This window comes from [Scytonema hofmanni] UTEX 2349 (genome assembly GCF_000582685.1).
GTDB lineage: Bacteria > Cyanobacteriota > Cyanobacteriia > Cyanobacteriales > Nostocaceae > Hassallia > Hassallia hofmanni.
This window is the reverse complement of sequence record NZ_KK073768.1, coordinates 529469-576313: the sequence shown is the minus strand read 5'-3', so window position 1 is coordinate 576313 and position 46845 is coordinate 529469. Positions and strand designations below refer to the sequence as shown.

At 40.9% G+C, this 46845-nt stretch carries 31 protein-coding genes; 22 read left to right on the top strand and 9 right to left on the bottom strand.

Annotated features, from left to right (window positions below; translation table 11 throughout):
* The 5 genes from TOL9009_RS38495 to TOL9009_RS0107575 all read left to right on the top strand — a co-directional run.
* Positions 1-3644, top strand: a 3644-nt coding sequence (locus TOL9009_RS38495; RefSeq protein WP_186227502.1) for a translocation/assembly module TamB domain-containing protein, incomplete at its 5' end; no start/stop codon positions are given.
* 342 nt (positions 3645-3986) lie between these two features.
* A complete protein-coding gene (locus TOL9009_RS0107595) occupies positions 3987-5501 on the top strand; it encodes an IS5 family transposase (protein WP_029630360.1) in 1515 nt (504 codons plus the stop codon).
* A gap of 563 nt (positions 5502-6064) precedes the next feature.
* Positions 6065-8521: a cell division protein HetF gene (gene hetF / locus TOL9009_RS0107590; protein ID WP_029632272.1), complete on the top strand. Its 2457-nt coding sequence runs from the start codon at positions 6065-6067 to the stop codon at positions 8519-8521.
* A 122-nt stretch (positions 8522-8643) separates the two neighbouring features.
* A complete protein-coding gene (locus tag TOL9009_RS0107585; RefSeq protein ID WP_029632271.1) occupies positions 8644-9246 on the top strand; it encodes a Uma2 family endonuclease in 603 nt (200 codons plus the stop codon).
* 372 nt (positions 9247-9618) lie between these two features.
* Positions 9619-13722: an NACHT domain-containing protein gene (locus tag TOL9009_RS0107575; RefSeq protein WP_144238174.1), complete on the top strand. Its 4104-nt coding sequence runs from the start codon at positions 9619-9621 to the stop codon at positions 13720-13722.
* A 525-nt stretch (positions 13723-14247) separates the two neighbouring features.
* Here TOL9009_RS0107575 and TOL9009_RS0107565 read toward each other — a convergent pair.
* A complete protein-coding gene (locus tag TOL9009_RS0107565; RefSeq protein ID WP_029632268.1) occupies positions 14248-15057 on the bottom strand; it encodes a type 1 glutamine amidotransferase in 810 nt (269 codons plus the stop codon).
* A 499-nt stretch (positions 15058-15556) separates the two neighbouring features.
* On the opposite strand from TOL9009_RS0107565, the gene TOL9009_RS0107560 reads away from it, so the two are divergent.
* Positions 15557-15958 (top strand): hypothetical protein, encoded by a 402-nt coding sequence (locus tag TOL9009_RS0107560; RefSeq protein ID WP_029632267.1) that lies wholly within the window; start codon positions 15557-15559, stop codon positions 15956-15958.
* Positions 15959-16092: 134 nt separating this feature from the next.
* Here TOL9009_RS0107560 and TOL9009_RS0107555 read toward each other — a convergent pair whose 3' ends face one another.
* Positions 16093-17379, bottom strand: coding sequence for a MurT ligase domain-containing protein (locus tag TOL9009_RS0107555; RefSeq protein ID WP_084763148.1), 1287 nt, complete (start codon positions 17377-17379; stop codon positions 16093-16095).
* 176 nt (positions 17380-17555) lie between these two features.
* On the opposite strand from TOL9009_RS0107555, the gene TOL9009_RS0107550 reads away from it, so the two are divergent.
* From TOL9009_RS0107550 to fabG, 3 genes are all read left to right on the top strand, one after another.
* Complete coding sequence (locus TOL9009_RS0107550; RefSeq protein ID WP_029632265.1) at positions 17556-18143, top strand: thylakoid membrane photosystem I accumulation factor; 588 nt, start codon at positions 17556-17558, stop codon at positions 18141-18143.
* Between the two features lie 325 nt (positions 18144-18468).
* A complete protein-coding gene (locus TOL9009_RS0107540) occupies positions 18469-19077 on the top strand; it encodes a hypothetical protein (protein ID WP_029632264.1) in 609 nt (202 codons plus the stop codon).
* Positions 19078-19209: 132 nt separating this feature from the next.
* Positions 19210-19977, top strand: coding sequence for a 3-oxoacyl-[acyl-carrier-protein] reductase (gene fabG, locus TOL9009_RS0107535; RefSeq protein WP_029632263.1), 768 nt, complete (start codon positions 19210-19212; stop codon positions 19975-19977).
* 250 nt (positions 19978-20227) lie between these two features.
* On the opposite strand, the gene TOL9009_RS0107530 is transcribed toward fabG, so the two are convergent.
* On the bottom strand, positions 20228-21118 hold the full coding sequence (locus TOL9009_RS0107530; protein ID WP_029632261.1) for a carbohydrate ABC transporter permease: 891 nt from the start codon (positions 21116-21118) through the stop codon (positions 20228-20230).
* A 167-nt stretch (positions 21119-21285) separates the two neighbouring features.
* Here TOL9009_RS0107530 and TOL9009_RS0107525 point away from each other — a divergent pair, with 167 nt between their 5' ends.
* From TOL9009_RS0107525 to TOL9009_RS0107520, 3 genes are read left to right on the top strand one after another with little or no spacing between them, the layout of a single operon-like run.
* Positions 21286-22011 (top strand): DUF3891 family protein, encoded by a 726-nt coding sequence (locus TOL9009_RS0107525; RefSeq protein WP_029632260.1) that lies wholly within the window; start codon positions 21286-21288, stop codon positions 22009-22011.
* A complete protein-coding gene (locus TOL9009_RS49095) occupies positions 21993-22118 on the top strand; it encodes a hypothetical protein (RefSeq protein ID WP_260675860.1) in 126 nt (41 codons plus the stop codon). Before TOL9009_RS0107525 ends, TOL9009_RS49095 begins: the two co-directional genes overlap by 19 nt.
* Entirely contained in the window at positions 22108-22761 is a 654-nt protein-coding gene (locus TOL9009_RS0107520) for a GIY-YIG nuclease family protein (protein ID WP_029632259.1), read from the top strand. Before TOL9009_RS49095 ends, TOL9009_RS0107520 begins: the two co-directional genes overlap by 11 nt.
* A gap of 194 nt (positions 22762-22955) precedes the next feature.
* Here the strand turns inward: TOL9009_RS0107520 and TOL9009_RS0107515 are convergent, their stop codons facing one another.
* Positions 22956-23582, bottom strand: a complete 627-nt coding sequence (locus TOL9009_RS0107515) for a 4Fe-4S single cluster domain-containing protein (protein WP_029632258.1) — start codon at positions 23580-23582, stop codon at positions 22956-22958.
* Between the two features lie 712 nt (positions 23583-24294).
* On the opposite strand from TOL9009_RS0107515, the gene TOL9009_RS0107510 reads away from it, so the two are divergent.
* The 7 genes from TOL9009_RS0107510 (at position 24295) to TOL9009_RS0107480 (ending at position 34680) form a co-directional block, all read left to right on the top strand.
* The gene (locus tag TOL9009_RS0107510) at positions 24295-25503 is read left to right on the top strand and encodes a response regulator (protein ID WP_029632257.1); all 1209 of its coding nucleotides are present in this window, start codon (positions 24295-24297) and stop codon (positions 25501-25503) included.
* Between the two features lie 282 nt (positions 25504-25785).
* The gene (locus TOL9009_RS0107505) at positions 25786-26148 is read left to right on the top strand and encodes a response regulator transcription factor (protein ID WP_029632255.1); all 363 of its coding nucleotides are present in this window, start codon (positions 25786-25788) and stop codon (positions 26146-26148) included.
* 27 nt (positions 26149-26175) lie between these two features.
* Positions 26176-26640 carry a chemotaxis protein CheW gene (locus TOL9009_RS0107500; RefSeq protein ID WP_038296232.1) on the top strand — a complete coding sequence of 155 codons (465 nt, stop codon included), beginning with the start codon at positions 26176-26178 and terminating at the stop codon, positions 26638-26640.
* Positions 26641-26735: 95 nt separating this feature from the next.
* The gene (locus TOL9009_RS0107495; RefSeq protein WP_029632253.1) at positions 26736-30038 is read left to right on the top strand and encodes a GAF domain-containing protein; all 3303 of its coding nucleotides are present in this window, start codon (positions 26736-26738) and stop codon (positions 30036-30038) included.
* A 152-nt stretch (positions 30039-30190) separates the two neighbouring features.
* Positions 30191-33808, top strand: coding sequence for a hybrid sensor histidine kinase/response regulator (locus TOL9009_RS0107490; RefSeq protein ID WP_029632252.1), 3618 nt, complete (start codon positions 30191-30193; stop codon positions 33806-33808).
* 117 nt (positions 33809-33925) lie between these two features.
* Positions 33926-34228 carry a hypothetical protein gene (locus TOL9009_RS0107485; RefSeq protein ID WP_199341282.1) on the top strand — a complete coding sequence of 101 codons (303 nt, stop codon included), beginning with the start codon at positions 33926-33928 and terminating at the stop codon, positions 34226-34228.
* Complete coding sequence (locus TOL9009_RS0107480; protein ID WP_029632249.1) at positions 34225-34680, top strand: PIN domain-containing protein; 456 nt, start codon at positions 34225-34227, stop codon at positions 34678-34680. Before TOL9009_RS0107485 ends, TOL9009_RS0107480 begins: the two co-directional genes overlap by 4 nt.
* A 71-nt stretch (positions 34681-34751) precedes the next feature.
* Here TOL9009_RS0107480 and TOL9009_RS0107475 read toward each other — a convergent pair whose 3' ends face one another.
* The 3 genes from TOL9009_RS0107475 to TOL9009_RS0107465 all read right to left on the bottom strand — a co-directional run bounded on the left by TOL9009_RS0107475 (position 34752) and on the right by TOL9009_RS0107465 (position 38003).
* Positions 34752-35615 carry an ABC transporter permease gene (locus TOL9009_RS0107475; RefSeq protein ID WP_186227684.1) on the bottom strand — a complete coding sequence of 288 codons (864 nt, stop codon included), beginning with the start codon at positions 35613-35615 and terminating at the stop codon, positions 34752-34754.
* Between the two features lie 144 nt (positions 35616-35759).
* Positions 35760-36845 (bottom strand): ABC transporter substrate-binding protein, encoded by a 1086-nt coding sequence (locus TOL9009_RS0107470; RefSeq protein ID WP_029632247.1) that lies wholly within the window; start codon positions 36843-36845, stop codon positions 35760-35762.
* Positions 36846-36875: 30 nt separating this feature from the next.
* The gene (locus TOL9009_RS0107465) at positions 36876-38003 is read right to left on the bottom strand and encodes an ABC transporter ATP-binding protein (RefSeq protein WP_029632246.1); all 1128 of its coding nucleotides are present in this window, start codon (positions 38001-38003) and stop codon (positions 36876-36878) included.
* A 341-nt stretch (positions 38004-38344) separates the two neighbouring features.
* On the opposite strand from TOL9009_RS0107465, the gene mrdA (TOL9009_RS0107460) reads away from it, so the two are divergent.
* Positions 38345-40165 (top strand): penicillin-binding protein 2, encoded by a 1821-nt coding sequence (gene mrdA / locus TOL9009_RS0107460; RefSeq protein ID WP_029632244.1) that lies wholly within the window; start codon positions 38345-38347, stop codon positions 40163-40165.
* 174 nt (positions 40166-40339) lie between these two features.
* Positions 40340-42121: a penicillin-binding protein 2 gene (gene mrdA, locus TOL9009_RS38490; RefSeq protein WP_038296231.1), complete on the top strand. Its 1782-nt coding sequence runs from the start codon at positions 40340-40342 to the stop codon at positions 42119-42121.
* Between the two features lie 439 nt (positions 42122-42560).
* On the opposite strand, the gene TOL9009_RS0107450 is transcribed toward mrdA (TOL9009_RS38490), so the two are convergent.
* Positions 42561-43382, bottom strand: coding sequence for a M15 family metallopeptidase (locus TOL9009_RS0107450; protein ID WP_029632242.1), 822 nt, complete (start codon positions 43380-43382; stop codon positions 42561-42563).
* A 103-nt stretch (positions 43383-43485) separates the two neighbouring features.
* On the opposite strand from TOL9009_RS0107450, the gene TOL9009_RS0107445 reads away from it, so the two are divergent.
* Positions 43486-44403, top strand: coding sequence for an AEC family transporter (locus TOL9009_RS0107445; protein ID WP_029632240.1), 918 nt, complete (start codon positions 43486-43488; stop codon positions 44401-44403).
* A 151-nt stretch (positions 44404-44554) separates the two neighbouring features.
* Here the strand turns inward: TOL9009_RS0107445 and TOL9009_RS38485 are convergent.
* The coding region (locus TOL9009_RS38485; RefSeq protein WP_051502834.1) for a CHAT domain-containing protein at positions 44555-46845 on the bottom strand (2291 nt) is incomplete at its 5' end.

Below are 46845 nucleotides of genomic sequence, written 5' to 3'. Positions count from 1 at the left end.
AATTTAATGTAGCCGGAAGTTTGGAACCATCCCAACGGCAAAATATTCAAGCTACCGGTGAAGCGCGGGTAAATTTTGGCAAGGGTACGGTTACAGCTTCAAATATTCAACTTGCGAATAATCGCTATCAAGCTCAAATTATAGCAAATAACGTACCTTTGCAGCGTTTGGCAAAGGTGCCATCGCAATTTCAAGGTGATTTAAACGGTCAATTTAATGTAGCGGGAAGTTTGGAAGCATCCCAACGCCAAAATATTCAAGCTACCGGTCAAGCGCGGGTAAATGTTGCCGGTGGGACGGTTACAGCTTCAGATATTCAACTTGCCAATGGTCGGTATCAAGCTTTAGTGGCGGCTTCGGGTGTAGAATTAAACCGATTTAATCAGCAATTACGCGGGAATTTGGGCGGTAAGTTGCAAGTAGCGGGAACGGTGGCATCACCCAAATTATCAGATGTGCGTGCCGCTGGTGATGTAGAGTTATCTCAAGGTATTCCTGGACTTGAGAAACCTTTAAATGCTGCGATCGCCTGGAATGGTCAAAAGCTGACGATTGTCAAAGCAACAGCTCCCGATTTAAATGTTAGTGGTGATATATTTGTCAACGCGAACGCAAGTATCCCGCAAATTACTAATTTAAATCTGAATGTACAAGCACAAAATTACAATCTGCAACAATTGCCTTTCAAGTTGCCGTATGCAGTAGCTTTGGCAGGGAAAGCCGATTTTAGCGGACAAGTCACCGGCAAGTTGCCTTTGCCAAATGTCGTAGGGCAACTCAGTTTACGCGACTTTGTGGTAAATAGTTTAGCTTTTGAGCCAGTGTTGAGTGGTAAAGTTGAATCAGTGCAGGGGCGTGGTTTAAATTTGGATCTAGTAGGTAGAGACGCGATTAATCGCGTCTCTACAGATCGTATTGCTTTCAACCTAGATGCAAATAATCGTCCTGAATCCTTTGTAGTGCAGTGGCAGCAAGCATCGGCAATTGGTCGCAGTCAAGGAGATAATTTGGCAGTGCAAGTCAGAAATTTCCCATTGCAGGTATTAAAATTAAATCCACCTCCAAATATTCGTTTAGGTACAGGTGCGATCGCTGGATTGATCACTGGAGATTTAGAGGTTAATCAGCGAACATTTGCGACAACGGGTAATATTAATATTGATAAACCTGAAATTGGCAGAATTAAAGGCGATCGCTTTTTTGCTCAGTTTAACTACAACAATGGAGTAGCAACACTCGCAGATAGCGAATTCGCTAAAGGCAACAGTCGCTACGCTTTCAGCGGCACTTTGAAGCAAAATGGCAAAACTCCGCAACTGCAAGCTAAAGTTAACATCAATCAAGGTAATATCCAAGATGTCTTGGTTGTAGCAGAGTTATTTGAAATTCAAGATTTACAACGCGGTGCCGAAGCACCAACTTATGGCAAAGCTGCGGATTTAGTCACCACTGCACAAGGTTTGCCCAATCAGCCTTTATTTACGCAACTCCAGCGCTTTTATGAAATTGAGGCACTTATAGCACAAAAAGAAGAACAGCAGAAAGCTTCTATTTTGCCAGCATTGGCAGATTTAACCGGCACTTTCAATGGTGAAGTTGCTGTGGAAACAGGTACGGCAAAAGGACTGGCTGTGAAGTTTGAGTTGAACGGTCAAAACTTTGTTTGGGGTGCAAAAGATAAACAAAATCAATGTTTAGAAATAGATCGTTGTTATAGTGCCGAGAAAGTAATTGCCGAAGGTAGCTTGGAAAATAACGTTCTAACATTGTTACCTTTACGATTGGAGTCTCAAAACAGACTGATCGCTTTTACAGGTGCGATCGGCAGTCAAGAACAATCGGGTCAATTGCGAGTTAATAATTTCCCTATAGGACTACTGAATAATTATGTCAAATTGCCAGTTGGTTTTACAGGTAATCTGGACGCGTCAGTAGCTTTAGCAGGCAGTATTAACAACCCCCAAGCTAGAGGGGAATTGCAAGTGACTGAGGGAACTCTCAATCAAAAGCCAGTAGAATCAGCAGCAGGAACTTTTGCTTATGCTAACGGACGCCTCAACTTTGGCAGTAGAGTGACGGTTTCTGGTCCCGAACCGGTCAACATCAATGGTAGCATTCCCTACCAGTTTCCTTTTGCATCAGCAGCACCAGATAGCAATGAAATTCAGCTAGATGTAAAAGTGAAAAATGAAGGATTGGCGTTATTAAATCTGTTTACTAACCAAGTGGCGTTAGAAAATGGTCAGGGAGAAATAGACTTAACAGTGCGGGGGACAAGACAAGATCCAGCTGTGAATGGAAGTGCTAGTATCAACAATGGTGTTTTTTCGGCTCAAGCTTTGCCAGGACAACTGACGGATGTCAACGGCAGAGTGCTGTTTAACTCTAACAGTATAAGAGTGGAAAATTTCCAGGGTAATTATAGTCGGGGTAAAGTAGCAGCTGCGGGAGAGATTCCTATTTCCAACAATCGGGAAGTACAAATAGACAATCGCTTAAGGGTTACTCTTGACCGATTGACGTTAAATCTTAAAGGATTATATCAAGGTGGCGCTAGCGGTGATGTGACAATTACTGGTGCTGCACTTAGCCCGATAATTGGCGGTAAAGTACAGTTGACAAATGGTCAAGTTTTACTGGCAGAATCTACCAACGCTAATCAGACCACAGATAACAATGTAGGCGTTCCACCCTCAATAGCTAAAGCGCTGAAGCAAAACAAGAACACTCCCAACAACGGCACTACGACGACGACCAGATTTAATAATTTAGAGCTTGAGCTAGGCAAAAACGTACAAGTTGTCCGTCCACCTCTTATCAGTTTTGGAGCTACTGGTAAGCTCACCATCAATGGCTCTTTGGGTAATTTGTTACCAGATGGAACTATTACCCTGCGAAACGGCGGTGTAAATTTGTATACTACTCAATTTAATCTTGCTCGTGGCTACGAACAGACAGCAACCTTTACTCCAGAAAGAGGACTTGACCCTCTACTAAATGTCCGGCTATTAGCCAAGGTGCTAGATGCTGTTCCCACTAGACTGAGTACCACATCAGTACCATCGGAAATCAACGACAACGATGGTATTATTCCCAACTTTGAACCGATCAGAACTATTCGAGTTGAAGCGCGTGTTGAAGGTTTGGCTAGCCAACTTGACCAAAATTTAGAATTAACAAGCACTCCTGCGCGTAGTGAAACCGAAATTGTGGCTTTGCTTGGTGGTAGCTTTGTCAACACGCTGGGAAGTGGGGACAGTACGCTGGCACTTGCCAATCTAGCGGGTTCTGCTCTTAACCTTCAGGGAACTTTTAACCAGATTGGCAATGCATTTGGTTTAAGTGAATTCCGTCTATTTCCGACCATCTCAGGAGTCAGCAATTCTTCTAGTCTGGAATTGGGAGCGGAGGCAGGAGTTGATATTACTCCGACAATTTCTGTTTCTGGTGTCAAGATTTTGACTGCCGATGACCCGTTACAATTAGGTGTTAACTACCGAATAAACGATAACTTGCGCTTGCGTGGTTCTGCACCTTTATTCACTAACTCTAATTGTTCTGCCACAAATGGTGACAATGGGGACAACACTTCTACTTACTCATGTGGCATTAATGCTGTGTTGGAGTATGAAAAGCGCTTTTAATTGGGCATTGGTTTAACAATATTCACAGGAAATACCTGCGTAGAAAAAATCCCCCAGGGGGTGGCAACCAACCAGGGGAAAGTGAGTTATCAGGGTGCATCTACCAATTATTTGTTCTCGGTTAACAATTATGCTCCGGATAAATTCAGAAAAGCGGAGATGGCAACTATGCCTAATATGAAGACCGGGAAATTACTTAGGGTTTGCTGAAAAAGAAAGAAAAGCTTACATTCTCAGATCATCAGACCAAAGAAATATATTCAGGTGCAAGATAAGAGGCTAAAATAACCCAAAATCCTTGCATCTACGTGACTAGCACTCAGGAGTGGGTTATTAGTACATATGTATCGAAAACAGGGGCAACCTCCAGTCTCACCAGAAAATTTTGGACTTCCGTTTGAAGGAAAGTTGTCATCAGATAATCGTTGGATTATTCTGGGAAATTTAATACCCTGGGCAGAATTTGAAGAGGAATATTCATCCGGATTCTCTGTAGAGATGGGAGCGCCAGCAAAGTCGTTTCGGATGGCATTAGGGGCATTAATAATCAAAGAAAAACTAGGAATAAGTGATAGAGAGACAGTAGAACAAATCAAAGAAAATCCTTATCTACAGTACTTCATAGGGATATCATCTTATATTAATGAAGCTCCATTTGATGCATCTATGTTAGTCCATTTTCGTGAAAGAATTAGTGCAGACTTAGTAAACAAAGTGAATGAAGAAACTGTTAAGAGGATGCTAGAGACAACATCTTTGACTTTAGCAACTGAATCAACTGAAAAAAAAACAGAAGAATTAGAAAAAGAAGATAACACGCCAAAAAATCGGGGAAAATTAATATTAGATGCGACTTGTGCGCCAGCAGACATCAGCTATCCAACAGATTTAGAGCTATTAAATCAAGCAAGAAAACAGACAGAAAGAATAATAGACCTTCTTTATGAACAGATAAAAGGTACATTAGAGAAAAAACCAAGGACTTATCGGGAAATAGGGAGAAAAGACTACCTAGAAGTCGCTAAAAAGCGTCGTGTATCCCAAAAAGATAGGAGAAAAGCGATTAAAAAGCAGCTTCAATATATCAAAAGAAACTTATCCCATATTGACCAGCTAATCATATACGGAGCAACTTTAGAAAATTTCAGTAATAGACAATATAAAATGTTGCTTGTAGTTGTAGAAGTTTATCGTCAACAACTATGGTTGTATGAAAATAAAAAACAGAGTATTGACGACCGCATTGTTAGTTTAACCCAACCGCATATCCGTCCAATCGTCCGGGGTAAAGCAGGTAAACCTGTAGAATTTGGGGCAAAATTGTCTGCTAGTTGTTTTGAGGGATATGTATTTTTAGACCATATTAGTTGGAATAATTTTAATGAATCTGGAGACTTAAAAGCACAAGTAGAAGCATATAAAAATTATACTGGCTATTATCCAGAATCCGTTCATGTTGATAAAATTTATCGAACGAGAGAGAATCGAGCTTGGTGCAAAGAAAGAGGTATTATCATGAGTGGACCGGCTTTGGGAAGACCACCAGTAAATGTTAGTAAAGAAAAAAAGAAGCAAGATTTAGAATCCGAGAGAATTCGTAATTGTATTGAAGGAAAATTTGGGCAAGCTAAAAGAAGGTTTAGCCTCAATCGAGTGATGGCGAAACTTTCCCACACTTCTCTTACTGCAATTGCTATTACTTTTTTAGTGATGAATCTTTCTACTCACCTGTCGCGGGTTTTTTATGCTTTTTTATGTCTATTTTTGAAAACTGCACCTTTTATGCAGTTTCGCATAACTGAAAATTATGATTTTGTTATTTATAAACAACAAAAGCTTATCTTTGATTTTACTTGAATAACTAGTCAACCCAAAAGAATTGCTTTTTCATACTTTTTCAGCAAACCCTACTTACTTTTGTAAAGACGTTCCGGCGGAACGTCTCTACGATGGTAGGAATCTAAAGACGTTCCGGCGGAACGTCTCTACGATGGTAGGAATCTAAAGACGTTCCGGCGGAACGTCTCTACGACGGTAGGTTTTTATTAGTGTTAATTAAATGGACATGATATAAAACAAAACTTGATTCAGTGGCAGTTTTAGATATACTTAGTACATTAGAGAAATTTAGACACCTGTATGTATCTGTTAAAATACGTCAGTTCTATGGTTAGCCATAAAAAACCCCCCACTTGGGTGTAAAGCCAACCGGGGGAATTGAAGATCAAGGTGCATCTACCAATAAAGTGTTCTGGGCGGAATCATTGCAATCCGGATAAAGTTGTAAATAGGGAGCAAAACAACTCAAATCAGAAACATTAAGTGTCAATATGCATCTAAGGTATCAGAAGAAGCGAAACAAAAGAGCGTGAAATTGAACCGCGTTTCAAACCAAATTTAGGAGGCAAACAGGAGAAGTTGTGACCCAGGAATTTCATATTTCCGTAACCCCAGTAGGGCAAAATGGCTACTTGGTGCGGACGGAACAAGTCGCGCCTGGGGTGCCATTGGCAGAAGAATTAGTAACTTGGCCTGTAGCTGATTGGTTGGCGGCTGCGGGGCATTTGATGAATGACCCGTTGAAGTCGGTGTTGCAAGGAGATGCGATCGCTCTTAATGTCAACTTGGTGGCTTTGGGTCAACAATTTTATAAAGAACTGTTTATAGGCACTCTCAGAGATAGTTGGATTACGGCGCAGGGTATTGCCCAGCATCAGCAAGAGGTATTGCGCCTGCGGTTAGGACTAAAAGATATCAGATTAGCGCGTTTGCCTTGGGAAGTGATGCACGCAGGCGATCGCCCCTTGGCAACAGGACCTTATATTGCTTTTTCTCGGTTTCAAACCGGAATTCACCTGCCATCTCGTCTGCTATCAAATATACCAACACCTTTAGAAGAAGGCGGTATCAAAGTCTTAATGGCGATCGCTTCTCCCACAGATTTAGTCCGTCTGGATTTGCTCAAAGAAGAAGCAGTCAAACTCCAAGCTGAACTTCACCATCAGTCACCACGCTTTTCGGAAATTGGCAATTATCTCCCAGAAATCGAACTTACCCTGTTAGAGCAACCAGGACGAGAAGAATTAACCCAAGCCTTAGAACAAGGACGCTACCACGTTCTGCATTACTCGGGTCATAGTAACTTAGGACCCAACGGCGGCGAAATTTATCTTGTAAATAACAGAACTGGTTTAACAGAAACTCTCAGTGGCGACGATTTGGCAGGCTTGCTGGTTAACAATAACATTCAAATGGCAGTGTTTAACTCGTGTTTGGGGGCATACGCTGCTACCTCCGATCCGGCTTCTGACACGGGGGAGCGCAACTTAGCAGAAAGCTTGGTGAAACGCGGTATCAGAAGCGTTTTGGCAATGTCAGAGCGCATTCCCGATGAAGTAGCGCTGACATTGACACAATTGTTTTACCGCAATTTGAGTCAGGGATATCCTGTAGATTTATGTGTCAGTCGAGTGCGCCAAGGCTTAATTTCAGCTTATGGTTCTCTTCAGACGTACTGGGCATTACCAATTTTATATCTCGACCGGAAATTTAACGGTAATTTAACACCGGAAATTACTTTAGGCGAAAATGTCGAGTCTTTTGGTGAGTACAATTCTCGGTTGATGGGAACTTCAATGTACTCTGGTGGGGCAAATGATGTGGAAATGCCTTTGCCAATGGAGGATATGATGCCTTCTGGTATGCGCGATTCCGGGTTGGACTGGCTAGGTGAAGATAGTTGGGGCGATTTGGTTGATGAAATTGAGTATGATGACTCAAGCTATGAAGAAGATTCGGCGATCGTTTCCGATTTGTTTCAGCAAATTGATCGTCAAAACGCAGCAAATGAGGAACCTTATGTCACTGCGGAATTAATTCCCAAGCCTCAAGAAAATAATATTTTGGGAAGACCGATTCCAGGGGATATGAGTTCTCCAGATAGCGAAACTCCGATATGGGGAGATTGGGATAATGCAAATAATCCGCCTTTTTCCGCTCCCACAAAAGTCCAAACAAGCGCCACACGTCGCCCAAAATGGCGATTGGGGGTGATTGTTGGTGTTGTCGGTGTTAGTGCGATCGCTATGGCGATCGGTTTAAGTTCGTTATGGCAACGACAATTTACCAACTTTTCCGAGCTACCGCAAATTCCCAACCAGTCTCGACCAATTCCAAATAATACCCCAGAAATCGACTTAAAGACATCTCCGACGGGAATCGTCACTGCCACTGCTACTCAGAAATTGGCTCAGGGTGACTTGCAAGGTGGGCTACAAGCTGTGGAAGAACTACTCAGCCCAGCGCGGAATGCATTTGGGGCTGCACAAGCTGCCCTCGATTTGATTCCGTCATCCCAAGCTAACGATCCGGCAGTTAATTTTCTGAAAGGGCGAGTTGCGTGGCAAGCTATGCAAACTGGTGACAAAACATACAGCATTGATGATGCCCGCCGTTATTGGGAAACTGCTGTGAAAGCCAAACCAGACTCGCTTTTGTATACAAACGCTTTAGGATTTGCTTACTATGCAGAAGGCAATACGAATCGGGCTAATGATTCTTGGTTCAAAGCCTTGAATTTGGCTCTCAAACAGCAAAATAAATCTGGCTATACCCCAACAGCAGTAACTCCCCCCGTAACGACACCGGAGGCTTTGACTTCCTATGCCGGATTAGCTTTGGGGTTATATAAATCTGCAAATCAACAGCCACAGAGCAAGCGATCGCAATATTTGACTGAAGCTGTCAAGCTGCGACAAATGGTAATAAAAGACGACCCAGTAAATTTTTTACCAAATAAATTAAGTAATAATTGGCTGTGGACAGAGAAGGCTATCCAAGATTGGCGATCGCTCCTACAGGTTAAAGGTGGGGAGTAAAATAAAAAAGAGGGGGAAAGGGGAAGGGGGAAAGGGGAAAGGGATAAATTAGGTCTTTCCACCAAACCAAATAGCTTTTTACCCTTCCCCTTCTTCATAAACGCTTTTGGAGCTTATATATTATGCAAGTTACTGAAAAGCAATACTATTCTCCAGAGGAATATTTAGTACGAGAAGACGCTGCTGACTACAAAAGCGAATACATCGATGGTGAAATTATTCCTATGGCGGGTGGATCTATCAATCATAATAGAATCGCACTGAACTTCAGTAGTGATTTAAATTTGGCTTTTAAAACCCAAGACTACGAAGTTTTTATGAGTGATGTGCGTCTGTGGATACCTTCTAGACGCATTTACACTTATCCTGATGTAATGATAATAGCGGGAGAACCAGAGTATTTTAATGACCGTACAGATATGATTACAAATCCGAGAGTGATTATAGAAGTGCTGTCAGATTCAACTCAAGGATATGATAAACAGGGAAAGTTTGAGTTTTACCGCACGATACCTAGCTTTGAAGAATATTTGTTGATTGACCAAACTAAAGTTTATGTAGAACAGTATTCTAAGACAGCAAATAAGCGTTGGTCATTCCGTGAATATGATGTTGAAGATGAAGCGATCGCTTTAGCATCTGTGCAATTTGAAATTTCTCTCGAAGATGTCTATAACAAGGTGAAGTTTGCAGCGGTAGATGCACTCAATGAGTCAGGAAATTGAGGATGAGTTGCGGCTTAGGAATAGAATTCGTATTGATGATAATGTTTTGGTTCAAGCGATCGCTCATTTTTTAGATTGAATCATCAATGCTATTTTGTCCAATTTATAGGTAAAAGCACAATAAGTCTGCTGCGCTGACAGTGCTTCAACTTCGGCATCAGAGAGCCGAAATGAGATAACTTTACTAGCCATTGTGTATACCTGTGTATAGTAATAGCCTCACGCTTTTATTTTCCGTCTTTGGCGTAAGTATTTTAACTAGTTAATATGCTTTGTTTGATGCTTGATTACTTAACCGTAGTTACCTAAACCATACTTAAAATATAGAGTGAAGTAAGATATAATTTGTATCAAATTTATTATTTTATCTATATGTCAAAATATTCGTTCGCTCGTATGCTGCCAAATGATTTTGAAGGCATGGCACAAGCACTTTTAGAGAAAACATATCGTATCGGTGGCAACCTAATTCAGTTTGGTTCTGGCAAAGATGGTGGACGAGAAGCAACATGGACACAGCCTCCAGATCATCCTGAGTATTCCAGACCAGCTAACCAAAATTCAGATATACCAAAAGAATGGGTTTTTCAAGTTAAATATCACGATCTTGATCAACGCGGTTGGTCTGTTGCTAGGGATGCAGTAATTGAGGATTTAGAAAAGGAACTAGAAAAGATTTTCCACAAATATAAAGTGCCTTGCCATGCCTACGTGATGATCACTAACGTTCCATTCACTGGAGCAATAAATGTTGGTACTCGCGATAAGGTAACAGCTATTGCTCAAAAGTGGAAGAAACATATTCCAAATATATATGTGTGGGACGCTGCTGATCTTTCGCGGATGCTAGATGCAAATGAGAGCGTTCGGACTGCTTACATAGATACTATACTGACAGGTGATACTCTCAAAGCCATATACAAAGAAGCTAATTTTAAGGGAGATCGCAGAAAGAGTGCTTTCAAAGCTTATTTAAAGTTTGTTACAGAACGCGAGGGTACAGCTAGAGCAGAAGAAGCAGGTGACAAAGCCGATTTACCATTGGCTGAAGTGTTCATTGATCTAACATTAAAAACTAGGGACAGTAAGCGCGAACGTTCTATTGAATGGCTCAAAGAAGAAAATAGACTCAAGGATTCTTCTACCTCAACTCTATTACCAGAAAATTTGACGCAAGTACGTGCATCATTTGCCCTCTTCTTGGCAGATGGACCCTATATTTTACTTTTAGGTGGGCCTGGATTAGGAAAAAGTACTCTGACTCAGTTTTTAGCTCTCTATCAAGCAGCACGCACCTTTCCTTCTAATTTAGCTTTACGTCTTGCAGGTCGGCTCAAGTTACCTGATGGGATGAATGCTGAGGATCTCGACGCTTATGTTCGTCCGCGTTTTCCCTTTCGAGTTGAACTACGTCGCTATGCGCGATGGATGAGTGAGCAACAACAGAATCAGCGCACTAGTGAACTCGCTCGCTATATAGCTGAGGCGCTAATCAATGCCAATACTTCATCAACCCTGGAAATGGATGATGTGTTTGATTTAGCGTCTCAAGACCCAATTTTGCTAATTCTTGATGGTCTAGATGAGGTTCCTAACCCAGAAACACGTCAGCAAATCATAGAAAATTTGCAGACTTTCTTGCTTCGTGTTGATTCAGAACAGGGAGATATCCAAGTAATATTGTCAAGCCGTCCAAAAGGATATTCTGGTGAATTTGAAGGATTTGAACCTATTACATGGGAACTCAACGAATTGGAAAGATCAGATTTTGATGAGTATTGTGCTCAATGGTTGAAAAACAGAATTCGTGATGAAGACGAACGATCCGAAGCAAAGGAGCGAATCAGTCGTGGCATGATGTCTGAAGAAGTGCAGCGGTTAGCTCGGTCACTTTTACAAGCAACAGTTATACTCACTATTGTTCAGGGTAAAATTGAAATACCACATCAGCGACATATACTCTACAAAAAATATGTTGAAGTTATTTTTGATAGAGAGAAAAATAAGTCACAAATTGTGAGTGAGAGAGGAAATGAACTATTGCGTCTACATGAGAGAGTTGGTTACGAACTTCATTGCAAGATGGAGCAAACACGTATTGAAGCGCTAGATCGTGATACCTTCCGTAACTATGTTTTAAACGTTCTAGAAAACTATTCTGGTACAGAACTTGGTAAAAAAACACTTCGTGATGTAGCAGACGAAATCATTGACGCAGCAACAGATCGTCTCTGCTTATTGGTGGGCAAAGGTAAAGATCAGACGGATGTAGACTTTGTTGTACAGCAATTTCGTGAATATTTTGCTGCTGTGTATCTTTTTAACCATCCTAATGCTGATCCAGATAAAGTTTTTGCTATGTTGGTTCGTCGCGGTGCTTACTGGGCTTACGTACTTCAGTTCTATGTTGCCCAAGCAAGTCCTAATCAACAACTGGGCTGGGTTAAAAATATCGATGATCAAGATGATAATGAAAACTCTGCTGAAGCAATTGTTGAGGCTACTAGAACTCGTCGATCTGTTCTCAATATTTTACCTGAATTTAGCCTTCAGTCAAATACTAGTTTAGAACGTATTCTAAAAATAATCTTTAGCAAAAAGACTAGATGGACATGGTTAGAACAGGAATCACCTATAGAGATTTTGCAACTTCGTTCCAATTTTAATCGCAAAACACTGTGGAAATTATTTTATAATTTCTCAACAGAAGATAAAGCAACACTAGTTGTAGAACTTTGGCTATTAGCTAGATTATCTTCTGGTCATCCAGAAGATTTGAAAAATATTTGTGATAAAATTCAAAATCTTTTAGAGCAGGAAAATACACGACAAGTTGCTATATTTATTGCTTTACAACATGATTTAAAAGTAAACTTAATAAATTCTGCTATATCTGAAGTAGAAACAGCCTTTGAAGAATATCGCTATAAAGAGATAAGAAAACAAACTTATAATGGTAAACACCAACTGTCCAATATCTTTTCCTACCAAACCAAAGAGAAACAATGTGAACTAATACTTTCTAGACTTGGATCGTGGGTTGATAAAGACTTTTTTATTATGAGTAAATCCGCATGGAAAATTATATTTCCTGAAGTGGGATTATCATTTTTTGATAGAGAAATAAGTCTGCTAATAATTCCTTATCTATGTCGAAATTCTAAAAGTTTACAAGCTCTAAAGTCATTGAGCGATAAGCTTGGCAAGATTGAAGGTGTATATGCAGAATATTTAAGGCATATCGTGCAAGCAATACAAGAGCCGACAAACAGTGCTTTGGATAACAAGGCTAGGACAATAGAGAAACAAATTCAGGAAAAAATTAGTTTGAAATGGAGAACAGAAAATGTTTTAGGACCTCCAGTTTCAGCATTCTCTTCAGTTGAAGAATGGGAGGAATTTAAGCGAGAACTAAGGAGAGTCTCTAGTGATCAAGCTAAGTGGATTGCCAAGAATGGAGACTTCCATAAAACAGAATCTCTATGGACAGCTTTGTTCTTTCATCCAGACCACTGGCCATTACTAGTTGCAGAAGGTCTAATTACAGAACAGGAATACAAATACCTTCTTAGCACACCACTAGTAAATATTCTCAAAGTCCCCGTTACTCCCCTTAATATTTTTGAAGGAATATCTAGAAGAACTGCTGGTACACCTGCCATCCCCTTTAGTAAAATAATACGTGTAGCCCTCAACATAGTTGAAAAAGAGGGCATTGAGCGTATCACTAAAGCAAGAGGATTAGAGGGATTTTTATGGAGACGTAGGATACATTCAGTAACAATAGAAGAAGCAGAAAATCTGTTATGTCAAGCGAATATGTTGCCACCACTTCCTTCTATTTGGGCAGGTGCAATTTTACGGTTATGTCTAGATATACCTGAACTAAATCTAGATATTTTACTTGAATTTTGGGATAAAAATGAGATAGGAAAACCGCGTTTTATATACTTTCCAGAGGACAAACTCTCTGATAAACATAATCAGCTTTTAGAAAAACTTTTGAGTAGTAGTCGTGCTAGTGCGTTAAGGCTAGGTATAGCAATTGTTGCTTATGGAAGACCTAACAAGAAAATTCAAACCCGTTTAAGGGATCGCTTGTTATCTGAATCATTTAGTTATCTAAATAGTGATGATACACCTTATGCGTTTTATCAAACACTATTCAACTTAGATCCTAGTCTTGAAGAGTTTTCACTGTGGTTAGAACCAGAGGTTCTCTACCGTATGTGTAATAAACCTTGGATGCTGGATCAACTCCGTAGGCGTTTTTCAAGTGCGACTGATCCCAAATACCAACTTAGCCATGAGCAGCTGCGACAGCATTTATCCTCTTTTATTATCCAGCGATCTGACTATCCCCAAACTGTAGTTTTAGGGGCGCTTGAAGCAATTTTAAAAATTGATGAAACCAATCTTTCCCCATTGCATAATACTATGTGGCAGCAATGTTTAGAGGAAGACAATCGTTTCTAGAACACCGATTCATTAATTTCCCAAACTCGGTTTCTGTTTCGAGGAAGATCATAATTTTGTTGACTCAATTAAGGGTCGAACTAGTGGCCACGCTATTCTTTGAGCTATTTAGCGATGGCTTTGTCAACCCAAAAGACAAAGCTTTAATTTTACGAGAGAATAAAAATTTCAAGGCGAACACGAACATTTTTATCAAAAGTTTTACCAAAAATGGGATTAAAGATATTTAATTTAAAATGGCGCCAGGGTACAACAGTACTTTGCGCTTTGGTTTGGCTTGAGGCTTTGCCACAGTCATTACTTGATTACTTAGCTACTCCATCGAGATGCTAACATTTTAGTCGAATGAGTTATCACCACCGATCGCCCATAACAAAATGAGGATCGCAGAGTTATTTAGGACTTACGCACGGACTACGTATTTCCGTCATTGCGACGCAAGGAAGCAATCTCAGAGTCTTGTTTTCTCGTAACGAGTGCGTAAGTCCTATTATTAAAAAATACTTGAACAATCTCAAAATAATCTTACATATGTGCTGTCACAGCAGTTGGTGGATTAACTTTCAACCGCTTAAACATCGCTTCTCGTGCTTGCATTGCCAAAGTATCATCTAAAGGCTTCAAGGAAATGGGTTGTTGATATTTTAGCCGCAATGCTGTTTGAATTAACCAATCTGCGACAAAGGGATTTTTTGGTAACAAGGGACCGTGAGAATAAGTAGCGATCGCATTTTGATAAAATGCTCCTTCTGTCCCATCTTCACCATTATTACCCAAGCCGTACACCACTTTACCCAAAGCTTCTACTTTCCCCAGTTTGGTGCGTCCACCGTGATTTTCAAAGCCAACTAAATACGCTTTACTACCGGTCATCTCCTCCAAATCCCGCGCTAAACGAGTTGCTGTAACTTCTATCACCAAGTTACCAATACACCGCTTAGTATTTTCACCAGGATGTACCGAGACTAAATCAAGTATTCCCAAACCTTCAATTCGCTGTCCCAAACCTGGTTCGTAATAATGTCCCAGCAATTGCGGTGAACCACAAGTAAAGACTCCCGGAGTACCATTTTCAATTTTATCGCGCATTGCGCCGGCTTTCGCACCCTGCAAATCGCGCATGACGATTTCTTGCTGACGGTCTTGTGCGCCACCACCAACAATCAAATCTACAGACTTTATATCATCTCCAGTAGCGTTTTGATCCAGGGGTAATACCCTCACATTATATCCCCGCCATTGGGCGCGGCGTTGTATAGTGATCACATTTCCGCGATCGCCATAAGTGCTCATCAATGTTGGATATAACCAACCTATTGTTAATTCAAAACTCATAAATCCTCTCTTAACTAATAATTTATAACTTTCTTTTTCTAACTATGGTCGGCTAATCCGTGCATATCTAGAGATAGTGAAGTAATTTCGGTTTGGGTAAGCATATCCTAAATTTGTCCTCAATGGTGTATTTGCAACTTAAAAATGTCATCAACATGTCAAACCGGTTGGTGTAAATCTTATCTTGATTGAATTGTTCGTTAATAAAGGGATTCGGGATTGAGGACTAGGGATTGAGTAGTGGGGAAGAAATTTGTCCACAATTCGCGTTATTTTAACCAAATTTTTCCCATTCCCCAATGTCGAAAACTTTAGAAACTCACATTTAAAATACTTACTTTCCATTTTATTTTTGTATTTGAAATCACAGTTTTTCTAGTTTGACAACGTGTCGTTTTTAAATTTGAAAATATATGACATTATTGTTATATTTCTTGGTGTTGAGCCGTAATATTACAGGGTGCATCCTTGTTGATTACAACACCTGATAAATTACCATATGGATTGTAAAACGGCTACTTTGGTCTACCAAACTGAGAACCATCTCGAAAAAATTAGCGAGATATTTCCCGAAGCTTGGAAATTTTTAGAGGAAGTATCTTTTGCGTATGTTCAAGGCAAAGAAGACAAGTTTGATTCCGATATTAGAAATTTGGTAGGTGAAAAACCCTTCAAATTTAGAATGGTTCACCGTGATGATAGAGACCAACTCACAAAAGACCTTTCCGACTTATTAGGAGATATTACATCGCGTTTACTACTAGAAAAGCATTTTTCCCAAGTAGTTGGTCAGCAAGTATTTTTCAGCACGATTTGTTGTAACAGTCACTTGACAACCGACCACGAATTAACTTTGGAAGAAGTTCTACCTTTACAACGTGCAGCTGTGAAGTTGCAATAATTGGGCATGGGGCATGGGGCATTGGGCATGGAAAGAATCGTATTTATTCACGCACTTGCTTTACTTCTTTAATTCTCATTGCCCATTGCCCAATGCCCATTGCCCATTAAACAATTGCCCATTGCTAAAATAAATTATCGAATCTTCCTACCCGTCAGCGCTTCTCGCACATCTAGCATGGCTGTATAAGTAGGTAAAATATGTAAAGTTTCGTTAATTGGGGTGCGTTCTAAAGCAGTATTGATAGCTTGACGCAAATTTTCTTCCACAATCAGATTAAAATTACTTTGGGGAGAAGATTCGCTGTAGCGAAGACGTAACGCCATATCATAAGCGCGATCGCCACTAACTACCAAAGTACCTCCACGTTCTACCAATTTCTCTGTATCGACATCCCAAATCCAAGAAACATCTTCGCCATCTTGACTTTTATCATTCAACACTAGCAAAGTTGTTGTATCACTGCTTTGAGTTACTACTCTAATAGTTTCATTTGTGCCTACAGGATTTTTTGATAACAGAATTCTGACATTTTTGCCATTAATTTTTAATTCTTCAGCCCGACCAAAAGCAGCTTGAAAGTTAGGAATTGTCTCGCGGATAGTAGCTTCATCAACACCTAATTCTTTCGCCGCAGTTGCCGCAGCTAGAGTATTATATTTGTTATACAACCCAACAAGAATTTGCTGCCATTCGCTGCTATCAAGAGTTGGTTTACTTCTACTAAAGCCGCAACTAGGACAGGAATATTCACCCATATGGGATAAATAAACTCCTTTGTAGTCTAAAGCATGTCCGCATTTGGGACAATAAATAGAATCAACAGCATGGGGAATTGCTTCTAGATAGTTTTGTGGTTCATTCAAACCAAAGAATGAGACTTTCTGCTGAGATAATTGTTGACCAAGATAACAGATTGTGGGATCGTCAGCGTTGGCGACAACGAGAGTTTGAGAAGGTAAAGTAGCGATCGCCTTTGTCCAACGCTTACTAATAGTATCAACTTCCCCATATCTGTCAAGTTGGTCACGGAACAAATTTAAACAAAGGATCAGCTTTGGTTTAATTGGTGCCAAAACCAGAGGCACAATATTCTCATCCACTTCTAAAATAGCGTAATCAACATCCAGCGTGCCTAGCAAGTTAGAGTTTTCCATCAACGCAGTCATCAAACCATTTTCCAGATTTGCACCTGTAGAATTATGCGCTACGCGGTAGCCTTTGCGTTGTAGTATCTCACATAAAAATAGCGCTGTTGTAGTTTTACCGTTAGTACCAGCAATCAAAATCACCCCGTTTTTGACTTGCTGACTCAATAACTGCAATAATTGGGGTTCGATGCGACGAGCAATTGAGCCTGGTAATACACTAGCAGCACCTAGACGAAGCGATCGCACTCCAAAAGTTACACTTTTTGCCATCGACACTGCGATCGCTAGTCTCAGTCTATCTATAAATTTAATTTTTCCCACATTAGTATCCTACGTTATCTTAAAACTTGGTACTTAGGCGTAATTATATATCCGGCTTAATTCGCTTTTTTCAGTACAAACTCACGCAGTAGCCAAACAAAATTGAGGTTAAAAGGTTTCTTTTGATGACTGGTATAAAGTTAAATTTTTCACCCAAAATTCTTTTTTCCTGGTGGCGTTTTTTCTCTAAATGCCTCTTGATAATAGCTTGCCTGTTCATCATTGAGATGCAACCTGCATTTGCAGGTATCAATACTGATACGTATGATGGTAATATTTTTGTCGTGTATGCTGGCAATGGTTCACTGGTTCCTCCCACACAAACCCTCGCACAAACTTTAGCACAACATAAACCCGCAGTATTAGCGTTTTATGTGGAGGACAGCAGCGATTGCAAACAATATGCCCTAATTGTTTCACGAATACAAGAATTCTATGGTCGTGCCGCAGAAATTATCCCCGTAAGTGTGGATTCTATCTTGCCCAAAGAAACCTACGATACTACAGAACCAGGTTATTACTACTCTGGTGCTGTTCCGCAAGTTGTCCTGTTTAACCAGTCGGGTAATGTAGTTTTGAATAAAAACGGTCAAGTGCCGTATGAAGAAATAGACGACAGATTGCGCGAAGTGTTTGATTTATTACCTCGTGATAAATCAGTGCAGTTAAAACGGCGTTCCTTCAATGAGTTAAATAGTGAAATAACTCAATAACTTATAGGGCAGACTTAATTCGTCTGTCCTAATTTTTTGTGAAATCAGATACGACATCGTGATTTAAATCAGGAGATAATACGTGACATAAACTAGGGAGTGGGGAGATTTTAATTTGGGTAAAATGTTAACGGGCAAAGGGTAAAGATATAAAAATAAAGCGCCTTCCTCAGCGGTGGACTGTACCGTCCCGTTGACGTTTGCAAGAAGAGTGATTTAAATAAATCTGGGAATATTTTTCTGATCCTTTTCCCCTTTCCCCTTTTCCCTTTTCCCCTCCTCAAATTGCCCAATGCCCAACCAATGACTAATAGAGTGTGTCCTCATGTCAAAGGTTTATACTACCGAGGAACTAATCCAAATTTTACGTTCTGAACGCCAAGCCTGCCTCAAGGGTGAGCGTTTAAAGTTAGAATTAACGGTATCTGGCAATCCTTTAATTGACCAGTTTATCAAAAGTGATGGGCTACAAAAATTCACTGCATATGAAGATTTTAAAGCCGCCATTCACGACTATCAAAAAAAATATCAAGTTTCGGGAATCGTCTGGCGCAAGGTAACTATTCAAAGTAAAACTTTGCGATTTCCAGAAGTAGATACTCAATTAATTGCTTTACCATGTGACTTGGAAATGTTAAAAAATGCTAAAAATTCACTCTGGAATTTTTGGAATGAAGTAACAGATGAAATGGATTTGTACTTGAGTATTAATAATAATAAACAATACCAACAAATTATTAAAACTGATGTAGAAAGAATTGCCCAAAGAACAGAATGGGCAAGTTTGTGCGTGTTTGAAAATTCTAACTTTTTGGAAATAATTTTGCAGTTGGGATGGGGTAAACCAGAAGAAGCTAGTTATAAACGAGGAAGACCCCATTCTGGTAGCGAGTATATTCACGCAGTCAATCCGGGTAATCGTCCGATTGGTTAATGTAGTAAGCACTTCAGTGCTTAAAAGCGCTCTTCGCGCTTACTACGAATAAAAAAAGCATTTGCTGTCAGTCTTAGGCACGAATCACCATAAGATAATTAGCGCGGGGATTCCAAAAATGAGGACTATTTTATGGAGATTTTGCCAGAAAATTTGCTTTCTTTGCGTGGACAAGTGGCAATTGTAACAGGTGCTTCACGGGGAATTGGGCGAGCGATCGCACTCGAATTAGCGACACACGGAGCTTATATAATTGTCAATTATGCGAGTTCTAGCCGCGCTGCGGAGGCAATAGTAGAAGAAATTACATCAGCGGGAGGTCAGGCTTTAGCGCTGCAAGCTGATGTTTCTCAAGCCGAACAAGTAGACGCACTATTTAACAGCGTCATGGAAAAATGCGATCGCATTGATATCTTGGTCAACAACGCAGGTATCACCCGCGACACATTACTTTTGCGAATGAAGCTAGAAGACTGGCAAGCAGTAATAGACCTAAACTTAACTGGTGTATTCTTATGCACACGCGCTGCTAGTAAAATTATGCTCAAGAAACGTTCCGGGCGCATCATCAATATTACCTCCGTTGCCGGACAAATGGGCAACCCCGGACAAGCAAACTATAGCGCTGCGAAAGCAGGCGTTATCGGCTTTACGAAAACCGTCGCCAAAGAACTTGCATCTCGCGGGATCACCGTCAACGCCGTCGCTCCTGGTTTCATTGCCACCGACATGACCAGCAAACTCAGCAATACTGAAGAAATTCTTAAATTTATTCCCCTAAATCGCTACGGTCAACCCGAAGAAGTCGCCGGCATGGTGCGCTTTCTTGCCGCCGATCCCGCTGCTGCTTACATCACCGGACAAGTGTTTAACGTCGATGGCGGCATGGTTATGGCGTAATTAAAGAAGAAAAATCTATCTTCTAAATATGGGAGCATCCCAACGAGTGCAAAAACGCCCACAGGCGCTCCTATTCCTGGGGCTATACCAACAAAGCCTGCCTTGTCTACGACACGCTACGCGAACGCAGGCTATATAAGTCTTAGAGCCTGGGTCGGCAGGCTTTGTACGCGCAACGCGATACCCTTCTAGGGTATTGCGGCTTTCGTTGGGATGCTCCCTGTGCCTTTGATGTATCTGTCTAATTTTTTTAGAAACTAACACCATTAAGTAATATTCGCACTATTGATAAGCTTAAAATTATTAAAAATAATACTAGCCCAATTGTACAAGCATAACTAATTTCTAAGTTATTGAAAGCTTGTTCATAAAGATAATAAACAATCGTTTTGGAACTGTTACGCGGTCCACCTTGGGTCATGATGTAGACTTCTTCAAATACTTTAGTCGCAGAAATAGCAGAAATTACTGCTACTAATGCTAAATAAGGTTTCATCAAAGGAACGGTAATATCCCAGTGTTTGCTGATGCCATCGGAACCATCAATTGCTGCGGCTTCATAGACATCTGCACCAATTGATTGCAAGCCAGCTAAATAAATTACCATGTAATAGCCTAATCCTTTCCAGATGGTGACTGCCATCACACTATAAAGAGCAAATTTCGGGCTAGTTAACCAAGGAATTCCTTCGGGAAAAATGCCTTTAAGTAACTGATTCAGTAAGCCATTTTCGGCATACAGCCATTTGAAAGCGATACCCGCAACTACCATTGAAATTACTACTGGTGTGTAATAAGCTGCTCTAAACCAATTCATTCCTCGTAATTTTTGATTTACCAAAATTGCCAAAACTAAAGGAGCGATGACTAAAATGGGCACTACACCCACAAGATAAATCAGTGTATTAACCAAAGTTTGCCAAAAAACCGGGTCTTTAAATAAGCGCTGGAAGTTAGCAAAACCCACCCATTCCGGCGCCTGGGTAATGTCGTATTCGTAGCGGGTAAAGCTGAGGTAAAACGCTTGCAGTGCTGGATAAAAAACGGTGAGCACCAAGATAATTAATGCGGGTAGCAAAAACAAATAGGGAGTTAATTGCTGTTGGATGAGAATCCAGTTTTTGGGTGTCAATCTATTCATGGGGGCATTTTTTCTCGTGCTTTTGGCAGATGGATTTTCCGCCGTGGATGAATGCATGATAAGGAAAGCTGATTAATTTAAATTCCTTATTCTCAATCTGTAATAGGGCTTTTGATTGTTGCTGGGACGATATTTTACACAAATTTCTAGATTAATGAGGATGATTTATGATTGCTAATCAACATGAGAAGGGATGGGAAGTTATTTATCATCGGGCACATGCCTTACTTGCTGCTGAATTGGCAGGACACTGGAATGCAAAGGATCGTCCGATACGCTGGTTGGAAACCATCGCGGCAATTTCCCATCACGATGATTTGGAAAAAGAGTGGGAAGGCAATCACCTCAATGAAGCTGGTGGACCACTAGATTTTACTTTAGAAAAGAAAACCGATGTCAATAAGCTGCGATCGCATACACAAAATGCCCGCTATCGGGGACGATGGGTGGCAATGTTGATTTCTATGCACATGAGCTTTCTCAATGAACCAAGTCGTGGTAATTCCGCAGAATTGGATAGTTTTCTCGATGAGCAGTTAGAAAATCAAAAGCAATGGCGCAAAGAATTAAATATTACCAAAGATGAAGCTGCTGAAGCTTATGCTTTTTTGTTATGGTGCGAGCGCTTGTCACTCATTCTCTGCAAACGTCAGTTACCTGATGGCGAACGTGCTTTAGAAATTACTTCTTATCTAAATAATACACGCTACGATGTTGTGGAACGCAGCGATGGTAGCGTGACTGTAAAACCTTGGGCTTTCCAAGAGCAAGAGTTTACTGTCAGAGTGGAAGCTTGCTATCTCGATCAAATGCAATTTAGCAGTAATGACGAACTAACAGAAGCGCTTACAACAGCACCAATCAAAACCTTAGAGTGGAAATTTGTCAAGTAGCGATCGCTTGCGTTGGGGTATGGGTTAATGCAATTGTAAATGTTAGGCAATTACAAGCTTTGCGATCGCTAACTAATTTAACCGAGAACAACCCCAATGGAAACTGACAAAAACTTGCCCATTGAACATCAAAGTGTACCAGTAGCTCACCGGGGATTGCATGACTTTTTGTACTCTGACGAAAACGAACACGCTCCCACCGAGGCTACTTTTACACCTGAAGCGAACAACGACGCTGACATCATACCTCTTGAGGCTTGGTGTGCGCTTTCCCAAAATGCCAAAATTGCAGGTGTATACGCGGTTTTAGACACAGAACGTTGCACCCAGTACATCGGCTATTCTCGGAATGTCTTACTTTCTTTAAACGGTCATCTTGCCCAAAATGGTAGCCAAAAGTGTGCTTTTGTGCGTGTGCAAAACTTCAAGTTTCCCAAGCGTCAAGAAATGGAAGATATGCGGGATGATTGGATCAAAGAACTAGACAACGTTCCACCTGGTAATGATTTAGAAAAAGACATGTGGGCTAGTACAGTGGGGGAAGTTGCCAAAGCAACGATGTCAGAAGCAGAACGTAATGCCTATGAAGAGAAAAAGCTGAAATTACGTAAAGCAATGGCTGACAGCACTTTGACTAAAGAGTTAGAGGATATCGATGTGAGTGATACCCAACGACGGACTCAACTTGAAGCTGCTGTGAAAAACGACGACTGGAGTGTTGTTATTCAAGAGCAAACACAACAAACTTGATTACAATGTAAAGACGTTCCGAATGTAAAGACGTTCCGGCGGAACGTCTCTACGACAGTTGCGATGTTTTTATTAATGTTAATTAAACACACATGATATCATTCATACTCGGCGTAGTAAGCACTTTAGTGCTTAAAAGAAGCGCTCTTCGCGCTTAATTTACGTTTTCCTGTGACACTTGCGCTCATTCCTCTTTAAGATTCTTCTACCCAACTACCGCGATAACCAGTAATGATGCGGCTACCATCTTTGAGGACATGAATTTCTATTTGGTCACTTGCCCAGCTAATCTGGTCTTGGAGGGCTGGATTAAATACATGCACCCGCTGGTTAGTAGAAGATACCGGGGAGTTGGGAGAATTAATCGCTTTTGACTCGACAAAAGCCCCATCAATCAGAATATCAAGCTGTTTTATCAATTCTTCTGCTCCTGTAGGGGCAGATTCTGACTGTAATTTCTCTAGAGTGAACCCTGTAAAAGACATCACATTTAGTCCTCCGGCTTTTAGCTGACGAGCCAAACTTGCTAATGCGGGTGCTTGCCAAAAAGGTTCTCCGCCAGAAAATGTTACACCTGTGTTGCGAGGATTACTGAGGATTTTCTGAGCGAGGCTGTCAATAGAAATTAATTGATTAATCTCAAACGACCAAGATTCAGGATTAAAGCAGCCTGGACACTCGCGCAAACAACCTTGCACCCACACTACAGCACGACAACCAGGACCGTTGACTTCTGACTCATCAATATAACCCATGATGTTGAGACAGTCAGGGGGAATTTCTTCGAGTGCTGGGGATGGGTTGATTGATTGTTGTTCCATCTTGCCTCCTTTTAACTGTGAGCCTTAACCGTCAATTATAGCTACCAAAGACTTGTAGTACATCAGGACTGATAGGTTTTAAGACGACAAACAAAAATAACACCTATCCTAGTAGTCCACCACAGCAATTTTGATGGTCTGCAAGATCCCCGACTTCTTGAAGAAGTCGGGGATCTGACCACTCGTAACCCTTGATAGTTGATGTGGCGAACTACTAGAAGGGTGACGACTCACATAGAATTAGTATAAATAAAACTGCCGTTGGCATTTCTGAATTACCTCACGATAATCATAAATGTGAATCTACCATAAAGAACTATCAGACAATTTTTGTTTATCTTTTACTACGCTTACGCTCCGTTCCAAATGACAGTTTTTCGTCAAAATACGCAAGTCATATTCAAAATAAAAATCAGGATTTACACTGATTTTGTTCAACTGAAAAAATTTTAATATGATACTATAACTTACGCAGTGTACAAATTTATTAGAAGAGTGTATTAATGTAAAGCTAGCGCATCGGAAGCTTTCCCGGTAGACTTTATGAAAATACATCACATTTAATATTTTGTGTGAATGCGTAAGTCTTAATAGTGCATCTTTATCTGATTAATTTGCCAGTATCTAGTGTACTTTGAAAAGATGCTTATTCTCTGCTATCTAGCTAATTATAGTTTTTGAATGGCTGACTTCTTAATCAAAGGAATAAAGGATGAATCATCCGGAACTCATAATATCAAATAATTTACTTGACGAATTTAAAACTTGTATTCAACTGCAATACAATGGTAAATTAAATATTAAAAACTCCAAAGGATATAAATGGACTTTTTATTATCGCTTAGGACGGATAGTTTGGGCAACAGGGAGGGATCATCCGTTTCGCCGCTGGCGTAGACAAATGGCTCAACATTGTCCGGAAATTGATGTAGACAAAATGTCGTTGCGCGATCAGGATATATCTATTGATTGCTGGGGTTATCACCTCTTGGAAGTCTTGTATGAAAAACAGAAAATCAAACGTGAGCAAGTCAACGCGATTGTAGAAAATACTATCACCGAATTGTTATTTGACCTTGCTCAAGAAGCGCATTTTGCCTCTGTTAGCTGCGATCGCAGCCAAGAAGTCATCCTAGACAAACCAATCAGCTTTACTAATGCAGACATGTCTCTCAAACAAATGGAAGACTCGTGGAAAACTTGGTTGGCAAATGGTTTGGCAAATATTTATCCTGACTTAGCACCAGTCCTGCGGAAACCAGAGCAACTCGAACAGTTGGTAAGTCCATCTGTCTACACAAACTTTGTGAATTTTATTAACGGCAAATATACCCTGCGGGATTTAGCCGTGAAAATGAAGCAGAATGTACTGTTAGTTACCCGTTCATTATTTCCCTATATCCTTCAAGGAATCATTGAACTGGTAGAAGTACCTGACTTGCCCTTACCAGTTACTAAAGACAAAAACAACTCTACCCTGACAAAAGTAAAAACGTCCTCAGTTCCACTGATAGCCTGCGTGGATGACAGCCCTCAGGTCTGTAAAATGCTAGAGGAGATTATTACCTCAAATGGGCTAAGGTTTATCAAAATTCAAGATGCTGTGCAAGCTCTACCAATCTTAATTCAGGATAAGCCAGATCTGATTTTCTTAGATTTGATAATGCCAGTCGCGAATGGTTATGAAATCTGCGCTCAATTGCGACGAATTTCAGCCTTTGCCAACACACCTGTGATTATCTTAACAGGCAATGACGGTCTTTTAGATAGAGTTCGCGCCAAGGTAGTCGGTTCTACGGATTTTGTCACTAAACCCGTAGTGGCTGATAAGGTAATGGGTATAGTGCGTAAATATTTACAGCCTACATCAACACCCAAAAACACATCTGGTGAAGCAAATATATCAATAATTAATCCTTAGTAAACTGTAGAGACGTTACCAAAGAAATGTCTCTAGGACGGATGTGATGTTTTTATTACTGTTAATTAAAAAGACATGATAATGGAAAATATCATACTTGCGTAATCTTACTGTGGTTCATATAGGAATGATGAATCAAAATTGGAGAAAAATAGGGAGCATCCCAAATGTGTAAAAACATAATTGGGATGCTCTCGAAAAATAAAATTTTGTATTTGTCTAATTTGACAACACAATTCAGTTGCTAAATCCATTGTTATGTCCATTTAATAGGTAATTACCATGAATATAGTTTTAGTTGTTGAGGATGGCTTGACTGATATGGAAATTCTTAGACTTTATTTGCAACAGGCAGGCTATTCCGTAATGAGTGCTACAAATAGTGAAGAAGCTCAAGACAAAATAGATAAAACCAAGCCAGATTTGATATTTCTTGATGTAATTCTACCGGGTAAAAGCGGCTTTGAAGTTTGTCGAGAACTGAAAAGTAATCCTAGCACTAGCAAAATTCCAGTTGTTTTTTGCTCAACAAAAAATAGTGATGTTGATAAATGTTGGGGTAATATGTTGGGTGCTGATGCTTATCTATCAAAACCGATTAATAAAGAAGAACTAGTAGTAGTGCTGAATAATTTAAAGAAATAAATCTCAAGGAAAATTATTTTAGAAGCAATGCAAAAGTTTTTAAGTTTTAATTTGGGAACAAGGGATATAGCCGTTATTTCGTTGCAGGAAATTACAGAAGTTGTACAAGTGCCATTAACAGAAATATGTTGCGTTCCTCAAATGCCAAGTTGTGTATTAGGTATTTACAATTGGCGTGGTGAGATGCTTTGGTTAGTTAATTTAGAGGAAATGTTAGGTTATAAGACACTTTTGCAACAGAGAAATTTACTCTCAAAAATGATGACGATTGTGTTGGAAAATAAGGGTAAATATTTGGGTTTATTGGTGCGGCAACTGATGGATATTGAATGGCTGGATACACAGCAAATGAAACCACCATTTGCAGAATTATTTTCTCCAGAAATATCACCTTTATTACAGGGATACTTTATTGATAATTCCGAAAAAATGATGTTAAATTTGGATGCTCCAGCAATTATTGACTCTCCCATGTGGAAAATTCATAATTGAAAAATTATTGATCGATTAATAATAGGTCATATTTTTTTCATTTCAAAAAATTCAACCAAAGATTATTACTAATAACCAAAACTTAGGTGCATAACATGACAGATTTATATCAAAATGGTCTGGAAAAAGGACATTTATTGATAGAAGAACCAAATTTAGAAACCCAGAATGTGATTGATAATAATATTAAAATATCGGAATTAAATTCTATTTCTCAGCAATTTAAGATTTGGCGGCAACAGTTCAAAGACATCTCAAATCAGATGCGCCAAACCCCGAATATGGAGACGCTACTCAAAGTCACTGTAGCACAAATTAGAGAAAAGATTGACTGCGATCGCGCTTTGATTTATCACTTTACTTCTACCGAGTCTGGTACTGTTTTAGCAGAATCAAGAACAGTAGCTTGGACACCTACTTTAGGCGAAAACCTTCCGGGAATTATTTTTGGCTTATATACTAGTCAAGACTATTTAGAACCTGTAGCTATTGACGATATCAATCAAATACAACTTACCCCATATCACAAACAACTGCTAGAGAAATTTCAAATCAAAGCCAGTTTAAGTTTACCAATTGTAGTAGAAGGTAAAGTATGGGGCTTACTGGCAATAAACAATTGTTTTTCAGCGCGGCAGTGGGAGGAAGTGGAAATTACCCTACTGTCTCAAATTAGTACAGAACTAACCTACAGATTGCAGAGTTTTGGATTTCAAAAAGAACTACAACAGCAGACACAGGCAAAGAAATCAGTAGCCAAAGTTATCGATAAGATTCTCCAGGTATCAACTATCGATAAGATTTTTCAAACAACCACTCAAGAAGTACGCCAATTACTGCGATGCGATCGCGTAGGTGTTTATCGCTTCAAACCTGACTGGAGTGGCGAGTTTATGGCAGAATCAGTGGGTAATGGTTGGGTAAAAATGGTCGGACCTGATTTGAAAATGGTCTGGGAAGATACTTACTTACAAGAAACCCAAGGAGGACGTTACGCCAAAGGTAAAACTTTTGTGGTTAACGACATTTATCAAATGGGTCATGCTCAATGTCACATTGACATTTTAGAGCAGTTTGAAATGAAAGCTTACATCATTGCGCCCATATTCACTGGAGAGAAATTGTGGGGCTTGCTGGCAGCTTATCAAAATTCTGGAACTCGTGATTGGCAACCTTGGGAAGAAAACTTTTTAGCTCAGATTGGCTTACAATTTGGTGTAGCTATCTCACAAGGGGAATATCTCGAACAAGTCCAGATGAAATCTGAACAACTAACTCAGATAGTTGAACAAGAGAAGACTCTAACAAAGTTAGTCAACCGCATCCGTCAATCTTTAGATGTAGAAAGCGTCTTCAAAACAACCACTCAAGAAGTGCGTCAATCACTGCGATGCGATCGCGTCTCAGTCTATCGCTTTACCCCTGACTGGGGTGGGGAATTTGTGGCTGAGTCAGTAGGTCATGGTTGGACAAAACTGGTAGGTTCTGATATTAAAACCGTTTTAGATGATACCTACTTGCAAGAAACTAAGGGAGGTAGGTATGTCAGAGGTGAAAACTTTGTTGTTAATGACATCTATCAAGTAGGGCTTGCTCCCTGCCACCTTGAGATTTTAGAGCAGTTTGAAGCCAAAGCTTACATAATTGTTCCTATATTCTTCGGGGATAAATTGTGGGGCTTACTGGCAGCTTATCAAAATTCCAGTAGCCGTGAGTGGCAAAGCTGGGAAGTTAACTTTTTGGTTCAGACTAGCTTGCAATTTAGCCTAGCTAAATCACAGATAGACTATCTAGAATTAGTGCGGGTAAAATCTGAGAAACTAGCTCACATAGCGGAACAAGAGAAAGCAATCACCAAGATAGTCAACCGCATCCGACAATCTTTAGATGTGGAAGAAATCTTCAAAACAACTACTCAAGAAGTACGGCAATTACTACGAAGCGATCGCGTAGCCGTCTTTCGCTTTAACCCCGACTGGGGTGGCGAATTTGTCGCTGAATCAGTAAGTCATACTTGGGTAAAATTGGTCGGTCCCGATATCAAAACTGTCTGGGAAGATAGCCACTTACAACAAACCCAAGGAGGTCGATATGCCAAAGGTGAAAACTTTGTTGTAAATGACATCTATCAGGTAGACCATTCTCCTTGCCACATTGAGATTTTAGAGCAATTTGAAATCAAAGCTTACATAATTGTTCCTATATTCTTTGGAGAACAATTGTGGGGCTTGCTGGCAGCTTATCAAAATTCTGGAACTCGTGATTGGGAAGAATCGGAAGTCACTTTATTAGCACGTATTGGCAACCAGTTAGGACTGGCATTACAACAGACCGAATATTTACAAAAATTACAAGCGCAGTCAGCAAAATTAGCAGAAGCAGCAGCACGAGAAAAGGCAGCTAAGGAGTTACTACAACAACGATCAATTCAACTTCTAATGGCGCTCAGACCTGCCCTGAATGGCGACTTGACAGTACGTGCGCCAATTACAGAAGACGAACTAGGCACGATCGCCGACGCCTATAATAATACCCTGCAAGCACTGCGGCAAATTGTTACCCAAGTACAAACAGCTGCCCAACAAGTTGCCCAAACCTCTAGCACCAGCGATGCTTCACTGGCAGGATTGACCAATTTAGCGCAACAACAGTCTGAGGAAATTACCGCAGCCTTAAGCGACATTCAACAGATGGTGGACTCTACTCAGGCTGTAGTAACTAATGCTGAGTTGGTGCAAGTAGCAGTCCAACAAACCAACCAAACTGTAGAGTCTGGTGACGCTGCGATGAATTTGACTGTCAAAGCGATCGAAGGAATTCGTGAAACCGTTGCCCAAACCAGCAAAAAAATTAAACGTCTTAGCGAATCCTCACAAAAAATATCCAAAGTAGTGAATTTGATCGGCAATTTTGCCACACAGACGAACGTACTAGCTTTAAATGCTGCCATTGAAGCCACTCGTGCGGGGGAGTATGGCAAAGGCTTTGCAGTTGTAGCTGATGAAGTCCGTTCTTTGTCTCGTCAATCAGCAGCAGCGACAATCGAAATTGAAAAATTAGTTCAGGATATTCAAACAGAAACTGGAGAAGTTGCAGTAGCGATGGAAACAGGCATTCAACAGGTGGTAGAAGGCACAAATCTTGTTAATGATACTCGCCAAAACTTAAATGCGATCGCTTCTGCAACTGCCGAAATTACTCAGCTAATCCAGCGAATTACTGAAGCAACCCAAAAACAGATGTGTCAATCTGTAACAGTAACTGCATCAATGAAAGATGTAGCAGAAATTGCCAATAAAACTTTTGCTGAATCTCAAGAAATTGCTACTGTATTCCAAGATTTATCAGGAATGGCGCAAGACTTGTTAACAACTGCAAGTAAGTTCAAGGTTAATTGAACGAGGGACTAGGGACTAGGGACTAGGGACTAGGAAGAGTTTTCTTTAAAACTTGGTTGGGGTCTGAATCCACGAACAATAATCCTGTGTCCCCAGTCCCTAATTCCTAATCCTGTGTCCCCAGTCCCTTTTTCAAATTAAATTTTTCACTTATGATTACAGAAGCGGAAATTCGCAAACAAGGTTACATTTATTTTTTAGCAGAAGCCCCAGAATTATTGCAAACTATTGAGCAAGAACTGTTTAACTTTTTGGAGGGTTATAGCACTGCTAAAATTCATAATTTGATGCGGGCAACTCATACACTTAAAGGCGGCTCTGCTAACGTTGGGCTAGAGGTGATTCAGACGATAGCCCATTCTTTAGAAGATGTGTTTCAAGCTCTGTATAGCCCAGATGTGGTGATTAATCATGAGTTCCAAACACTCTTACTGCAAGCTTATGAATGTCTTCATCTCGCAGTAACCGCAGAACTTACAAAAGGTACTGTTAATCATGAGGAACTGCTTCAGCGAGCGGCTTCAGTTTTTGCACAGTTGCAAGAAAAACTTGGTGATGCTTTTGGTGCTGAAACTTATATTCCCACTTCCTCGGAATTGGGATTTGATATTGTCCAATCCATCTTTGAAGCGGGAGTAGTGCAACGCTTAGAAAGTATCGCTGAAGCCATTAAAAATCCCCCAGATGATACCGAATTCATTAATTTTTTGCGCTCTGAGGCTGAGGTATTTTTGGGTTTAGCAGAATCTTTAAACTTACCTGGATTGGTAGAACTTGCCCAAACAATCCTGACTGCGCTAGAAGTAAACCCCACCCAAGTGCAGCAGATTGCAGAAATTGCCCTTGCAGATTTGCAGCAGTCACAAGAAGCAGTGCTTGGAGGCGATCGCACTCGTGGTGGAGAACCTTCCCCAGCCTTGCAAAAATTATCATTATTGGCAAACGTAACGGATGAGTTATCTTTGAGTCCCACAGATCAATCATCTGTTACATTCGCGACAAACTCTCCTACGACATCGGTTGCTATCACACCTCTAAGAAGCGAAATTCAAGAATTATACAAATTTTTAACGCAAAAAGACAACAAGAAAAATAAGCCTTTACAACCAGCAGAAGCCAAGTTTTATTTAAAAGTAATCCGCTACATTTTAGGATGGTTTAATCACAAGCTTGAGATACCAGAAAAAGAACTATGTTTAGCTTTACTTATTCCTAAGTCTGAGGTAGAAAATCCAGTCACATATCTAGAAAATTGGCTAAATAATTTTTTTGATTTTCTGCAAGATGAAGAAGATAGCCAGAGCATTTGCATTTATCGCCAAGGTGTAATTTTAACAATCCTCCTTGCTCTTGCTAAATTTCAGTACTGGAATGATGACATTTTACTAATCGAAACCTTGCAAAAGGAAATTAGGAAATTAGCAAAAGAATATAAAAAACACCCTCCTATAACTAGTCCCAAAAGGGATTGTATTGATATTCCCAAGTTACAAAATCTGCTAGAAATTAAAGAGATATATACCCCTTCATTAGCTAAAACAACAGATTTATTAGAGACAATATGGGGAGAAGAAATTACCCCAACTTTTTCTCATGAATTTGTGGCAACGCAACCTGAAGAAGTTAACACTGATGTTTATTCAGAAAATGCTGAATTATTAGCCCTAAGTCAGCAGTCGGATATTCCTAATCCTAGTACGGAAATTTCTCAGGAAATAGAAGAAAAATCTCAGCATTTAGCCAATAACAATTCTCGGCAACGATCATTTGTACGAGTAGATGTAGACGGACTACAACGACTCAACTATCTGGCAGGAGAATTGCTGATTTACCAACAACAACGGACTTTGCAGGATGAACAACTCAAAGAAAAAATTGAGCAATTATGCCAGCAAATCCTTGCACATCAAACAAGTTTAGAGCAATTACGCGATCTGCCACTACAAAAGCAAAAATTCCCGTTACAAAACAGACAAAATTTTGCATCTGTGGACTTTGACTCTCTGGAAATGGATGAATATACAGAATTTCATCTGATGTTGCACTTAGCTTTAGAAGAGACGTTGCAACTACAAGAAAGTACTGAGTCTCTTGACTTACTTCTCAAGCAATCCGTGCAAATTCACGATAAAAAACAGCGCTTGATATTGGGTATTATTGATAACCTGGTGGAAGCGCGAATGTTGCCTTTAGGCAATGTCCTCAATCGCTTTCCCCAGATGGTACAAAACATGGGAAATGTGTATGGCAAAATTGTAGAATTGAAATTCACTGGCACCGAAGTGCTGGTAGATAAAGCGATCGCTGAAAAGCTATACGATCCTTTATTGCACTTGGTACGTAATGCTTTTGATCACGGGATTGAACCTGCGGAAGTTCGACGCGATCGCAAAAAACCCGAACAAGGTGTAATTGAAATTTGTGCTTATCATCAAGGTAGTCAAACTATTATTGAAGTCCGTGATGATGGTGAAGGTTTGAACTTAGAAAAAGTTCATAATAAAGCGATTGAATTAGATATTATATCCGCTGACGATAAAGCTGGAGACTATACTTCTAACTCTACTAAATCAGTTTTATTAGAACTGATATTTGCACCAGGATTTACCACTGCTAGTAAGGTAAATGAAATTTCTGGACGCGGTATGGGATTGGACATTGTACGCTCTCAATTACAAGCGCTCAATGGCGAAATCTCAGTTCAATCATTGCCTAAGCAAGGAACAATTTTTACACTCAAAATTCCTTTTTCTATGACTACTGACCGATTAATGTTAGTTCAAGCGGGTAGTGCTGTTTATGCCTTGCTATTAGACAGTATCGAAAAAATATTCATTCCCTCTGCTGAACAAATAAAGGAATTTGAAGGGAAAAAAGTCTTACACTGGAATACAAGCAAGAATGAACAGATGGTCAGCCTGCGTCAACTTTCAGAGTTAATCTCCTATAATGGTTCGTTGGTCAGCGCTAACACAATACATAATCAATCAACAACCTTGGAGACAAAAGTAAAGACTAATCCTGTACTTTTGTTACGCCGAAATCAAGAACTTTTCGGTTTAGAAGTTGACCAAATAATTGGTGAACAAGAGTTGGTGATCAGACCTTTAGGAAATGCGATCGCTCCCCCTAAATATGTTTATGGTTGCAGTCGCTTGGCGAATGGTAGCCTCATTTTAGTAATTGATGGTGCTTTGCTGCTCAAGTCTGGTGAAATGCAAGCAACGCTTGATGTCATGACCCTGCAAAGAGCGCATTTGTCAAAAAAAGAAGCCTTGCCTCTGTTGGATTTAACTGTTCAATCCACAGCACTACTTAACCCATCTGCTACAAGTCAATCTCAAGGGGTAAGTGGCAACTCACCAAAACTAGTTTTAGTAGTAGATGACGCAATTAGTCTGCGTCAAACCCTCTCTTTAACCTTGCAAAAAGCTGGCTACTGTGTATTACAAGCCGAAAACGGTGTAGAAGCTTTAGAACAGTTGCAGCAGCATCCGGAAATTCAGGTTGTAATTTCCGATCTGGAAATGCCGCGAATGAATGGTTTTGAGTTGTTAAGTAATATCCGTAAAGACCCAAAATTGCTAAAAAAACCTGTACTAGTTCTTACTTCTCGCAGTGCAGAAAAACATCGCCAACTGGCACAAGCATTAGGCGCAAATGCTTATTTAACCAAGCCTTACCTGGAAAAGGACTTTCTCTCTACTATCGAGGCTATTAACAGAGATAGTAATAGTTTGCCTCAATTAGTTATGCATAACGGGACTTAAACAAAACTGGACAAGGTGCGTTTGCCCTGGCACAACAACGCCTGTACACTTCAACCGGCGAGAGTTAAGGGGCTGAGTTAAAATTAGACTGTAGTTTCTAACGTCAATTTTTGTATCGTGGCAGACCGTTCTAGCTCGCCTTCGACTTCTCTCGAATTGCTGCTTCATGAAATTGAAGCAACACCCAGAGAGTACTGGGCTGACTTACTGGATACCTTGCGCCAGTTTCGACAAAAAATTCCATCAACTGCCCCATCTGTTATCAATGCCGAGGAAGCACGGAAAAATCAAGCGGCGATCGACCTGTTAGACTCTTGGCTTGATGACAACGAAGATGCCTCTGAGCATCAGCAAGCTTGGGAATTTCTGAGAACTGCTCTTGACGAAGATCGGTTGTCCAACCGACCCTTATTCCCATGAGTCGTTTGATTTTATTAGATTCTGGTCCACTGGGGATGGTAACAAATCCCAAAGCCCAAGGTATTCCTCTTGATTGTCAACTGTGGCTAAAACTACTCCTGCGACAAGGGGAAAGGGTTGCCATCCCCGAAATTGCAGATTATGAAGTGCGCCGTGAACTCCTTCGCGCAGGTCTGTTACGGAGCTTGCGTCGGCTTGACAATTTAAAACAAACTCTCGAATATGTTTCGATTCAGACAGATACAATGTTGCTAGCTGCAACCCTTTGGGCGGAAGCAAGACAATCTGGACAACCTACTGCGGATGACAAAGCATTGGATGGGGACGTTATTTTGTCTGCTCAAGCTCGTCTTCTTCTCTGTGATGGAACAACAGAGGTAATTGTTGCAACAACTAACGTAGCGCATCTGTCCCAGTTTATCACAGCGTTAGATTGGCAATCTATTCAGTAGCTTATTGATGTATTGGTCAGATCAATTGTAAACTCTACGATAGTAGTGCAGTTCGTTTGAATTTAAAATTTTTATCGCTTTGGTGCAGCATCACCAAACTTAATTAAAAGCGCGATCGCAACACTAACAACTAAAATTATTGCCATACTCAAAGCTGAACCAAAGCCCCAATTTTGGGTAGATCCGAGAAATTGGTTATAAATCAATCTTGCGGCTGTCATACTCGAAGCACCACCGAGTAATTCTGGATCGACAAAATCTCCCAATCCGGTTATAAATACTAACATTGAACCAGCAGCAATTCCTGGCAACGTTTGCGGTACAGTCACTTGCCAAAAAGCTTGCACAGGATTTGCGCCTAAATCTGCTGCGGCTTCTAACAAGCGTTTGTCTAGTTTTTCTAAAGAGGCATATAAAATTAAAACCATATATGGCAGCAATCCATAACTCATACCAATTAATACTGCCGAATCTTGGTTTAATAAATCTAAAGTAGGCAAACCCAAATTGCTGAGGATACTGTTAAGTAAACCAGTAGGACGGAGAATTGTAATCCAAGCGTAAGAACGAAGTAAAGAAGAAGTCCACAAAGGTAAGACAAAGCCTAATAAAAGTAAATTTCGCCAGCGTTTCGGTGCTATTTGAGCAATCCAATAGGCTACGGGTAAACCGAAAATTAAACAAATTATTGTTGTGGCGATCGCCAAAAAAAGCGATCGTTTAATTACTTGTAGATAAAGTGGGTCAAATATCCGAATATAATTAGCGAATCCACTCGGATTTACTAAATCTCCCGGTCTAATATTCGGTACTAAACTTAATTCAAAAATTATCAGTGTGGGTAAAACTAGCAAAATTAACAACCAAATGCCAGATGGTGCAAGTAATACCAAGGGTTGCAACCAGTTAAAATTTGAGCGATGCGCTTTTGGCAATTGAGCGATATCGCTTGACGAATTTAGTTGAGAACGACGAGTTTGGGTAGGCACAAAATTGAGTTTGTTAGTTGTTAGCTGGTAGTTGTTAGTTGCTAGTTGCTAGTTGTTAGGTGGTAGTTGTTGCATTAAATCCTAACTATTTTAGCCGCTGGTTAATTGTGTCCAGTAGCGTTCGTAAACTTCTTCAAATTTTCCCAAAGGAATCCCGCGTTCGCACTTCTCTAAAACAGACTTTGGAGGAAATAAAGTTGTATTGTTCTGTAAACTTTTTGATAATTGCTCAAATCCGGCGCGATTGGGGGTGGCAACGCTTAAACGTTCACTGATTTGTGCGGCTACTTTTGGTTGTAAGAGAAAGTTAATCCATGCATAAGCTCCATCTATATTTGGGGCTGTTTTGGGAATTACAATTGTATCAGTCCATAACGAAGAGCCACTGCGGGGAGCTACATATTTAAGTTTAGGGTTTTCTTTAGTCATTTTTACCGCATCTGCTGAGTAACACATTGCCAATATTAAATCCCCTGCCAAAATTTGATTGCGCCATGCATCAGTATCAAAAGCAGCGATCGCTGGTTTCAGAGATTTCAATTTTTCATAAGCTTGTTTGATTTCACTTTCGTTTTTTGAGTTGAAGGAATAACCTAGCATTTTCAAAGCTGCGCCCATTACTTCTCTCACATCATTTAGTAATGTCATTCGCTTTGATAATTGCTTTTGATTCTGCCAAAGATAGTCCCAATCTTCTGGTGCAGGGTTGAGTATTTCTGAATTATAAAGTAAGCCAGTTGTGCCCCAATTGAAGGGGATACTATAGCGGTTGTTGGGATCGTAACTGGGATTTTGAAATTGGGGAAACAAATTATCGAAACCAATCAAGCGATCGCGTTTTATTTCTGCTAACAAGCCCAAGTCAATCATCTTCTGCACCATGTAGTCTGATGGGTAAATCGCGCTGTAAGTCCCACCACCACTAGCTTGCAACTTAGCGAGCATCACATCATTGGAATCATACACATCTGCAAGCACTTTCACGCCGAGTTGATTAGTAAAACTTTGCAGCAATTCTGGATCGGTATATTGTGTCCAGGTATAGATATATAATTGGTCACGGGAACCTTTACTGGTAGAATTAGCTCGCACTTGGGCAAGTCTCCAGCCACAACCAGTCAAAGATAAACTAGAAAGTGCTGCAACTCCTTTTAAAAAGTCTCTTCTTTTAGTCATTTGTTAATAATTAATGGTCAATGGTCAATACTATGGACTAATAGCTAAACAGTCAGTTTCTGACCACCAGACGTAAATAGGTTTGTCACGGTCTGGTAAGCTGCCAAAGGTATTAGGCTGCAAAACAGTGATAGTGATGCCATTGGTTAATTCCACAACGTAATTAACGCTCTTTCCCAAATACATGACGTTAACAAGTCGTCCTTCAAAGCAATTAGTCGGCAAATTTGGTGGATAAAGTGAGAGTTGAATTTTTTCTGGACGCACACTCACTATCACTGCTTGAGATAATTCAGTTGGTGTATCTTCAAAGCGGTTGACAACAATTGAAAGTCCTGATTTTGTGATAATTCGCACGCTTTCTGGGTCTACTGCTGCGATTTCACCGCTGAATAAATTGGTATCACCAATAAAATCAGCAACAAACGGTGTTCGAGGATGTTCGTAAATTTGACTGGGAGTGCCAATTTGTTCAATTTTGCCTTGATTCATGACTGCAATGCGATCGCTCAAAGATAGCGCTTCTTCTTGGTCATGTGTCACCATGATGAAGGTCAACCCCAAATTTTTGTGTAAATTCGATAGTTCAACCTGCATTTCTTTACGCAGTTTTAAATCTAAGGCTCCCAAAGGTTCATCTAGCAACAGCACTGCGGGACGGTTGACTAATGCCCGCGCTAATGCTACCCTTTGTTGTTGACCACCTGATAATTGATTGGGAAAGCGCGATCGCAAACTTTCCATTTTCACTAGCTTTAAAGCATCTTTAACTCGACTTTCAATTTCTGAAAAGCGCAATTTCCGTAAACGCAGACCGAAAGCGATGTTATCCCACACATTTAAGTGGTTGAATAGAGCGTAACTTTGAAATACAGTATTTACAGGTCGCCGGTAAGCAGGGACATTAGTCATATACTGACCCTGAATTAATAGCTTGCCAGCATCTATCCTTTCAAACCCAGCAATTAAACGGAGTGTAGTTGTTTTGCCGCAACCGGATGGACCGAGAATACTAAAAAATTCTCCCCGTTTCACATCCAAATTGATACCGTGTACAGCTGCTTCAAAGTTAAAAAACTTAAAAACATCATGTAGTTCCACATCAAGCGACTCAAAAGCCGCCATTCCCCCCTGATTCTGCGTTAAAGTTTGAGCCATAATTCTCAGTAAAATACGTGATAATACTAACTTTTGTAAATTTATTGATGTAGTCTATTAAGCAAACTACATATAACACTTTGGTTTATTGTATCCGGCAATAACAAACTATTAGGCAATTTGAGGAGGGGGAAAGGGGAAAGGGGAAAGGGGAAAGGGAAAGGGGGAAAAAATATTCCCGGATTTAAATAATTCTTTATTTCCATACCTTTACCCTTTAACCTTTAACCTTTTCCCCTCTTAAAATCCCCCCAGTCCCCAAAAAAAAGCACTAAAGTCCTGCTTGGTATTTAGCGCAATTGTATACAGTTAATGCTAATCTGGAAATCCCTATTTGTCTTATGTCTATCTTACAATCCTTTAAACTTGGCAGTAAAAAAGATACACGTACAGTCGGACGAAGTTCTCAGTCGATATTTTTCATCATATTTACCCTCCTTATGTTGACGGGTGTTGCTGCTCGTTTGGGATATTTAGAAGTTATTCAAGGACCACAACTCCGTAAACGAGCAGAGGCAAACCGAATTAGAATTATTTCCAAACAGCCGGAAAGAGGTAACATTTTTGACCGGAATGGCAAACTTTTAGCTAGTACTCGTAATCCTCACTCTGTCTACTTGTGGCCTATGGCTCACACGAAACCAGAGTGGTCAATTGTTGCCCCGCGTCTATCTAAAATTCTGGAAATTTCTCAAAATGAGATTGAAGAGAAACTTATACAGGCAGGTCCTAACTCTTCTTCACTTGTACGGATTGCTCGCAATTTGAACGAAGCACAAATTACCGCACTAAAAGAGTATGAAACCGAACTCAAAAATGTGGAAATTCATAGAGAAGCAGTCCGTTATTATCCCCAAAGTGAAGCCTTAGCTCATATGCTAGGTTATACGCGAGAACTGACCGCCGACCAGTTGAAAAAAAGAGTCAAAGATGGCTACAGACTGGGAGATGTCATTGGTCAGATGGGGGTAGAAAAGGCGTATGAAAAAACACTGCGGGGTGAATGGGGTGGTCAGCAGGTAGAAGTAGATGGCAGAGGTCGTCCGTTGCGAGTATTGGGAGAGAAAGAGGCAAAAGCTGGCAACGATTTGCACTTGACTATAGATATAAAGGTGCAACAGGCAGCGGCAAAAGCTTTAGGCACTACCAAAGGTGGGATTGTGGCAATCGATCCGAGGAATGGTGCTGTTTTGGCAATGGTGTCTTATCCTAGCTTTGACCCAAATATCTTTTCTAAGCAAAAACTCTCTCAAAAAGACTGGGAAACCTTACAAGGTAAAAACCATCCGTTGGTGAATCGCACCCTCAGCGCTTTTCCACCTGCCAGTACATTTAAAATTATCACTACCTCGGCGGGGTTAGAATCGGGTAAATTTACTCCCGACACAGTTTTGCAAACCTTCGGCTCACTAACCGTCGGTGGGGTGACTTTTGGTGAATGGAATCACGCTGGATTTGGTCCATTGGGATTTCCGAGAGCGATGGCTATGAGTAGTGATACCTTTTTCTATCAAGTTGGTAGGAGAACTGGTGGTCCAACTTTGATTGAATGGAGTCGCAAATATGGCTTTGGTGAAAGAACCGGCATTGAGTTTGCTTCGGAAGAATCAAAAGGCTTGGTTCCAGACGAGACATGGAAACAGAAAGTTTGGAAGATGCCCTGGACTGTCGGCGACAGCATAAATATGTCCATTGGTCAAGGTGCTTTGCAAGTCACACCACTGCAAGCTGCGATCATGTTTGCTGTTCCTGCTAATGGTGGTTATCGAGTTAAGCCGCATTTGCTTAAAGACAATGAAGAAGCAAAAAACTGGCGCACATCCTTAAATATGAAACCGACAACCATCAAAGTTCTCCGTGATGGTCTACGGAAGGTAATAACTGAGGGGACGGGTAAGGTTTTGAACGTACCGACAATTCCCCCATCATCTGGAAAAAGTGGCACTGCTGAAGCCGGTACTGGTCGTCCCAATCACACTTGGTTTGGTGCCTATTCTCCCAGCGATAAGCCGGAAATTGCGGTTGTAGCCTTTGGTGAAAACTCCGGGGGACATGGGGGTACTGATTGTGGTCCAATGGTCTTAAAAGTGCTAGAAGCCTATTTTCAATCAAAGTATCCAGGCAAGTATCAAAAAACTCAAGTTGAAGGTGCAAAACCGTAGGCTACAGATTTATCGCATTAATGTAGTGAGCACTCTTCGTGCTCACTACTAAAAAATTCTGATAGTTACCCTGTTGTTTTTCCAATACATCCTGTATGCGAGTTAAGATGACTTAGTAACAATTTTATTGAATTATAGACAAAGAGGATTTATCTAAAAATTACTATTTTTGTTATGACTTCATTACGATTAGCGATCGCCAATAAAAAAGATACACTTACAGTCGGACGGGGTTTTCAGTCAATATTCTTCATCCTATTTACCCTCCTAATGACGGGTGGAATGGGTGCTAGATTGACATATTTGCAAATTCTTGAAGGAACGCAGCACCGCAAGAAAGCTGAGTCCAACCGGATTCGGGTAATTCCCAAACAACCGGAACGAGGCAACATTTTTGACCGCAATGGCAAACTTTTAGCTAGTACTCGCTATCCTCGGTCTGTGTATTTATGGCCTATGGCTCACACTAAACAAGAATGGCACAAAGTTGCACCGCGTTTATCGCAAATTCTCGATATCCCGCAAGAGGAAATTGAAAATAAACTACAAGAGGCTGGTTTTAGGTCTTCTTCGCTGGTGCGGATTGCTCGTGATTTAAATGAAGCGCAAGTTACTGCATTGAAGGAGTACGAAAATGAACTCCACAATGTAGAAATACATACCGAAGCAGTTCGCTACTACCCGCACGGCAAAGCGTTGGCTCATGTACTCGGTTATACACGGGAACTGACCGCCAAACAGTTGCAAGAAAAGAAAAAAGAGGGCTACCGATTAGGAGATGCGATCGGTCAGATGGGGGTAGAAAAAGCTTATGAGAAAACGCTACGGGGCGAATGGGGCGGTCAGCAGGTGGAAGTGGATGGTAGAGGTCGTCCGCTGCGGGTTTTGGGCGATAAAGAGGCAAAAGCTGGTAACGATTTGCACTTGACTATAGATGTGAATCTGCAAAAAACAGCAGAAAAAGCTTTAGGAGGTCGCAACGGTACAATTATCGCACTTGACCCAAACAACGGTGCGGTTTTAGCTATGGTGTCTCATCCTACCTTTGATCCAAATATCTTTTCTAAGCAAAAAGTTACTAAAAAAGATTGGGAGACGGTACAAGGTGAAGATTATCCTTTGCTCAATCGCGCTCTGAGAGCTTATCCCCCTGCTAGTACTTTTAAAATTGTGACTACGGCAGCTGGGTTAGAATCGGGTAAATTTTCTCCTAATACAATATTGCAAACTTACGGTTCCCTGACCTTTGGCAGGACTAGATTTGGTGAATGGAACCATGCCGGCTTTGGTCCGTTGGGATTTACGGGAGCGATCGCTAACAGTAGCGATACCTTTTTCTACCAAATTGGTCAGAAAGTCGGTGGTCCAACTTTAATTGAATGGACTCGTAAGTTTGGATTTGGCGAAAAAACTGGGTTTGAGTTCGTTTCTGAAGAATCGAAAGGCTTTGTTCCAGACGAGTCATGGAAGCAGAAAACTTGGAAAATGCCTTGGACTGTCGGCGACAGCATTAATATGTCAATTGGTCAAGGTGCCCTATTAAGTACACCGTTACAAGTCGCCGGCATGTTTGCCATACCTGCCAATGGTGGTTATAGAGTTCAGCCGCATTTGCTTAAAGACAATCAAGAAGCAAAAAGCTGGCGCGAACCTGTAAATATGAAACCATCAACCGTGAAAATTCTTCGTTCTGGATTGCGTGAGGTAATTACACAAGGTACGGGTAAGGCTTTAAATGTGGCTACACTTCCCCCAATAGCTGGTAAAACTGGCACTGCCGAAGCATGGACGCGTCAAGGTGTCAAAGCAAATCATGCTTGGTTTGGTGGTTATGCGCCCAGCGATAAACCGCAAATTATAATTGTAGCGTTTGCCGAACATTCCGGCGGTGGCGGTGGTAGCATTGCTGCACCGATGGCGTTAAAAGTTATGGAAGAGTATTTTCAAAAGAAGTAATTCAGTACCGGAAATCAAAAGTCAAAAGTCAAAAGTCAAAAAGCTTAGGACTTACGCACTCGTTACCAGAAAACAAGATTTTGAGATTGCAACCGAAGCGTCGATAGGGACGGAAATATGTAGTCCGTGCGTAAGTCCTGAAGCTTATAGCGCTCTTTTATTACTCTCGCCAGATTAAATTTGAAACCCTATTTTCAGATTAGTCCGCCTAATCGCGGACTTTGTTTGTATAGCCGCGATTTTAATCGTCGGGACTTCATGAAATTATTCTCTGCCCAGAGTCATAGAAGAGCGATAGGGTAGACTATTTGCCGATTTGGAATGGGTGGTTTATTTACGCCGACGTGTACTAGACAATTGAGGGGAGGGGGAGAGTGGGGAAAAGAATTGCTCTTTTTGTCCCCCTTGTCCCCCTTGTCCCCCTTGTCCCCCTTGTCCCCTACTGAGCTATCTTCGCGGGTTTGATATTTTTGGCTTTGTAGAAGGTTTCTAAGCTATCGCGATCGCCTACAAAACGCCAGTGCCACGGCTCATAACTCACACCTTGCGGATTTTCCTTGGGAAAGGACATCTCAAAGCTGTAACGCGCTGCATTCGCTTCTAACCACTGATAAGCTTTTGTCTTGTCGAAAGTTGTTTGCAGATTAGTTGCTGGTGTTGCCCCATCGCCAATATCCACAGCGTAACCTGTATGATGTTCGCTATGACCTGGAGGAGCGCTGAGAGCCGCTCGTTGCGCTGGGGTTTGATTGCGCTGGGCACCAACGTCAAAAAATAACTGTTCTTGGTCTTTCACTGAGCGAAAGCCGGAAATTGGCACCAATATTACACCTGCACTCCGCGCTGCTTGCACCATCGCTTGATACTTTTGGGCAGCAGATGAATGCATTTTGATGCGTCCATCTTTAGAAATCGGTGCTAGTTCTGCTTCCGGTGCTTCTGCGTATGCCAGATGCCCCAAAACAGTATCAGCATTATCTTGGGGATTGACAGAAGTGCCGGGTTGTGCAGTTGCGGGGATTGAGCTAGTTGGGGAAGGTTGATTAGCAGTTTTTTTCGGTGCAGTGAGGAAAAACAAAAAACCACTAATAACGGCTAGCATAATAAATCCTACCACGCCGCCAATTACCAAAACCATAGGTTGCAATTGGCGCACCTGGTTAGGTGTTGCTTCGGGAGTATCGCGTAAAGCTGGCGGAATCTCCTCACCAGACTCAACAGATGAGTTTTGCGGTTTTTCAGAAAACCCAGGATTATTCAAGGGTCAACTCCTGATGATTGTTGAATCGCCATAACAGATTGTAGACTGGATACAAATAAACGCAATCCGTAACATATATACATTTTGATTTCTAGGCGTAATTTTGACAAATATCCTAGAACTATACGTCAAGCTGGTGGGATTAGTCCTGGTAGGATTTATCTTGGGACGCAAGCTACCAAGCTCAGTTCCCACTCGTTTGGCTCAGTTTCTTTTCTGGGTGGGTGTACCGATAGGAATTGTAGCTTTTTTAAGAAAAGCTGATTTATCGGGACAGATTTGGATTGCACCAGCGATCGCCTACCTAGCTATTTTACTTGGAGCATTTTTAGCTTGGTTAGGCATCAAAGGTCAAGCCTATTTTACAAATACTATCCTCACTCAACCAACTCAGGGTAGTTTTATTCTGGCATCAATGGTGGGTAACACAGGTTATCTTGGTTATCCCATCACTTTAGCAATGGTAGGACAAAAATACTTTGCCTGGGCGCTATTCTACGATATGCTGGGGTCACTTTTCGGGGCTTATGCAATTGGTGTAGCGATCGCAGTTCGTTTTGGTGGTGGAGTTAAAAATTATTGGCAAATTACTAAAGCAATTGTCATCAATCCAGCGCTGTGGAGTTTTGGATTTGGTTTGCTGTTTCGACAAGTGACAATTCCCCCAGCAGTTGAATTTTTCTTGGATAAATTTGCTTGGAGTACAGTTGCTTTATCTTTGATGTTAATTGGGATGCGATTGAGCAATCTTAAATCTTGGCGGAGTTTACCACAAGCGGGGATGAGTATAGGAATCAAAATGCTGTTAGTTCCGCTGATTTTGGGCAGTATGTTACCGCTTTTTGGGATAACTGGGGCAACAGCACAAGTGATGGTCTTACAAATGGGGATGCCACCAGCTTTCGCTACACTGGTAATCGCAGAAAGCTTCAATCTCGATCGCGATTTGGCAGTTACGGCATTGGCAGCAGGGTCTATGGTATTGTTAATTACTCTGCCGATTTGGTTGTGGCTGTTTTGATAGCATTTTTAAACGCAGAGGAGCGCGGAGTAAACGCAGAGGGACGCAAAGTTTAATTCATAACGAAAATTTCAAACAAGACTCTGCGAACCTTTGCGCTAACCTTAGCGTTCCTTTGCGTTTAAAAAGGAGTTTATTCATAACTACTGACCTATTTCTTAAACGCACTCCAATCACCGGAAGGGACAAAACTTGCCCAATAATAAGGATGCTCGTATTCGGGTGTTTTCAACAAATCCATCTGCGCTTCTCGTAAAGCTTCATGTCTCCCCTTACCGGCTTTCAAATTTTGGTAATACTTCACCATCAAATCTTTTGTCCCAGCATCATCCACAATCCACAAACTCAAGAGTTGACTTTGAGAACCGGCAATTACCAAAGCACGACGCAAACCATAAAGTCCATCTCCGACTTTGATATCACCTAATCCAGTTTCACAAGCGGAAAGTACTACTAACTGCGTTCCCCGTAAATTTAAGCCGGCAACTTCCAAAGCTGTGAGAACACCATCGTTAGTATTTGATAAAGTTTTGGTGCGATTGTTAATACCAGCTAAAGCTAAACCGGAACGCAACAAGGGATTTTCGAGACGTAGTGACGCCATTAATCGCGTCTCCATATTATCTTGTTGGTCGGGAACAAAGAAACCATGAGTTGCTAAATGTAATATACTCGGAGCTTGAAGTTGTTTAATAACAGCTTCCGTTGCTTGCTTACCAGAAATGATTTTTGTATCTGCAAAAATCCCTTTAATTTTATTTGCTTCTTCTAAAGTGTTACCAAGTGAGCCAAATTGCAAAGAAGCTAAATCAGCAGAACGGCGATTTTCTGAACCACGCATAGCAGATGCTGTGGCGATTTCTTGTTGATCGTAATCAATATTTGCAAAGACTACTGGATTAGAACGGCTTTGAGATGGTAATTGAAAGCGTAATAAATCGCGTCCGCTGGTAAGATAAGAGAAAGCGTAACGTTGAATTAAATATTTATTTTGCTCGTCTTTGAGCGCTTCAAAAGGAATTAGTGTTAATTGTCCATCTGGTGATAATAATAAGTGACGTGCATCACCTAACAGTGGACGAATGGGAGCCATAACTTGCTCATCTAATGTGCGATCAACTTGCTTAACTCGTTGTGTTCTATTTTTTAAGGCTTGTCGCAAACTCGCAACAGAGTTATCAATAGTTGCAGCATCACCCAAATCAACCCACTTTGGTTCACCTGATGAACGCAGCACCGCAGCAGCATAACGCGGTTTACCCCATTTTTCAGCTTGTTTAGCTTTAGCATTAAATGGCTCATACCGCACGATTTCTACTAAAGCTGCATCTTTAGGTATCGTAGTTTGGATGGTTGTTAACTCTACTGGTTGGGTAGCGGTGCGGAATTCTGCGCTTTTGCTGCTTATAGCTTCTTCTAAGCGTTCTTTTTCTACTTCAAGTTGCTGAAATTGAGCTTTATATTCAATCGCGCTTTGCTTTCCTTGTCCCCTGTATGCTAACGTCGATAACTGCTGATTAACATTCAACCAATCATCAAATAATTTTTTGGTTTCTGGTTGATTTGCTAGTTGACTTCGTAGCGTTTGTATGTTGTCTGTAACGGCATCTAGTACAAGTCCTTTGCGACGTAGTACTGTAGTGAGTGCTAGCCTTGCGACTGTGGGGTTATTGGCAGCTTGTTGAAGCGAGAGGGAAATGATACCATAAGTTGTCCCTCTAAAGGTTTTAGCGTAGTCTTGCTTTCTCTGCTCTGCTCCTACAGCAAAGATGAGGTCAAGATTATGTTCTTGAACTGCTAGCCCACGACGTAAGAAATCAGTGGCACGAGTGATGTCATTTTGTGCGTGGTACAAGCCTGCCAAATTGTTCAGGCTATTAGCGACGTTGGGATGTTCTTTACCCAGTATTTTCTCTCTAATTGCCAGCGATCGCACAAACAGAGCTTCCACTTTTTGATAGTTTCCCTGTTCTAGGTAAAGTGTTGCCAAATTGCTTAGGCTATTAGCGACGTCGGGATGTTCTTTACCGAGTACTTTCTCTCTAATTGCCAGTGATCGCACAAACAGAGGTTCGGCTTTTTCATAGCTACCCTGTGCGTGGTACAAGCCTGCTAAATTGTTCAGGCTATTAGCGACGTCGGGATGTTCTTTACCGAGTACTTTCTCACTAATTGCCAGCGATCGCACAAACAGAGGTTCCGCTTTTTCATAGTTTCCCTGTGTTTGGTACAGGGTAGCCAAATTGTTCAGGCTAGTAGCGACATTTGGATGTTCTTTACCCAGTGCTTTCTCTCTAATTGCCAGCGATCGCACAAACAGAGGTTCAGCTTTTTGATAGCTTCCCTGATCTTGGTACAGTTGTGCCAAATTGTTCAGGCTAGTAGCGACATTTGGATGTTCTTTACCCAGTGCTTTCTCTCTAATTGCCAGCGATCGCACAA

Coding starts and splice junctions, on each gene's coding strand:
- TOL9009_RS0107595 (WP_029630360.1), top strand. CDS start 3,987: ATGTATCGAAAACAGGGGCAACCTCCAGTCTCACCAGAAAATTTTGGA.
- TOL9009_RS0107585 (WP_029632271.1), top strand. CDS start 8,644: ATGCAAGTTACTGAAAAGCAATACTATTCTCCAGAGGAATATTTAGTA.
- TOL9009_RS0107575 (WP_144238174.1), top strand. CDS start 9,619: ATGTCAAAATATTCGTTCGCTCGTATGCTGCCAAATGATTTTGAAGGC.
- TOL9009_RS0107565 (WP_029632268.1), bottom strand. CDS start 15,057: ATGAGTTTTGAATTAACAATAGGTTGGTTATATCCAACATTGATGAGC.
- TOL9009_RS0107560 (WP_029632267.1), top strand. CDS start 15,557: ATGGATTGTAAAACGGCTACTTTGGTCTACCAAACTGAGAACCATCTC.
- TOL9009_RS0107555 (WP_084763148.1), bottom strand. CDS start 17,379: ATGGCAAAAAGTGTAACTTTTGGAGTGCGATCGCTTCGTCTAGGTGCT.
- TOL9009_RS0107550 (WP_029632265.1), top strand. CDS start 17,556: ATGACTGGTATAAAGTTAAATTTTTCACCCAAAATTCTTTTTTCCTGG.
- TOL9009_RS0107540 (WP_029632264.1), top strand. CDS start 18,469: ATGTCAAAGGTTTATACTACCGAGGAACTAATCCAAATTTTACGTTCT.
- fabG (WP_029632263.1), top strand. CDS start 19,210: ATGGAGATTTTGCCAGAAAATTTGCTTTCTTTGCGTGGACAAGTGGCA.
- TOL9009_RS0107530 (WP_029632261.1), bottom strand. CDS start 21,118: ATGAATAGATTGACACCCAAAAACTGGATTCTCATCCAACAGCAATTA.
- TOL9009_RS0107525 (WP_029632260.1), top strand. CDS start 21,286: ATGATTGCTAATCAACATGAGAAGGGATGGGAAGTTATTTATCATCGG.
- TOL9009_RS0107520 (WP_029632259.1), top strand. CDS start 22,108: ATGGAAACTGACAAAAACTTGCCCATTGAACATCAAAGTGTACCAGTA.
- TOL9009_RS0107515 (WP_029632258.1), bottom strand. CDS start 23,582: ATGGAACAACAATCAATCAACCCATCCCCAGCACTCGAAGAAATTCCC.
- TOL9009_RS0107510 (WP_029632257.1), top strand. CDS start 24,295: ATGAATCATCCGGAACTCATAATATCAAATAATTTACTTGACGAATTT.
- TOL9009_RS0107505 (WP_029632255.1), top strand. CDS start 25,786: ATGAATATAGTTTTAGTTGTTGAGGATGGCTTGACTGATATGGAAATT.
- TOL9009_RS0107500 (WP_038296232.1), top strand. CDS start 26,176: ATGCAAAAGTTTTTAAGTTTTAATTTGGGAACAAGGGATATAGCCGTT.
- TOL9009_RS0107495 (WP_029632253.1), top strand. CDS start 26,736: ATGACAGATTTATATCAAAATGGTCTGGAAAAAGGACATTTATTGATA.
- TOL9009_RS0107490 (WP_029632252.1), top strand. CDS start 30,191: ATGATTACAGAAGCGGAAATTCGCAAACAAGGTTACATTTATTTTTTA.
- TOL9009_RS0107480 (WP_029632249.1), top strand. CDS start 34,225: ATGAGTCGTTTGATTTTATTAGATTCTGGTCCACTGGGGATGGTAACA.
- TOL9009_RS0107470 (WP_029632247.1), bottom strand. CDS start 36,845: ATGACTAAAAGAAGAGACTTTTTAAAAGGAGTTGCAGCACTTTCTAGT.
- TOL9009_RS0107465 (WP_029632246.1), bottom strand. CDS start 38,003: ATGGCTCAAACTTTAACGCAGAATCAGGGGGGAATGGCGGCTTTTGAG.
- mrdA (WP_029632244.1), top strand. CDS start 38,345: ATGTCTATCTTACAATCCTTTAAACTTGGCAGTAAAAAAGATACACGT.
- mrdA (WP_038296231.1), top strand. CDS start 40,340: ATGACTTCATTACGATTAGCGATCGCCAATAAAAAAGATACACTTACA.